Below are 57,417 nucleotides of genomic sequence, written 5' to 3'. Positions count from 1 at the left end.
ATGGATTGCGGAACACCGGAACTCCATTGGAAATGGCCTCAACCCCAGTTAGCGCAGAAGAGCCGGAGCTAAAGGCTCGGAGAATGACAAATAAGCTCACGGTCCCTAAAGGAGGCGTCACGTAACTATGCCACGTCGGAGCATGCGCTACGGGCTCTACCAAGCCCACAGCCGCCATCACTAGAACCATCACAATGAAGAGATATGTCGGCAGGGCAAACAACTGGGCGGATTCGCGTAATCCGCGCAAATTCACGAGCCCCAATACGGCCACAATGAGGACTGATAGCGTCACCGTCCACGGCGCCAACGATGGAAAGGCCGCCACGACCGCCGCCACGCCAGCGGTCACACTCACTGCCACTGTCAAGGTGTAATCGATAAGCAACGCCGCTCCCGCTAAAAGACTGGCGGTGGGCCCCAAGGTATCACGCCCAATGACGTAGGCACCGCCGCCCTCCGGATAGGCTCGAATGATTTGACGATAGCTAATCACTAAAAACGTTAGCAATAGAGCAATTACGCCCGAGATAGGCAATACGTACCATAATGCCTTAAGACCGGCCCTATCGAGTTCGATTAATATTTCTTGAGTGCCATACGCTACCGAAGAGAGGGCATCGGGCGCCATCACGGCGAGGCCCGCAATAACCCCTACCCGAATGGCTTCCTCTTCACGGTCTTTTAAAGGACGGCCAAACACTTTACGCGCTAATTTCACGCCGTCACCACCCACACACCACAGCGATCAACTTTGTTCAATATTTCACGATCTATCCTAAACGCCCCCGGTTCTTGGTCATACCCATAGGCCGCCCCACTGTAATAGCAATTAACCACAAGACGAGCGGCGCTGTATTAAGATTGTCTCCGATTTCGGGAACAAGGCCCAACCCCTGCCCTGTGAGCCAAATCCACAGCCATAAGACGGAAGCCAACCCAATAAACAGCCAGCGATTGCCATTGCGCCATAGCGCAACGGCAAGTATCAAAAAATATATAGACAGCCCTAAATTATAGACTTCCGGGCTATTATGCGCGATCTGAGCAGCCATGCCAATGACTTTTTGCACCCCGGACACAGGGGAATACGCAAATATTTTTCGGATATCGGGTCCCCACAAACCCGACCACGGGTTCATTTGCACCAGAGCAGCAAGAGCGCAGTAGACCGCGATGATCTGTCGTATCCCGCGAGGCGTCTTCTCCACATGCCAGTGTCTGGGAGGCACGAGAAGGATGGCTGCAATGCCCGCGGCGATCAATCCAGCGCCTGGTGCCCCTGGTACGGCACTGAAAGGCACACCTAACAGATGGCCTAAGGCTTCGGGGATAAGCCAGACTAAAAAAGACCAAATGCCGGCCACCACTAGCGTGATGCGCCCGGCCAAATCCTCTTCTTCGGTGATTAACATCAAGCCCACCAATATCTGCACTAAGATGACCAAGATATTCCACGTAATCGGTTTAGCAGTCCACCATGCCAGAAAAAAATGATAAAAGGCGACCACACGTGGCGGATCGTGGCGGTAGAGCACCTGCCCCAGATGTGCTGGGGAATGGGTCACGACCCAGGGCGGAATCTGCACGATGCCCGATACCAGCCACCACACCGCATACCCTTGCCACAACAGATGGCGGACATACGGCACCGCGGGTTTCTTCACGCGAATGGTAAACAACGCAATAACCTTGGCTCCAATGACAAAAAATAGAAACAGCGCAACATCGATGAGCGTTTGATAATAGTTGACAACAAGCACCCTAAAACCCCCTGACGTTCATCATGTCAGGTATTCCCGCTCCGTGTGCCCCTTATCCATGGGTGTTAGGAAAAAGTCACGATGTCGGCATCGCCCCACAGCCGTTCTAAATCGTAGTAACGCCGCTCTTCTTCTGTAAAGATATGAACCACCACTGCACCATAATCTAAGAGAATCCAGTGGGACTTGTCCCCTCCCACTTTGTGCAGCAGTGAAACGCCTGCCGCTTTCATGGCGTCTTCAATATGTTCCGCTAAGGCCGCCACTTGAATTGTGGTGTGACCAGATACAATCACAAAATAATCGGCCACGAGGGTCACTTCACGCATATCCAGAACGACGACGTGTTCGCCCTTCTTTTCCTCTGCTACGTGAGCGGCCAATGCCGCCCACTCCCGTGATGATTCGGGGATAACGCATTCCTCCCTTACAATATGGAACTTCTCCCGGCTAATCATGCGAATCCGAGAAACTCTTCACGGCCTGGACCATCAAAGGGTGCGGTGTGAGACCCCGTGCTTTTAGGTAGCCCAGCGTTTCCTCTAACATCGCTTGATATCCCAGCGGAATGGATCGCCGCACCGTCTCTTCAATGGATGCACGAGCTGGATAATGACGCCCGGGCTCCACACCATCCGCGACAAACAACGCCTGCCCTAAAAGATCTTGCCCAGGGGCTGCAGTAGTATGATAGCGTATCGCCTCCCACACCGAGGGCGTTCCAATGCCTTCGGCTTGCAGCCACGCGGCGGCAATGGGGCCGTGGAGCAGCACAGGCTCTTGCTGCTCAGCTGGCCCAATAGTCACGCCCAATCGCAATGCTTCCTCAAGCAATGCCGCACGGGACAGCTCACGGGCTAAATCATGAGCATAACCGGCCAAAAAAGCTTGGTCTCGAGGAAATCCTCCGGTGCTTGCCAAATCTTCCATGAGCGCCGCCACCCGCAAGCTATGCTCTTGGCGGTGCCGAGTCAGTTGGGCAAAACGGTCGTGATACGTCGACATAGGTCACCTGCTCACGATGTATCTTCGCAAAAGCAAAGCTGAAGGTTCCCCTCCAGCTTTGTCTCCTTTTTTAATAACGATTTTGACGGGGACGCGCCTCGTTAACAATAATATCACGGCCGCTGAGTTGTGTTCCATTCATTGCCTCAACCGCCCGATCGACATCTTCATCCGCCACTTCGACGAAGCCAAAGCCCCGCGACCGTCCCGTTTCCCGGTCCATAATGATGCGGGCACTAATGACATGAGCATGAGCAGCAAAAGCCTGAGCCAGTTCTTCTTCGGTCGTCGACCACGGCAAATTGCCGATGTACAGCGTTCTCGCCATTATTTGCATCCTCCCTGTCATTCCACAAACGTGCTCCCGAGACCATGCAGAGCCGATCTATTACGCTTGTAAGCCCGTAGTCAACGCCCGGGACGCCACAAATCACGAGCTATTATGAACGCTTGGGCACGAAAACATGCGAGCGTCCATGGCTATGGAGCATGTTGATACAACTGATTTTTTTCAATATAGTGCTCCACTGCTTCAGGAACCAGATACTTAATCGAAAGCCCCAATCGCAAACGCTCACGCACTTGGCTCGACGAGATGGCTAAAGCGGGCACCTCCAATTGGTGAATGCGATCGACTTTCTCAGCCCCCAGCTCTGCCGCCACTGCATGGATCCGGGAGAGAGAATACCCTGGCCGACTAGCAGCAATGAGATGCGCATAACGAAAAATATCCTCCGGATAATGCCACGATGCGATTTCTAATATCGCATCGGCTCCGCTGATGAAGTACCAATCGACGGTCGAGTCCATCCGGTGGAAATAGGCAAGAGTGTCGCTCGTATACGACGGCCCCTGGCGATCGATTTCGACCCGGGAGAGCTCGAAGTGCATATTAGGCGCGATCGCGAGAAAGGTCATCAAGTATCGGTGCTCCGCACTGGCTAGCACCTCTGGCGGCTTATGCGGAGGTTGGCCAGAGGGGATAAAAATCACCCGATCCAAATGAAAAGCATCCCGAGCCGCTTCGGCGGTCACCAGGTGTCCGTAATGGATCGGGTTGAATGTTCCTCCCATGAGCCCAATGGCTCCCGTCTCTTTACCCATTTATAGTTAATTCGCGATCACTTAATTTTTTCCTGCCATATTTTAAGGATGTCGGAAAATTTCCTCCAAGGAATCCTCTCATTCTAAAACAAGTTCCCCTTCTCGCCAGTAAAATGTGCCCTCGCCGATTCGCACAGGCGTGTTATCTGCGACATGAGCGCGTCGTAGCATCCCCTCGAGTCCCCTGCGGCGCAGGTATTCTAAAAAGTACTCCTCCGCGTGAGGGTTGCCCCACAGGGTCATACTCGCGCGTTCCTCTATGTCTCCCACCACGCGAACGCCCTCTTTGTCGTCAAACTCCAATGAAAAGCCATGTACAACCGGCTTCAAAGCCGGTTCCACTGTTTGCACTTCCGGCTTGGGGGTTATATCTAAGACGCGCCGTACCTCCCACATCAACGCGTCGATCCCTGCTCCGGAAAGTGCCGAAATAGGCCAAACCACATGGGGCGAGACCGCCTCTTGTAATGCCCGCAGGCCCTCTTCACTGCCCTCCATATCCATTTTATTAGCAGCGATAATGACAGGGCGGGCGGCAAGTTCCGGGGAAAAGGCTTGCAATTCATGCGCGATGATGCGGTAATCATTAGCTGCGTTCCTATCCATTTGGGGGCTTACGTCCACCAAATGGACCAACACACGGGTCCGATTGAGATCACATGAAACCCTCGGCGAAAGAACGTCACGGTGATGACGCCTTGTGCATAGGGGATAATCGAGCGCAATACGGCGCTCAACTTCCATAACATCCAGTAGGATCCCCCGCTTTTGTGCGCCTGGACCCACCGAATTTCAGCCCCCGACGCTTCTGCTAACGCTTCCAGAGCCATCATCTTGTATACCCACCGTAAGGGCAACCCTTGAAACACGCCCGGTTGGACGCTAGACATCGCATGATCCGCCAGATAGCGTTCGGCCCGAGACACTTTTTCCAGTTCGAGCCAACCACTGATGATTTGCAAATGATTCGCATAGCGGTGCCGGTAGCGGCGAATCATTTCCACGGCTTGTGCTTGGTCGGCCACCCGGACTGTGCTGGCTGTGTAAGCTGCAAAGAGCAGCAAAAAGACAACGCGCCAAAAGTGAGGGCTTAAATAGCTTCCCACTCCTAGCGCGATAAATATGGCCAACCGCAACACCACCGCAGAGAGCCGACTGGCACGCTTGGTTAGCGCATTACGCTTCATTAACGGGCAGAACCCGGATTTCACGCCGATCGTGCCCGCGGTTCACGAATGCTACAGTGCCATCAATCTTGGCGAATAAGGTGTAATCTCGGCCCATTCCAACATTGAGCCCCGGACGAAATTTGGTTCCCCGTTGGCGAACGATAATGCTACCGGCCGTGACTAATTGTCCTTGATGGCGCTTGACACCAAGCATTTTCGGCTTGGAATCCCGCCCGTTACGGGAACTTCCGCCCCCTTTTTTGTGTGCAAAGAGTTGTAAACGCATGTTATTCCCTCCTCTTCAGAATCCAATTAGGTCATTTCGCGATACCGTACGAAATCCGGCGCGGTATCGGCTAAATCCTTAAATCCCAGACAAAAGGTTTCCAATATGGACCGCGAACTCTCTGAAAGCTTGTCAGTAATGTGAAGGTCGAGAACTCCATCATCCAAACGATATTCTATGGGGGTACGCTCAACGCGCGTCAACCCCATGATAAGCGTCTCAGAGAGCGCAGAGGCTGCGGCACAGACAATATCCTTGCCGTATGGGGCTTGGCCCGCATGCCCTGTGACCCGCAGACGATGCACTGAACCTTGGGAGTCACGCTCTACGACAATTTTTATCATCGAGCCGATTAAACGGTGGCGTCAATACGATCAATCCGCACACGCGTCAAATACTGACGATGGCCCTGGCGTCGGCGATAATTGCTCTTGGCTTTATATTTAAAGACAAGAATCTTTTCCCCACGCTCTTGACGCACTACTGTCCCCACCGCCGTTGCTCCATTAACGTAAGGCTCACCCACAATCGGTTGGCCATTGTCGTCAACAACCATTAATAACCGATCGAATGTGTATTCATTGCCCTCATCCACCGGCAGTTTCTCTATCAGCAATTCCTGTCCAGGCGACACTCGGTACTGCTTGCCTCCTGTCTCAATGACCGCGTACACAAAAATCCCCCTATTCCATGAATCACCGTGGCATTAATCCAATGTATGTTACCACGAATCGCAATGACCGTCAAACCTCCGCTCGAGGCATTGGTAAGGCAGGTTCTTTTACCGCCGGCAATGTGTTGTCTTCATCATCAAGAATCTTAGCAGTGGCAAATGTTCGCAGCGCACGCAGGATTTCGACCGAAACCGTTTCTCCTACCCGCGTTCCCGCAGCCTCAATATCCACAACATACCCATCGAGACGGGAAATTCCATCGCGTGCATTGCTGGCATGGCGCTCTTGCACCACCAGTTCGAGACGCTGACCTTCGTGAACCGGCAACGCCGCACTCTCCACTTCCTGTCGCGTCCCAATCTTTGGAAACTTCCTTTAACCGCTCCACAATACGCTGTCGCAAGCGCCGAGCAATCACTTCTTCCGACAACACTTGTCCTCGGCCGTCACATTGGGGACAAACGCGTGTCAGTTGGTTTAACAACGACTCGCGCACTTTCTTGCGCGTCATTTCCAACAACCCAAGGCGCGTAAGCCCTAAGACCGTGACGCGGGTGCGGTCATGGCGTAAAGCTCGCTGAAAGGTTTTCAGCACTTCGACTTGGTCTTCTTCATTTTCCATATCAATGAAATCAATAACAATAATTCCACTGATATCGCGCAGACGCAATTGCCGGGCAATTTCCACAGCGGCTTCCCGGTTTGTCGCCAGCACGGTGTCGGATAAGTCAGTCGAACCAACGTTCTTTCCCGTATTGACATCAATGACTGTCAATGCTTCCGTTTCATCAATGACTAAATATCCGCCACATTTCAACCATACCCGCCTCTTGACAGCCCGGTCAAGTTCCGCTTCCACCCCGCGCAATTCAAATAGTGGAACCCCTCCATTATCGAGTTCAATCCGGTTTTTCAAGCCCGGCGAGATGGTTTCTGCTATTTCCCGAGCACGGTAATAGGCTTGTTCATCATCAATGACAAACCGATCCACCGACTCATCGAGATGGTCCCGGATGGTACGAGCAATAAGGCTTGCCTCCCGGTGTAATAAAGCAGGCGCTTTGGTCGTGCGGGCTTTGTGCCGTATCCGAGCCCACATGCGCCGCAAATACGCTAAATCGCGAATCAACGCCTTCTGAGAAGCCCCTTCAGCCACCGTCCGCACAATCAGTCCCATGCCTTTGGGTCGGATCTTTTCGGCAATCGCCCGCAGGCGTTCCCGTTCGCGTTCAGAGTCGATGCGCCGCGAAACCCCTACAGTCTCTGAATAGGGCGTAAAGACTAAATAACGTCCCGGTAAACTAATGTTAGTTGTTACGCGCGCCCCTTTATTTCCTATAGATTCTTTAACGACTTGCACAACGACTTCTTGACCGACCTTCAGCACTTCTTGGATAGGACGCGATTTGCGGTGATCACGTTCTTCCGCATGGGCATCATCCACATACAAAAATCCGTTTTTTTCAAGGCCGAGGTTGACAAAAGCCGCCCGCATACCCGGCAGCACATTTTCGACGCGACCTTTGTAAATATTCCCCGCTGACTGTTCTTCATCATCCCGCTCGATATAAAATTCGACGAGTTGCCCCGCCTCTAAAATTGCCAGTCGACTTTCATGTGGCTCATAATTCACCAGTAATTCCTTAAACAATTTTGGTTCCGGCACCAGAGGGGCGCTCTCATGTTCTATGGAGGCGGCCCCTGGGGATTCGGCGCCAGGTTCCGTATTAGCCGCTCCAGCAGATTCTGCAGGAAGAATCCCCCAACGGCGACGCTTGCGCCGTGTCATGAATGGACCCCTTTCTGAAACAGTGAAAAATACGCTCAAACTTTTGGGCAAAATTTTGACTGTCCTGGATAGTATCGCCTCTCTTCTATCATACCACGACAGGAATCACGATCAACGCATCGTCAGTAATTCCTGTAAGGCAATGGACGGCCCCCATTCTTCAAGACCCTTTAAGAGATCTTCCTCATATAGGATGCCCATTTTCTTGAGATCTGGTGACAACACGACGACGCGATGATACTTCATGGGCCGCATCACCCGGAGTACCTCTCCCAGTGAAGTCTCACAGTGTACAGCAAAATCATCCAAGGCCCACACCGGCCTTTTTTTGAGCCAAGACGGCCTAATCGCTAAATCCCGCACAATTAAATAAGCCGCCGGACGAGGAGAATGCTGGGCTCCCCAATAGATAAACACCGCGAAGATCCCTAAACTCAAAAGCGGTTTGGGCGTAAGAAACGAGAAAATTGTCACCACAAACAAAAAGCGCGCAAGCCATAATCCCGCTTCGACCACGATCCGTTCGGCCTGTTCATAACCCATTCGCCTGGCCAAATACAACCTGGCTAAATGGCCTCCGTCGAGGGGTGCGGCGGGAAGTAAATTGAGAAACCCCAAGCCTAAATTCATTTCGATAAACAGATGCAGCCACGATGGGCTAACCGGAAGCCACCGTGCGAGCCCCCATGCCGCTGATGCCAGAAAAAAATTCTGCAAGGGTCCTACGACAGCGATCATCGCTTCTACGTACGGTTCTTGCTGCGCGATGCCGGAAATGCGCGCAATACCACCAAATGGCCAAAGTTCAATACGTTCCACCGTACACCCATAGCTCTCCGCAACAATGGCGTGAGTTAGTTCATGCAGCGTAATAACAAAAAATGCCAAGGCCATGCGAATGCCTTGGCCTCCAATCAGGTAGAGAACAACCAGACCGATAAACCAGGGATTAATGGAGATTTTTCGCCACATCGGGGCCCACCTCCTTAGGGGCGAGCCCACGTGGTTCCAAAGTATTGTGGTAGCAAGGGATTGACCGGCAATCCATCAATCTGAACAGCAATGGCTAAATGTCTGCCTACCCGCCCTAATACGGTTCCCAAGCTCACCTTTTGTCCTCGATGTACCGCCATGTGCTGGACACCTTGCAACACCACAAGTATCTTGCCCACGCTGAGCTCCAAAGAAGGGGCCGTGTGAATCACGGTGGCTCGTGCAAATCCCTGCACAACTTGTCCTGGAGTAGTTTGCAATGTCACTTGAGCGTCAAACTGTTGGTGATGCCATCCAAAAGACTCAACCAGATGCGCGTGGGACACCGGATGAGCCCAGACCTGGTGCGTCAAAGGTCTCACGGTATGTCGTGTGCTGGGAATTGGCAACCGCAATCCCACGTTTTTCGGTATATGCCACGTCGACGTAACCCATTGTCGTTCCACTGTAAGCACATGGTCCCGGACCCTTTGAGGCAGCACGTGAGTCGCATAAACGCCTGAAACTAAAAGACCCGCGATCACCCAGCGGCCCCACCAGGTCGAACGCCGTTTCACCATCAAGGCTCTCTCTTCCATGGCGATCTCTCCTTTTCGCACACTCCCCTATCCATCTTATGGCAGGCTAGTCCCGTTCAGACCGCGCCTAAACGGATTTGATCAAGTTCTCACACGGGTGCTATGATCAAGGGGTCACAGAAGACGATGCCAGTCAACTTTCCCCAGCCCGAAAGGGCGGAGCATGGGAATATAAAGCTAGGTTGACGAGGAAGCACGGGTCGAAGCAGCTATGGCCATGGGCGGCATCTCTTCGCACAGAAAGGAGGAAGCGGCGCTTTCCGCACCGCTATAGACTAATGAAAGTGGCACCGTGGGAAGCATTAGCGCTGGCTTTAGCCTTCGTATTTGTCGGTTCCTACCTCCAGAAGAAAGCCTTTGTGGTTTGGCAGATGCCCCGTTATCTAGCTAAAAGCTGGGTCCGGTACTCCCTAATGATCGTGACAATCATCATTTTAGGATTTCCGTCGGTCACGGGATATTGGTGGATGGCCCCAATTTATGGAACCGCGATTGGATTTTTAGGAGGAAAACAGGCCGATTGGGAAACGGCCTGTAAGGATTAGAATACCGCGCAAGATTATACACGAGAGGCTTCCCGCGTTATTTTTCTTTGTGCGGAGAAGCCTCTTTCCGTTTACGCCCAGTGGGGCGTTTGAATTTGTTCTCGAGTTGCGTCAGCCGCTGTTCAATCCGTGATAACAACGCAAATACGGCCAATAACACGGCTCCGTCAACGGCGAGCAACACAACAACCCATGTCGTGGCCGTCATCGCGGTATTTTTCTCTCCCCTCAAATAAAGGGCCTCTTCACCCCGGCTCTAAGAACTTTTCCCCATCACCACGCGGGTGCTGGCATTGGCTGTATTGGCATAGGACAACGGCCTGCGGCGAAGATAGACATTAAGCAAGATGCCAACCCCTACCGAGTCCGCAAGCAGCGCAGAGCCTCCATAACTCATAAACGGTAAAGGCACCCCCGCGACCGGCATAATCCCCGATACCATTCCCGCGCTTTCAATCACGTGAAAAGCAAACATGGATACGACTCCGGACGCCAAAAGCATTCCATAACGGTCCTTGGCATGCACCGCAATAAACAATCCCCGGGCTAACAACAACAAATACACGGCGAGCAGCGCCATAGAGCCAACAAATCCAACTTCTTCAGCAATCACCGCAAAGATAAAGTCCGTATAAGATTCCGGTAGAAAGCTTAGTTGATTCGAATGCGCGGTAAATATCCCCGTGCCCAAGAGTCCACCACTTCCTACAGCAATCCGCGACTGAATCACATTGAAACCCGCTCCTAAAGGATCTTTGTTAGGATTAAGAAAGATAATCAGTCGGTCTAACTGATATTGGTGCATCGGGATCCACACATGAAAACGGTAATGGATATAAATCCACAAAATCACCGCGAGCAGTCCGCCTGGGAAGATAATTAGCAGTTTCCACCATGATGCGCCTGCCATCAGCAGCATTCCCGCCGCAATCGCCACAAAGACCAAGGCTGTGCCTAAGTCTGGCTGTTTAAGAATCAGCAACATCGGCAACAACAAAAGCAAGCCAGGGGACACTAAATCGCGCCACCGCTTTAACTGCGGCTTCTTGTCTAAGTGTGTAGCAAACGCTACCACTACAGCGACTTTGGCAAATTCGGAAGGCTGTAATTGAAAGGGACCAATTTGAATCCAGCGTTGGGCTCCCAAAGCAGAGTGGCCTTTAATCAGTACAAATGCCAACAATGCCACGGCAATCCAGTATAGGTAGGGACTCAGTTGCCGAAATCGCTCATAGGGATACCATGCTACGATGGTCATCGTCACCAATCCCAACCCAATCCATATCATTTGGCGATGGACATAATAGAGTTGGGCGGACGCAGGCAACAGAGGCTTAGTCGCACTGCCAATAACAAAGAGGCTTAAGCCCGAAATCAACAAGACGATTGCGATGACCAGATAGTCAATATTCTTCCAAACGGATCCGGAACGCATACAGCTCGACCTCTTTCCATCATAGTCCTTTTAGTATATAAGACCTGACGGCAGAGGTCGAGGACATGCAATTTGCTGTATCCGATTAGACAGAGTGTCGCTTGACGTTACGAATTGGGATATTGGCCACCAACGCCATGGCATCATCATGGCGAGAGAAATCCACCCGAAATCCCTCATCATCAATATCCATGTACTCTGATATGACTTTCAGCAAATCGTTTTTCAAGTTCTCCAAGGCTTGCGGCGACAAACTCGCACGGTCATGGACCAAGACCAGTCTGAGGCGTTCTTTGGCGACGTCCTTGCTTGCATCTTCCCTGCCGAAAACGCGCGCGAACAAATCAAACATTGAGCGTCCCCCCTTGCTCATGACTTAAACCCCATGAGCTTGCGCAGCCGGTTCAAAAACCCTGAGTCATCATCCAATTTCATCATGGGTACATTTTCTCCTTGCAAACGCCGGGTAATATTGCGGTACGCTTCCCCTGCTTTCGACTGGGGGTTAAGTACGGCAGGTTCCCCACGGTTGGTCGACACCACAATAAATTCGTCATCGGGCACAACCCCAAGCAATTCAATCGCTAAAATCTCGATCATATCATCGATATCCATCATGTCGCCTTTTTTTACCATGCTGGCACGGATGCGATTAATAATCAAGAAGGGTTTATGCTTTTCTTGGGCTTCCAGTAAACCAATAATGCGGTCCGCATCGCGAACTGAGGAAACTTCTGGTGTCGCAACGACTATCGCTTTATCCGCACCTGCCACCGCATTTTTGAATCCTTGTTCAATGCCGGCTGGCGAGTCGATGAGCACATAATCAAATTCCTCTTTCATGTGACTTACCAGTTCGTGCATCTGCTCGGGGGATACCGCTGTTTTGTCCCGTGTCTGGGCCGCTGGCAATAAATAGAGATTTTCAAACCGCTTGTCCTTAATCAATGCGTGTTTCAATTTCGCAAATCCTTCTACGACATCGACCAAATCGTAAACAATGCGGTTTTCCAGCCCCATAACCACGTCAAGATTTCTCAAACCAATATCTGCATCGATGAGCGCGACTTTCTGACCCGCCTTTGCTAACCCCGCCCCCAAATTGGCGGTTGTGGTCGTTTTACCAACGCCCCCTTTCCCCGATGTAATGACGATAGCTTCCCCCATAACCTACGGATCCCCCTTACCTAATGTTTCCCAGCATGCTGTGCTGCCACTGTTCAATGATGAGCTGGCCATCACGGACTTCCGCAAACTCTGGAAATGCCGGCAGCGTGGCATCTTCCGCATCGGGCGACCGGCCAATAAAATGTGCAATGCGAATTTGCGTCGGATTCAAGCGGAAAGCGGCCACCATCGCCTGATCATTGCCATCCGCGCCAGCATGTGCCATGCCACGTAGCCAACCCATGACAATAATATCGCCGCCCGCCCTTATTTCCGCCCCAGGATTCACATCACCGAGAATCACGACATTGCCGTAATACCGCACATTCTGGCCAGAACGTAATGTCTTGCGGATCAAAAGCGTCGGGTGGCGCCTAGCCTCATCCTCCCAGTCGCGGATACTGCGCCGTTCAAATTGCGGGTCGGCAAAAATCTTGACGACATCCGGCCCGGCACGCAGTGCACTGACTTCTTCTGCCTTGTCCCGGACAGGAGTTTCAGCGGCCTGTACGGGATGTTCGCGTATCAGGTCCCCAGATGCGTGAGCACTTGGGATGGGCTCCTGGACTTCCGCTGATACGTGTTTGGGTAAACGGCGCGCCAATGGTGTCCCTCCTCGATTTGACTCAGCACTTTACAGATTCTCTATCCGCTGCCAATATCCTGCCATTCTTCCCCCCTTGTCTCAAAGTTTTTATCCTGTTATTCAGTCAAACTGCTAGGAATACAGACAAAGACCGACGGCCTGTTTGCGAACAGATCGTCGGTCTTTGAAACATTGCGTCGAGATTACCAAGGTGGCGACACAGATCGATAACGAGTTCGCCTGTGGATACGGGTACGAAACCCTAATATGCCCCCTAAAGCCGGAGTAAACAACATGGAAAATAAAATCCAGACCGGGAGCGGACGAGAAAATACCAACCACGGAAAATGGTATCCAAACACATATAACAAAAGCCACTGAAACGGTGTTACTACCACCTGGCTTAGCGCCGCTAAGAGACCAGGGACAAAAATCGGGTCCCTGACGATTCGCTGTTGCACGAGGGCAATCGTATACCCTAGCAGTGCAAAGGTCAGCGCATTGAGCCCAATAAGGCGCCCGGCCCACAAATCTTGCATAAGCCCTCCAACCAATCCCGCCCACATGCCCCGGCGCGGAGTTTCGTAAAGGGCAATCAATACGGTCACCGACAGCACAGCATTAGGCGCATAGCCATTCGGAAAGATTTGGGGCAACAGCGCAACCTGCATTAATAATGCTAACAAATACAAGACGATCCACGTGCCCACCCGGAATCGCGCCATCAGCTTTGGCCTCCCCCGAAAATCGGCGGAATGCTCGTTCCTGAAGGATGGGACTCCACAACCATCACGGTTTGTAAGCGGTTGAAATCGACAGAGGGTTTGATAATCGCCGTCTCCGTCAACCCGAATTGATTTTTGGACACTGATAAGACTTGACCGACCAACAAGCCCTTGGGGTAATACTCACTAAGCCCTGACGTCGCCACAACATCGCCTGGCAACACATCCGGTTTATGGGAGAACAGTTGAAATTCCAAAAGACCTGTTACGGGATCCTGTCCAAGAACAACGCCCGTCGATTGAGACCGAACGTCTACGGCTCCCACACCACTTTTCGGATCGAGAATCAACATCACGGTGGCCGTATTCGGTGTAACAGCGACCACACGGCCTACAACCCCTTGAGGCACAATAACCGCCATGCCCGTTTGCACCCCACTGCGGCTTCCTTGATCAATCACGGCGGTGTTAAACCAGCTATCGGGGTTGCGGGCGATAATAATCGCTGGCTGTAAATGCCACGATCCTAGATTCTTTTTGAGCCCTACCATACCGCGCAACTGACCATTTTCGGCCAAAACCTCTGCCAGTTCCAGTTTCATCGAATTGTACTCCAGCAGCTTGCGCTTGAGTTCTTGGTTCTGCTGCTGCAAGGTAAAGAGATCGCCGACACTGCTGATGGCTGTTCCCGTTTCCTTGCCTAAGAACGCCATACTGGATTCCGCAGGGGATACCACCGTATTAATGATGTTGCTAAGACCAATGACAGTACCGCGAATACGGGCGGTCAAACTCAAACTGACCGTGACAACCATGATCACCAAGACGGTAATCAGAAGACGCCGCCACCGGTACAAGAATCCGCCCACGCTTACGTCCCTCCTCTTTCCAATTAACGGCGATTGCGGCGACGCAAAGCTTCAAGGTGATGGGCGTCTTCCAAGACCATTCCAGTTCCCCGCACAACCGTCAAGAGCGGCTCGTCCGCCTGATGAACAGGCATGCCCGTTTCCGAACTGACCAGCTTATCAAAATCTCTCAGCAATGATCCTCCACCCGTCATGACAATCCCGCGGTCCATGATATCCGCCGCCAATTCCGGGGGTGATTTTTCTAACGTGGCTTTAATCGCATCCACAATCGTATTGACTGTTTCACTAAGCGCGCGCTGAATTTCCGTTGAGTTGATCTTAAGGGTTTTAGGCAATCCTGTTACTAAATCTCGCCCACGCACATCCATGCTTTCTTCATGGTCAGGAGGATAAGCAGAGCCAATGGTAATCTTCACTTCCTCAGCTGTCCGTTCACCGATCATCATGTTGTAGGTCCGCTTGATGTGATTGACAATCGCGTCGTCCATCTCATCTCCAGCAACACGAATCGATTGCGACGCCACAATCCCATCTAATGAGATAATCGCTACTTCACAGGTTCCCCCGCCAATGTCCACAATCATATTTCCGGTGGGCTCTGCGACGGGCAACCCTGCACCAATAGCTGCCGCCATCGGTTCTTCAACCACTAACGCCTCACGGGCACCAGCTTGTACCGCCGCATCTTTCACCGCTCGCTCTTCAACCCCGGTTACGCCAGAGGGTACGCCAATAACCACGGTCGGATGCGTCATCCGTGAATTATTGGACGCTTTCTTGATAAAATACTTAAGCATAGCCTGCGTGGTATCAAAATCCGCAATAACGCCATCTTTCAGGGGCCGAACCGCGCGAATGTTTCCCGGCGTACGACCCACCATCTGTTTGGCTTCTTGGCCAACGGCGATAATTTCGGCCGTTAACGTATCAATCGCCACGACGGACGGTTCTTGAAGCACAATGCCCTTACCCTTCACATAAACCACCGTATTCGCCGTTCCCAAATCAATGCCCATATCTTTAGAAAATGACCCAAAAAAACTTCTCATGGGTGAAAATATCCCCCTTAGTTCAGCTCCGTGGTTTTTCCTTGATGCACACTGGCATGACGCCCTTTGCCAACAATAATATGATCTAAGACTGGTATCCCCATCAGATCGCCCGCCTCCTCTAACCGACGAGTCAAGCCTAAGTCGGCCCGGGATGGGGTAGGGTCCCCGCTGGGATGGTTGTGCACAACAATCACGGACGCAGCCGATCGGCCCACCGCCCGTCGAAACACTTCACGGGGAAACACCTCCACGCTGTCGAGGCCCCCTTGAAATACGGTTTCGACCGCCAACACTTGGTTTTTGGTCGTCAGGAGAAGGACGCGAAATTCTTCTTGACTAAGTCGCATCATATCTTCTACCAGTAGCACAACATCGTCAGGCCCCTCAATCCGGTGTTGCAAATCCGCTTTTCTCAGCCTACTCCCCACTTCCAATGCTGCTAACAAAAGAGCCACCTTGGCCTCCCCTAACCCTTTAATCTGCAGCAGTTCAGAAGCGCGGCGACGGCTTAAGCCTGTCCAACCCTCTTTGAGCAAGTTCTGACTGAGCTCCAGCACACTTTGACCCAACGAGCCCGTTCCCAGCAAAACCGCTAGTAATTCCCGGTCCCCCAAGACACCCGCGCCGTGCCGCAATAATCGCTCGCGCGGCCGTTCTTCAACAGGTAAATCCCGCACACGTGTCATCGGCCTTCAGACCTCGCAATATGCTGAAGCAACGTCTGCAACGCAGCCGTTGGCAATCCAATAACGGTTTCTTTGTCCCCCACCAGCCTGGTGACCCACTCGCCAGCACGACCTTGAATGGCATAGGCCCCCGCCTTGTCTAAAGGCTCGCCTGTGTGAACGTACGTGAGAATCTCGTCCTGAGTTAGCGTCCGAAACGTCACCCGCGCCGCAGCCACCCGCACCAAGCCACGCTCTTTAGCCCCATCCCATACGGCTAGGGCCGTGTAGACGTCATGAGAATTGCCGGACAACTGAGCTAACATCGCTGCAGCTCGTTGCTCGGTTCCTGGCTTGCCTAGGACAGCATCCCCCTGAACCACAATGGTATCGGCACCAATGACCGTCCTCGTAGGATAACGTTTGGCGACGGTCAACGCTTTTGAGACAGCCAGCCGCCGTACCAATGCCTGAGGAGACTCGCCACGTCGACGCGATTCGTCAATATCCGCTGGGTCGACAATAAAAGACAAGCCGATCTGCTGCATAAGCTCTCGACGCCGGGGTGATGACGACGCTAAAACATATTGGTCCGTCATGTGCTAAGATCCCCGCCTTTGGTACCACCATAGGCCGCCAATGATGCCAATGATTCCCCCGAGATTCAGTTGAAGCCAGATGCCGAACGATACCCCAAACACACCCAGATTCAATGTCCATGGGCCCGTCGGCGATCCCAGATCAAAGTAATCGTGGCCTAGAGGAGACCACAGAACCGACAGAAAATGGCCTAAAAGCGAGCCGACAATTCCTCCAATGACCACGTATAAAATGGCCACGCCTACTGAATTTCGCCCTTTCATGACAAACCAAACTCCTTTGGCGGGGTCTGCCACCACAGGGACCCATCTTCTTCATCGACACAAACTGCGACCTTGTTCAGCATACCATTCGCAACGACGTCACGGCAATCATCGAAAAACTTCCTGCGATGGACAATTTCACCTAACATCCTCTCGTTGTTGCACTTTCGTGTTGAAAGCGCGTGACCAAATACCCCAATAATGCTAGTGATCCTGTCGCTAGCACAGCCTCTTGCGCCTTAGCCTCGGCAAGGGCCGCTTGAACCGCCTCCCATGGATCGTCAATAAACGTAGCGCTGGGCACCATCTCCCGCCATTGTAATGGATCCCCCGCGCGTTCTGAGGGAATTCGAGTGACGATAACATGATGCGCCAATGGCTTTAGCATTTGCAACATTTCACCAGCCGGTTTATCGGCTAACGCCCCGAACACAATGGTCCAGCGCATGTCCCGGTAGGGGGCCAACTTTAATGTCTCCACAAGTGCTCCAATCCCATGGGGATTATGCGCCCCATCAATCACCCATAAAGGCTCTCGCTGCATGACCTGAAAGCGCCCCGGCCATGAAAAGTGAGACCACTGCGTTAAAATGCGAGACCAATCCTTCACCCATCCTTTTGCCGCTAACGTTTCCATGGCCGCATACGCTGTGGCAACATTTTGCACTTGATACGCCCCTAATAAGGGGACATGGATAGGCCCATGGGGACTGATTCCGTCAATACCGTCTGGCCCTACAACAGGAAACCAATGCGGCTCCACAATGGGCACCTGAAGCCTCCTCGCCTTTTCCATTATGACGGCGCGGGCAGCAGGATAAGGCTGGGGACCTAACACGACGACTGATCCCGCTTTGATAATCCCCGCCTTTTCCCCAGCAATCGCCTCAATGGTGTATCCCAAGCGGTCCATGTGATCAAAGGCGACGGGAGTAATGACTGACAAGCAGGGGGGGTCAATGATATTGGTCGCATCTAAACGGCCTCCCAATCCCACTTCCACCACCGCAATATCCACCTGCCAATAGTGAAACGCCAAGAAGGCCATGGCTGTTACCGCTTCGAAAAATGTTGGAACGTCGGGCATGTTCCGCCCGGCGTCCTCAATCACTTGGCCTAATTGATCCCACAACGCCGGATCCATGGGTTGCCGATTAAGCATGACACGTTCATTGATGTGTCCAAGATCTGGCGACACTGTGAGGCCGACTCGGTAGCCTTGGGAGGTAAGCGCGTCGGCAATTAAAGCCGCGGTTGATCCTTTGCCATTAGTGCCCGCCACGTGGACTATAGGATACCCACGCTCTGGATGGCCCAATTTCTCTAACAAAGATCCGATGCGTTCCAAACCGGGACGAATTTTATTCCGTTCCAGGTCTGCCCACCAATTCTCCTTCACTGCAAGTCCTCCCACCGTTCCTTCAGTCGCTCCATGCGCGCCAACAGTTCTAACCGCTGTTCCTGGGCTTTGGCCACTACAGGCTGCGGTGCCCGTTCGCGAAACTTTTGATCGGCTAGCTGCTTTTCCACGCGTTCGAGCTCGCGCTGGGTTTGTTCCATGGTCTTCTGCACGCGGGCTTGTTCAACCGCAAGATCAACGATACCTTCTAAGGGCAGATAGACACTGCCCCCTTGACACACCCCGGTCAACGCGTGATGTGGTTTGGGTGCCCCTTCGGCTTTGACATGCCAGCTAATATCTTGAGCCCGGACCATTTCTCGTATCGCAGCCGCCTCCATCTGCCAGTCCGCTAAAGTTTCTGCATCATCCGCAACCATTTGGAAATGAACCCGTTGTCCCGGAGGAAGATTCACTTCGGCACGGAGATTGCGTGCGGTCCGGATAAGGCTTTGTACGCGATCCATGACGTCTTGGGCTCGGTTCGCCGGAAGATTTTGTGGCGAAGGCCACGGGGCAACCATGATGCTGTCTCCTTGGTGCGGCAAGGATTGCCACAATTCTTCGGTCACAAATGGCATAAAAGGATGAAGCAGTTTTAAAGCTTGTTCGGCCACAAATACCAGCATACTCAAAGTGTTAGAGGAGGTCTCGGGATTTTCTCGCATGTGAATCTTGGTCAACTCAATATACCAGTCGCAGTAATCATCCCAAAGAAAATCATAGATAGCCCGTGCCGCTTGGCCAAACTCAAAGTCCTTGAGCCATTCCGTCATGTGCTGAGTGGTTTGGTTTAGTTTTTGGACAATCCATACATCCTCGACGTTGTCCATCGTCACAGCTTGGGGCGTAAATCCTTCAGGAAGATTCATCCGCACGTACCGAATCGCATTATAAACTTTGTTCGCAAACCGGCTCGCTGCCTCAACACGCTCGTCCGAATAGCGCTGATCATTCCCTGGCGCTGAACTGAGGACCAAGGCTAACCTAAGCGCATCCGCTCCATATTTTTCTATGACGTCCATCGGATCCACGCCATTGCCTAAGGACTTACTCATTTTCCTTCCTTGGCTGTCCCGCACCAAGCCATGCAGTAACACCGTGGCAAATGGGCGTTCGCCGGTAAAATGCAAACCTTGCATGACCATGCGTGCGACCCAAAAGAAAATAATATCGTATGCCGTTGATAATACCGACGTGGGATAAAACATGGCCAAATCGGTCGTTTCCTCAGGCCATCCCATGGTGGAAAACGGCCACAACGCTGACGAAAACCATGTATCCAAGACATCTTCATCTTGGTGAACGGGTCCATGACACACCGGACAACTATCTGGAGCCGTTCGCGCTACGGTGACTTCGTGGCAGTGATCGCAGTAGTACGCTGGAATACGGTGACCCCACCAAATTTGTCGGGAAATACACCAGTCACGAATATTTTCCATCCAGTTCGTGTAAATCTTTTCAAAACGCTGCGGCACAAACTGAATATCCCCAGAACGCACTGCCGCCAATGCAGGCTCCGCCAAAGGCGCCGTTCGCACAAACCATTGCAACGAAACCAGCGGTTCAATGACCGTCCCGCATTTTTCACAATGACCCACGGAATGTACCAAGGCTTCGGCCTTTTCGATGACGCCTAAGGCCTCCAGATCTTGCAGAATTTGGGCTCGTGCCTGCTGGCGATCAAGACCTTGATAGGCACCAGCTTCCTCGGTCATGCGGCCATCTTCGCCAATGACTTGAATTTGCGGCAAATGGTGCCGCTGCCCCATTTGAAAATCGTTCGGGTCATGGGCCGGCGTCACTTTGACCGCGCCCGTTCCATACTCTGGATCCACATAGGCATCGGCAATAATGGGGATCACACGGTCTATTAATGGCACGCGTACGTGATGTCCAATGAGATGTTTCCAGCGTGGGTCATCCGGATGCACCGCCACGGCCGTGTCACCGAGCATGGTTTCCGGCCGCGTGGTCGCTACCACAACAAAGCCTTCCTCTTGATCCAAAGGATAGCGTAGATAGGTCAGCGTTCCTGGCTCATCTTCATGCTCGACCTCAATATCAGACAAGGCGGTCCGGCACGAAACACACCAGTTCGTAATATAATAACCCCGGTAAATCAAGCCTTCCTCGTATAGCCGTACAAACAAGCCGGCTCCAATCTACGGAAGCGCCCAGTTTCTCAACCTGACGAAGAATTTCCCCCCCGTACTTTTCTTTCCACCGCCACACCTCGTCGATAAAGGCTTCTCGTCCGATTTCCCGGCGATCGATGCCTTGGGAGCGCAAAAGCTCGTCGACTTTCATTTGCGTGTGAATCCCTGCATGATCTGTGCCTGGCAACCACAACGTATTGTCTCCTAACATTCGGTGAAATCGAATCAAAATATCTTGCCAGGTATTGTTCAAAGCATGCCCCACATGCAAAACACCCGTAACATTGGGGGGCGGCATGACAATACTGAAGGTCGGGGCGTTGGGATCCATGGACGGCTTAAAATACCCTCGTTCCCGCCAAAATGTATACCATTTGTGCTCGACGTCACGTGCTGAATATTGAGAACTAAGTTCCATCATGCCGCTCTCCTTGTTGTGGAAGATTATGTCATCATAAGTCGTGTCAACAGAAAGAGACCCTTTTCGCTAAGGGCGAAAAGAGTCTCTTTCGCGGTACCACCTTAATTCACCCTGCCTATGACAGAGCCTCCGTTTGCGTTAACGGGCAACAACCGTCCCGGAATGCTGCAGCGCGCAACTTCCTAGGATACCTCCGGGGCGACTAACAAGCCTGCACGTGCGAACGTTGCACCAAACCCTTTCGCTCTCTGTAACGCCAATGGCCTGCTTCTTCCCGTCATCAGCAGCTAGCATCTGATGAAATTGTTAGTTTTCCACCACAGCCAGAATATCATCGGTCGCCAAAATAAGGTGATCCTCATTTCCAATCTTAATCTCAGTTCCTGCAAATTTGGCAAACAAGAGCACGATCAAACCGGTTTGGGGCTTGTCTTTGGCAGTATCGGGTATGTATATACCACTCTGAGTCCGTTCCTGTTCCTCGACCAATTTTACCAGAACACGGTCTCCTAACGGCTTGACCTGCATTGGAAATATCCCCCTTGGTTGATGCGGTATTGTATCTGATGTTCCACAAAAAGTGTGGCATCTAACATTATATCTAACCGAGCATGGGTGTCAATGAACGCCCCACGGCCTTTCTCGGTCACGGTAGTCTAACTGTAGGTTGTCCTGCATACGCTGGTGGTAACATGGACAACAGGGAGGATCCCAATGATTCAACTCGCACGGCGCCTCTTTTCGGCCGCCCTGGGGCTTGGCCTCTTGACTTTGGCTGGCTGCGGGGAAACCTCCGTGCCGCCCCAGCCCGCGTGGCCCACCGTCACAGTGAGCCTTAATGTGCCTTCCCGCACACTGCGCTTGCCGCTGACCATCGCACAAAATTTGAATCTCTACCGCGATCAGCATATCCAAGTTCGCTGGACTCATTCATCGTCTGCCATGATCCACGTCGATTGGGTCCCAGGACGATGGCCCATGGCCGGCAGTATTGCCAGCGCCCCGGATATTTTTTTAGCAGCGCCACAGGCTGATCCGCATTTTCGTTTGCGTCAACTGAGCCACTTACCTGTCGATTATGCCAACACCCTGACGACAAACCTGGCCCTCATTAATGCCGTCATGACCTTGAACCAAACCCGTCCCGACCTCCATCCCTTACCTTGGCCGGAAATCGAACACTTATGGGCACAACGACATTTGCCATGGGTTTTGGTCACGCTTGCCCAGCTCCAAACGCTGACAAAGATCAATCCCCATACCGTAACGTTAAACTGGTTAGGGGCTTCAACAGGTCCCATCCCAGATGTCACCATTTCGGGTCGAAGCGCTCATCTTAGCCAGTTCTTAGCAGCTCTAAACATTGCATTATGGTATATTCACACGACACCAGCGCCAACGCTCGTGAAAGTCCTCCGCCCATCGAGCCCGGCGTTATGGAACACGCTGATTAAGCAAGGCGTGCAGCACCATCTGTGGCCGGCAACCACACGCATTTCTGCTCAAGAATATAACCGTGGGCGAGCCCTCTATGGGTTAGAAGGGTCCATACCATGGCCACCCTATTATTCTGGCGTCGACACTGCGGCCAGCGATCAAGCCTTTAAAGCCACATATTGATCAAACAAACACTCCATTAGTAACAAATCTGTGTTGCCTTTCAGACGCCCATTGGCGACAAGTTTCGCGACTTTTTTGAAACCGGCTTTTTCATAAGCTCTGATGGCACGGTGATTGTCGGTGTTCACACGCAAATAAATACGACGCAGCCCGAGTTGGTAGTAGGCAATATCTAAGACTTCCCCCACCGCTAAAGTCCCAATGCCTCTATTCCAATAGGATTTGTCGCCAATCGAAATTCTTAATTCCGCATGGTGTGAACGCCAACTAATGTGTTCTAGTTCAACGTCCCCAATCAGACGCCAATCCGCAATAATTGCAAATCCTATACGGACACGGCTTGTCAGCAAATCCTCCCACCACAATTGTTCACTATCATGGTCTTTTTGAAATTTCTTTCCATTTAACGCCGTAATTTCAGGATCGTGATCCCATTGTTGGAGTTGTTCTAAATCGCTTGGTGTTAACTGTCGTATAAACTGATATTCTTCGCCTGGCGTCAGGACCATAAAATCTGCTCACCTCGTCTCGATCTCCATACTCTATTCGACAGACGGGAGCTCGTCTCCTGTGCCCGTGGCGTATTTCACGACAAGTTTCTTCTGGCAGGGATGGAAATTCCGTCCGTAACCCTCTATTCCTATCATACGGACCCGCCTCCGGAATGTGACGATTCCCTACCGGCTTGGATCCTTCAATTGGCCCGATTATGCCGCAAACCCTTGACGACCGGTGACCAATTCGGTAGCTTCTAAGTATGGACACCCTCGCAGCGAAGACGTTTTGGGTTATGCGGCACGGTCGACCAGACTTGCCCCGCAACCCGTTTTTTATGAACCGAGACTTGTTTAACCGGTTCCTCGAATCTTACGACCTAGCAGCACTCAGTGCAGAAGAGAGTGCTCGTTTAGCACAGTTATATGAACGGTACCCCATCCCGGACGCAGTGGTGTGCTCTGATCTCCCACGGGCTCATGCGACTGCTAAAATCTTCGGCCGTACAGCGCCTATTATTGTGGACCCGATTTTCCGAGAGATCCCCATTCAACTGCCAGAACCATCAAGCCTTTTCTTGAAAAGCTTGTGGCCCGCCGAAGTATGGTGGAGTTACTTGCGCGTCAATTGGTTCCGCAACCAAGGGCCCGAGGGAAAAGATCGATCGCGCCAACGGGCGACGGAAGCCATTGTTCACCTCCGTCGCTACCAGCATGATTATCCCCATATGGCGCTCGTGTCCCATGCAGGGTTTATTTCCTTGTTGATTACCTTGCTGCATCAACAACATCAAATCAATACCACGGCGAATATTCGCTGGCAAATCCTCGAGATCCGGCGCATTATCCTTGGGTAGAATAATTTCTCGAATTCCTACACGGTGGGCAGCCAAGGTCTTTTCCTTAATACCCCCAACGGGCAGTACATGACCTCGCAACGTAATCTCTCCGGTCATCGCAATGTGCGCCTTCACAGGCACATGACTCAGGGCCGAGATCATCGCGGTCGCCATGGCAATCCCTGCCGATGGTCCATCTTTGGGAATCGCCCCTTCAGGAACATGCACATGCACGTCAAGCGTTTCATGAAAATGCGGGTCGATCCCTAAATCGCTCGCTTTGGATCGAATATAACTATACGCCGCTTGCGCGCTTTCTTGCATCACGTCCCCAAGCTGTCCGGTTAAGTTCAACCGTCCTTTGCCCGGCATCGTAGTCACTTCGATCGGCATCACATCGCCTCCCGCCTCGGTTACAGCCAGACCTGTAACAATCCCCACTTCGTCCGCCTGTTCCGCCTCCCGGTGATGCACCGTATGCGGGCCTAGGTACTTCGCAAGATTGCTCACGGTAATATGAACCGTTCCTCGGTGCCCTTGAACGATTTCGCGTGCCACTTTGCGCGAAATTGTTCCTAGTTGCCGCTCAAGTTGTCGGACTCCTGCTTCCCGCGTATAATGCCGTATGACTGCTGCCGTCGCTTGCCGGCTCATTTCGACCATCTCTGGCGTGAGTCCGTGATTTTCCATCTGCTTGGGCCACAAATACTGCGCCGCAATGTGTAGCTTTTCTTCTTCCGTATATCCTTGAATAACAATCGTTTCCATCCGATCAAGCAAGGGTCGCGGAATCGTGTGCAAGACATTCGCGGTCGTGATAAACATGACATGCGACAAGTCGAACGGCAACTCAATATAATGATCAGAAAATCGGTTGTTTTGTTCGGGGTCTAAAACTTCCAACAAAGCCGCGGAAGGATCCCCACGAAAATCCATCGCCATCTTGTCGACTTCATCGAGCAAAAAGAGAGGATTATTGGATCCTGCTTGCTTCATCCCTTGAATGATACGGCCGGGCATGGCGCCAACATAGGTCCGGCGATGTCCTCTGATTTCTGCTTCATCACGAACTCCCCCCAAAGAAATGCGCACAAAATTGCGACCCGTAGCGCGAGCAATCGAGCGAGCGAGTGATGTTTTTCCGACACCAGGCGGCCCTACGAGGCACAGAATCGGCCCTTTCAGGCTTCGCGATAGCTGACGCACCGCTAAGTATTCCAAAATCCGGTCTTTGACCTTTTTCACTTCTTCGAAAGCGGTAATTGTGTCTCCATCGTCTACACCTCCCTATCCTTCTAAACATGATACGCAAAACCTGGCCATTACACACCCTTTATGTCGTATTTATACCGCGGTTTTCCCAGGTTCAACAGACGTCCTGTCTTCGTCATTATGCACAATCCTTCTCACTGTCGTCAAAAAAGGCGGTCCTTATAAGCGGACCGCCTCCAAGGTCTTAACATTCGTTACGAACCGACAGAAGGAGACGGACTGGCTGTTAAGAGATCCGTCTGCGGGACGGCAGCGGCGTGTTTTTCCGTTTCCTCTGCCACTGTTGCCAAGTCTAAGGCTTGCTTGAGGGAATCAATTGGAATCACCTCAATGCCAGCATTTTGAAAGACTTCTTGCCAGTTGTCACGCGGAATGAGCACTCTCTTGCATCCTGCTAACCGGGCCGCTTCGACTTTGGCCACAACGCCTCCAATCGGCTTGACCAAGCCTCGAATAGACAATTCGCCGGTCATGGCCAAACGGCTGTCGCACGGTTTGCCTGTCATAGCGGAGTACAACGCCGTAGCAATGGCGATTCCGGCCGAGGGCCCGTCTAAGGGGACTCCCCCGGGAAAATTGACATGAAGATCAAAGTCCCGCGATTCGAGTTGCAGTTGGTTATGGAGCACGGTGAGCACATTTTCTACCGAACTCTTGGCCATCGATTTCCGCCGAATAGTTCGTCCCGCGGTGCCTACTTCTTCTTCATCCACAATCCCGGTCACATATAGCCGTCCCTGGCCGGGTTCGACCGGTTGCGCCACGGCCTCAATATCTAACACGGTGCCCAAATTGGGTCCATATACAGCCAATCCATTGACCACCCCAATTTGGGGCTCGCTTCCCACTTTTTTGTCGGGGCGTGGATTGTATTGCCCTGACGTTACCACCCATTCCACGTCAGCTTGGGTGAGGGCGCGGCGTCCCTCTGTCATAGCCAAACCCGCTGCGATTTGAACCAGATTCACCGCTTCACGGCCGTTGGTCGCGTAGTGTTTGACAACCTCAATCGCCCCGCGCTCATGTTCCATTCCCAGTTTGTTAATCGCGTTGGTGGCGATGGTCTGAATTTCATCCGGCAATAGGGAACGGAAGTAGACCTCCACACACCGTGACCGAATCGCCGGCGGAATTTCATGGGGCTGCCGGGTCGTGGCGCCGATGAGACGAAAATCTGCCGGCAGGCCGTTCTCAAAGATGTCTTGTATATGTGACGGCACGTTGCTGTCTTCGGAATTATAATAGGCCGATTCCAACATGACCCGTCGGTCCTCTAACACTTTAAGCAATTTATTCATCTGGATAGGATGCAACTCACCAATCTCGTCGATGAATAAAATTCCACCATGCGCCTTGGTGACCGCACCCGCCTTAGGTTGCGGGATCCCCGCCATTCCTAAAGGCCCCGCCCCTTGGTAAATCGGATCATGCACCGAGCCGATGAGTGGGTCGGCAATGCCGCGCTCGTCAAAACGCGCCGTGGTCGCATCAAGCTCAATGAATTTAGCATCGGGTTGGAAGGGCGTCCACGAGGTTTTTTTCGCTTCATCGAGGACCAACCGCGCTGCCGCCGTTTTTCCCACCCCTGGCGGGCCGTAGACCAGAATATGCTGAGGATTCGGTCCACAAAGGGCCGCCTTCAATGCCCTAATGCCTTCCTCTTGCCCGATAATCTCATCAAACCGCGAGGGCCTCGTGCGCTCTGATAGCGGTTCACTTAGATGAATGGAGCGTAATCGCCGCAGTTTCTCAATCTCCTTTTTGGACTCTTTCTCTACGGCCACCTTGTTACCTTGTTGCGATTTCAACAAGTTCCAGAAATATAATCCGATCACAATCGCAAAGAAGAACTGAATGAACGTCACGATATTAGCGAGGTTCACCGTACCCCTCCTCCCCGCGTCGCCGCGATGAATTTTTGTATCCGCTCGCTTAGTGTGACCCGAATGTGGGTTTATCAGAACGCCAATTGCTGGGGTCTCTGGTCGCGTTGTCTATGGTAATTATGCCCAAGGAGGAGAGGTTTTAGCCGCAAAAACACAAAGTCTCCACACCGAAGTGGGAGACTTTGTGCTATCTGACGACACTCGTTATGCCGTTTCTTCTTTCTGCTTTTTCGCGCGCTTCGCCCGATCCTGCGTCACCAAAAGTGGTTCATCGCGCTTTTCGACGACATCTTGGGTGATGATGCACTTGGCAATATCGGTGCGACTCGGAATATCATACATCACATTGAGCATAATATCCTCAATGATCGCGCGCAATGCACGAGCTCCGGTATTACGGCGCATGGCTTCACGCGCCACCGCACGCACCGCTTCCTCCTTAAATTCCAGCTCGACGTTATCGAGGCTGAGCATTTTCTGATATTGCTTGACTAACGCATTGCGGGGTTCGGTCAAAATTTGAACGAGCGCCGCTTCATCGAGCGCGTCCAAGGTTACCAGAATCGGCAGACGACCGACAAACTCCGGAATCAACCCGAACTTGAGCAAGTCCTCTGGCATAATCTTCGCCAAAACATCGCCAATGTTCTGCTCCGGCATCTGAATTTCCGCATTAAATCCAAGACCCTTGCGTCCAATACGACGTTTGATCAGTTTGTCGACCCCATCAAAGGCTCCTCCCACGATAAAGAGGATGTTCGTCGTATCAATCTGAATAAACTCTTGGTGCGGATGCTTGCGGCCACCTTGAGGCGGGACAGAAGCCACGGTGCCCTCGAGAATCTTCAATAACGCCTGCTGGACCCCTTCGCCAGAGACATCCCGCGTGATCGATGGATTCTCAGACTTCCGCGCAATCTTGTCAACCTCATCAATATAAACAATCCCTTTTTCCGCTTTCTCGACGTCATAGTCTGCCGCTTGAATCAGTTTGAGAAGAATGTTTTCAACGTCCTCCCCAACATACCCCGCTTCAGTCAATGATGTCGCATCGGCAATAGCAAACGGCACATTGAGAATTTTGGCCAAGGTCTGTGCAAGTAACGTTTTCCCGGATCCCGTGGGGCCTAACATCAAAATGTTGGACTTTTGGAGTTCAACGTCATCGACTTTGCTGCCAAGGTTTATGCGCTTATAGTGGTTGTATACCGCCACCGACAGGGTCTTCTTAGCGCGGTCCTGACCCACCACGTACTGGTCAAGAATAGCTCGAATTTCCTGCGGCTTGGGGATGTCCTTTAATTCAAATTCGACATCGTCGCTGAGTTCCTCTTCGATGATCTCCGAACAAAGCTCAACGCACTCGTCACAGATATAGACTCCACCAGGTCCAGCGATAAGACGTTTGACTTGATCCTGGTATTTGCCGCAAAACGAGCATTTTAACTGACCTTTTTCATCGGTGAACTTGAACATTAGAAGCCCCCCTCTTTGACACCCCTACAATCACCAAGCTGACCATAAGTTATTCCTCGGCCGGCGTTTCAGGGACCATTTTACCACGTGGTTCCACCACTTCGTCGATTAATCGGTAGTCGCGAGCTTCGGTTGCTGTCATCCAGTAATCGCGCTGCGTCTCCTCCAGAATCTGTTCCACCGAATGATCCGTGTGTTTGGCTAAAATTTTGGCCAAGGCTTCACGGCTGCGGAGCAATTCTTTCATTTGAATCTCCACATCGGTAGTCTTCCCACCAAGATTGTTAATCCAAGGTTCATGAATCATCACGCGAGAATTAGGTAGTGCAAACCTTTTGCCCGGCGCTCCACCTGCCAGCAACAGTGCACCCATGCTAGCCGCCATCCCCACGCAAATCGTAGACACATCCGGCTTAATATATTGCATGGTATCATAAATACCAAGCCCTGCGCTGACGGAGCCCCCCGGTGAATTCACGTAAAGGTGAATATCACGGTCCGGGTCATCACTTTCCAAAAAGAGCAGTTGCGCGACCACTAAATTCGCCACGTCGTCATCAATGGCATTGCCGAGAAAAATAATCCGCTCTTTCAGCAGCCGTGAGTAAATGTCATAGGATCGCTCACCACGGTTGGTTTGCTCCACCACCATAGGAATCAGGTAGTCGAAACTCATCGTTCACTCTCCTTTTTCAGGCGCACCGAGGACAGTAGATGCAAGGTAATCTCCTGCCTTCGATAACAGCAAGTTGGAACGGACTGCCTCAAATTCTCCGGTGCTACGGAACCATCGCACCATATCATCAAGCGATTGACGATACATATCCGCAATCGGCTTGATGGATTGTATGACTTCTTCATCCGTCACAACGAGATTTTGAGACCGCGCTACCGCTTCGAGCAAAACCTCTTCTTTGACACGCTCGGTTGCTGTAGGCCTGAATTCCTCGTGCAACGCTTCGGGTGTCATTTGCCGACTTTCCAGGTATTCTTCGGTTGTTGCCCCAATCCGCGCCAGCGTATTCTCTAATTCGTGTAGCTGGTTATGAATGGCCCGGTCAACCATGGTGTCAGGCACTTCCACCGCGACACGCTCTTTTAGTTTACCCATGATTGTTTGGAGACGTTGATTCTTAGCTTCCTGCTCCAATCGGGTCTTTAAGTTATTCGCGACTTGTTCACGTAATTCCTGCATGGATTCCAGACCAACCGCCTTAGCCAAATCGTCATCGACCGGTGGTACTTCTGGACGTTTGTTTTCCAGCACGGTCACCTCGAAACGCACCGCTTTCCCCGCTAAAGACACCTCAGGATGCTCGGCCGGATAGGTCAACGAGATGATTTTGGGTTCATTGACCATTACCCCTATCAATTGATCCTCCAAGCCCTCCACCACGGTCCCTGCGCCGACTTCAATGACGTAGGAATCATCGTCCACGAAAGGTTCCGCGTTCTCCCCCTCTTCTTCTAAAAAGCCTTTGAGAGTGACGGTAATACGGTCGCCTTTCGCGACAGGCTGGTCATCAGCCGGCACCATTTGCGCTTGACCTTTAGCAACTTGCGCTAATTCCTCAGCAATCAACTCTTCGGTCACTTCGGCAATCGTTAACGGTTCATGCAGCAAATCGGTGTAGTCAGGAAGTTCTATAACGGGTTTGCTTTCCACTTCAATATCGAATTCGAAAGGTTCCCCATCACCCAACTTCGTAATGTTAATCCGCGGTTCGGCAACAGGCTCAACAGCCGCCTCAGACAACGCTTGCGAATAGCGATTCTCGACCAATTGCTGCGCCGCTTCTTGCAAAATCACTTCCCGCCCCACAAATCGTTCAAAAATTGGACGCGGAACTTTCCCTCGACGAAACCCGGGAATATTATATTTGCCCACAACTGAACGAAATGCCTTGTCCATCGCACTATTTAAATCACTGGGGTCAATCGTAACCGAAACTTTCGCCACCGACTTCGGCAACCGCTGTAGTGCCACTTGCATTGTTTCTTAATTCCTCCTCAAATGCCCGATACAAATATGTTGATTATAACATGTGACGGGATAGTGTCCAAGTCATCAAAAAAAACGAGGCGTTAAACGCCTCGACAAATGGAGCGGAAGACGGGATTTGAACCCGCGACCCTCGCCTTGGCAAGGCGATGCTCTACCGCTGAGCTACTTCCGCATGCAATGGTGCGAGGGAAGGGACTTGAACCCTTACGCCTTGCGGCACGAGATCCTAAGTCTCGCATGTCTGCCATTCCATCACCCTCGCCTGGTGCGCCCGGTAGGATTTGAACCTACGACCTGCGGATTCGAAGTCCGACACTCTATCCAGCTGAGCTACGGGCGCAAAAAATCCCGGCATACCGGGGAATAAAAATATTTATTGGGGTGAATGAGGGGACTTGAACCCCCGACCCCCAGGGCCACAACCTGGTGCTCTAACCAACTGAGCTACATCCACCATATCCACTACCGCGCTTATCGATGATCACAAAAATCGTGGGAGTGAGATTCGCAAGCCCCGTAGTGACGATGTATAGAATATCATGCCTCTCACAAAATTGCAAGAAGCCATTTTGACCTATAAAAAGCGACTCCACTAAATCAGTCGTCGTCTTGCGCACCATATCACCAAAGCCATCAAGATCTTGTCATCTTGCGCAACGCCCATTTATCGATATGCCTGCAATGGTATTGGCGCCTACGTCAGCCACTCACCGTATCGCAAGCATATCGATAGTTTTTCGTAACGATCGTCGTCGCTTTGTGTACTTATTCTTCCTTATTTAACGGGTCTCGTAAGACTCTAAATAATCTCCATCTCGATATTTACGAATGCGAATGCCCACATCCGCAAGAGGTTCCTGTCGAAGCCGCCGTAGTAATCCGAAAGCCTTTTGACACCATGTCATGAGAATAGTCTATGGTTCCCCCTTGAAGATACCCTTTCGTCTGACGATCGACTAGTAAGGGAGCCCCCGCCGTTTTAATGATAGTATCGCCAAATCGTTTATGATCATCCCACTGCATTTTGAACCCGGTCTTGCCACATCCACAAGAAGTTCCTGCACTGATGCGAATATACGCCGCCAAAGGTTTTTTCCCCATTTCACCTAACACTTCCGTGCCGAGCATATTCCAACCAAATCCAAAGGGATCGGAAATCACCTGCGCAATCGTCGGCCCGTTGGTCAACACCTTAGGCAATTGGCGTGCTAAGATTCCTAATCCAAATAGGGGAATCCATCCATACGCGTACCGCGTAAGGAGTTCACGCGCAGCTATATGACCGCGGCTTAGCAAGCTCCCTAAGCGCGCTACTCCCCAGCCAAATAATGGCCAAAGAAGAATAATCCCCATATAATCAAGCGGATTGGGATAGGCTGATACTTGGCCATCAAGCAATTTGGCGACCACGTCCCAGCGTGTGGTTTGACTCAACCACGTATCAAATGCGGCATATTGCGGGGTCGCATTGATCACCTCAAAGAAGAGCGCCCCCATCATCAGCGTGACAGCGATGGCGACATCAAAACGTTTCTTACGCGGTTGATAAGCCTCTTTTAAGGGAGCATGAACCGCAAGCCCAATATTTTCGTATGGGCATCCTTTAAAACATTCACCTGTGAGCCCGCAATAAAAATTGGACGACATACTACCTGGATATTCGTACCAACCACAGCCATAACTGCGCTCGCTGCCTTTCATGCATTCTTTCGTCGTGCAAGTCTTGCACAAGCTGCGGTCCTTGGCACGAAAGCCTTCGAACGGCGCCACCGCCGACACTACGCCAATAACCCCATTAAGAGGACAGCCATAATGGCAAAATGAGCGGCGTTCAAAGGTCAGCGCGTAAAAGAGGTCCCAAATAATAATGCCGGCCACCAACATGGAGGTAAACGCCGGCTTGCCAGGTCCCGCAATATTGTAAAACTCTTCCGCCCATGTCAAGCCCAAAAAGAAGAAGACCGAAATGAGCAACGTCGAATATTTTTGCGGCCATTTCAAACCCAATGTCAACAATTTCTTGCCCTTGCCAAACAACCCTAATCGCTGCACCCACTCGGCTTGTGCACTAAACGGACAAATCAAACACCATGCTCGCCCTACCCCAATCATCAAAACAAACAATACGCCAAACCACACGTACCATGTGATGACGGTAGCAAAGTTCCGGTTAGGGTTCACCACTCCAATCAAACCAGCAATAATCACGATATTGAAGATAATCACATTGGGGAGCTGAGCCGCAAATTGGTACCACCGCCGGTGGAAGAGCCACCGAAAAAACGGTCGCTGAGTTAAATCATAGCGCTTGCCGGTCACCGAGCGGAAAAACTCGCGTTGGCTATCCGCTTTTTGGACGCCGATAGTGTCGGCTAATGGGTTCCGCGCCTTGGGGCCTGCAAATTCCCATCGGCTATTCCAGTTTTGTACGATGTCTTTGACGGCCATAATCACGTAAAACAACGTCGTGGGTATCCAAATCGCGGGGGAAAAAGATTCCCGGTCGAATATTACGGCCAAAGACCGATCCAGACAGTGCGCTGGATACACCCTATGAATCCGGTATTGCCGCAGAAGGCGACACGTGGCAGCCACAATATTTGCGCTACTACCTGTTTGCTATGGTGTTTGTTCTCTTTGATGCCGAAACCGCCATTCTTTTTCCATGGGCGGACGCATTTCACCAAATTCCTCCTCTCCTTGGCCTTCAAGCCATGATTTTTGTTGCTCTCTTACTGTTTGGCTTGGTATACGCGTGGAAAAAGGGGGCGTTAAAGTGGGAGTAGACCATGACAATATAGGCTCAACAAATGCACACGGTGTCCAATTTGCTGTCCTTCAGGAATTGATATCATGGGCCAGAAAATCTTCATTGTGGCCCATGACTTTTGGGCTCGCCTGTTGTGCTATCGAAATGATGACGACGGGTTCTTCCGACTACGATATCGATCGCTTCGGCATGGTGTTTCGCGCCAGCCCCAGACAATCCGATGTCATGATTGTTTCAGGTACGGTGACCCAGAAGATGGCCCCCGTTCTAAAACGTCTTTACGAACAGATGCCGATGCCGCGCTATGTGATCAGTATGGGTGCATGCGCCACCTCAGGCGGACCCTTTTTCGACGTGTACAGCGTCGTTAAAGGCGTTGATCAGATTGTTCCCGTTGACATCTACGTTCCCGGGTGCCCTCCGCGTCCCGAGGCCTTAATGTGGGGCATTTTCCAACTGCAGGAGAAGATCACCGGCAAAACTGCTATCCCTTCACATCGCACCCCCGCGCCTCTACGCTCCTATCCATTTTGGCCGGAGGGATCTGTATGATTAAACAGTCTGTTTCCGTCGACAAACTCATAGAAACAGCTCGCCATTGCCTTAAAGAAGGCTTCGTCTATCCGGTGCTGCATACAGCCGTCGATTATGAAACGCATCTTGAGCTCATCTACATTCTCCGCAATCTAGAACAAGGTGACGACCGCATCTTGTCCGTCATTCTCGATGCAAATGCGCCATCGGTACCATCACTCACCCCTTGGATTCCCGGCCTCATTTTTCAAGAACGCGAGGTCTACGATCTGTTTGGTGTCAGTTATGACCATCACCCACACTTGACCCGCCTTTTGTTGCCAGATAAGTTTCGCGGGCATCCTTTGCGCAAACACTATACCCTCGCCGAAGGAGAGGTGACGTCATGACCCCCAACCGAGAAGAGATTGTACAAGAAGAACTAATGTTAAACCTCGGCCCTCAGCACCCGAGTACCCACGGGGTGTTCCGAATGGTACTCGATTTACAAGGCGAAACCATTGTGGGCGTTACTCCGTATATGGGATATTTACATCGTGGATTTGAAAAACTCGCCGAACGGCGTACCGCTATTCAGTACCAGCCCTACCCCGACCGTTGGGATTACCTAGCCGCCATGTTTGATGAAATGGCTTACATCGGGGCTGGCGAAGCTCTTTTAGGCATTGAAGCTCCCAGACGGGCACAAGTTCTTCGCGAGATCGTCATGGAGTTAAATCGCTTCGCCAGCCATCTTTTATGGCTCGGAACGTTTCTTCTTGATGTCGGCGCACTGTCCCCCTTTTTATACACCTTTCGGGAACGCGAGATGGTTCTTGATTTGCTGATGGAGCTTACAGGTGCCCGACTCACCTATGCCTACATGCGATTTGGCGGCGTTCATCATGATGCCGAAGATGTGTGGCTCAAAAAAGTAAGAGCAGGTATCCCCTATTTCCGACAACGCTTGTCCGAGTATCGAACGCTGATTGATGATAATGAAATTTTCCGGCGCAGGGTCGAACACATTGGCATCATCGATGGGACCCATGCTCTGCATTATGGATTGAGCGGGCCCATGCTTCGTGCCAGCGGCGTTCCGTGGGACCTGCGGTGGAAGCGACCATACGGCATTTATGCAGAAATACCCCCACGCATCATTACTGATCTGGCCGGAGATACGTACGCACGCTATAAGGTGCGGGTCGAAGAAATGGCCGTAAGCCTCGACCTTTTGGAAATCTTTTTAGATTTGGTGGAATCTGGACCTATCATGGCATCCGTCCCCAAAGTGGTAAAGTTTCCGAAGCAAGAAACCTATTTTGCGGTAGAGGGTCCGCGAGGGGAACTAGGCGTGTACCTCGTGGGCAACGGTACGGCTTACGCCCAACGCATGAAGATCCGTCCGCCCAGTCTCTTTAACTTGCAGGTTCTTTCCCAGTTGCTAATCGGCCATATGGTTTCTGATGCAGTCGCGATTTTGGGCAGCATCGATATTGTTTTAGGGGAGGTTGACCGATGAAAGCCTTGCTGGTAGCCCTTGTTGTCGGCATGGCCATTCCAGCCGTCGCGGCCTTCTTATTATGGTACGAACGGCGTCTATTAGCTCGCCTGCAAGTGCGCCATGGCCCCAATCGTGTAGGGCCGCAGGGGTTGTGGCAATCTTTAGCGGACATTATCAAATTGTTGTCAAAAGCGGACACCATGCCCCATACCGCTCATCCCTGGCTCTTTAGACTAGCGCCTGTAATGGCCTTCCTGCCCGTTTTCATGGCGTTCGCCTCCTTGCCGGAACTCGATCCCCATATGAACATCGGCATTCTCTATCTCAGCGCCATTCTCAGCTTAGAAGTGCTAGCAATTCTAGCTGCAGGCATTGGATCGCACAGCAAGTATGCATTATTAGGCGGACTGAGGGCTACCGCTCAAATGGTGAGCTACGAAGTACCACTCACGCTGGCGCTATTGGGGCCCGCGATGGCGGCAGGCTCTTTAAATCTCGCCACGATTGTATCGCACCAGCACCCTCTTCCTTATATTTTGACGCAGCCGCTTGGTGCCTTGAGCCTTTTTATTGCGGGTATGGCCGAAGCCCATCGTCCACCTTTTGATTTGACCGAAGCAGAGTCCGAATTAGTCGCCGGATACCATGTGGAATATAGCGGAGTGCGCTTTGCCCTGTTTGTTGTTTCCGAATACGCTCAACTATTATTCCTCGCTTGGCTCATGGCTGTCGTCTATCTCGGCGGCGGCCCCATTTGGAGTCTTTGTCTCAAGATTTTAGGGACCGTATCGGTAGTAATTTGGTTGCGCGCCACACTTCCTCGTATCCGAGCCGATCAACTGATGGCATTGGGATGGAAGGTTCTCATTCCATTGACCTCATTAAATATTCTTTGGCTTGTAGCGTGGAACTTGTAACCCCCGCAAACACCTACTAGACAGGAGGCATACCCGCATGCGCATCAAGCAGATCAGTCGCGGATTCCTCAAAGGACTACAGGTTACGGGCATCCATCTGTTCCGTCGACCCGTAACACACCCCTATCCAGAACAACGAGCCTACACTCCCCCCAGATTTCGTGGCATTCATCGCCTCATTGTAGAAGACTGTGTCGTATGCCGTGCCTGCGAGAGAGTATGTCCAGTCAATTGCCTCACTATCAGCGGCGTACGAGGAGATAATCGGCGCTTTATTCTCGAGCAGTTTGACATCGACTATAGCTTATGCATGTTTTGTGACCTCTGTGTAGAAGCCTGCCCCCCTCACTGTTTGGTGATGGGCCCCGAATTTGAAATAGCCGCTGAAAACCGCCATTCTCTTCGACGCAGTCTTCTATCTCAACCTAAGGAGGAGATGGTATGAACTGGCTCGCGATCTTTTATGGCGCCACCAGCGCACTCACCATTGCGTGCGGACTAGGTGTCTTACTGTCCGATCGTCCGCTCCTTTCCGGGTATTTCTTAACCGGCGCGATGGTCGGATCGGGCGCAATCTTCGGTGAATTACACAGTCCAATGCTGGCTGGCATCCAAATTTTAGTATACGGCGGCGGGGTACTCATTATGATGATGTTCGTGATCATGGTAACCCCCTATGGGAACCGCGCTCAACCCAAGTCTCGGCTATGGGCTGTCACATGGTTATTAAGTCCCGTCTCCGGCATTCTGGCAGCCATTTCTTACCCCAGCACATCCCGTGCTATTTTAGGCCGCCAATTGGGGCGTCAGCTCCTCTTACACCAAGGCTTGTCATTAGAATTGCTCGCTATTTTACTCTTGGCGGCTTTAGCCGGTTCCCTAACAATTGCCATGAGGCGTCAGGAGGACAATTTGCCATGACCTACGCACCTGCAATGGTCTTAGCTGTGGTGGGCTTTCTTATCATTCTGCGTCACCGCCAAGCTGTTTTGTTGTTTATGGGAGTGGAACTTTTGATTACAGCCGCCAATTGGATGGCTTTGTTAGCCATGACCACAAACCCTTCAGGCCCCCATACGGCCATCGTCGTGGTGTTTAGCATTGCCCTAGCCGCAGCGGAGGCGACCATGGGCCTCTCTTTGGTATTGCGTTTTGCCCATCGTCACCGCACCACGGACGTCAGAGCCTTTGAGGCATTAAATGACAAGGAGGAATAACCGTTGCTCGGATTTCTGATCCTTACTCCTCTCATCGTGGGCACTTTAGGCATATGGGTTCGCTTTAAGAAAATGTCCGGTGTCATATTCTCAATATCGGCGGCCCTCTTCGCGTTCTGCTTACAGAGCGTGATATACCCTAGCCACCAAGACTCCCGGTGGAATTTTCTCACCTTGGGTGGATACCCTATCTCACTTCACTGGCAAAGTGTCCCTATCGCCAATTGGATGGCATGTCTGACCACGCTTATCAATTTGCTAGCGCAGGTGTATTCGGCGGGATATTTTTCACACGATGCACGCCGAGGGTACTTTCAATCTGTACTGCTCGCTTTTACGGGTGCAATGCTGTGTACCGTGTTCGGCGATAATCTGTTCACCCAGTTCGTCGGATGGGAATTGATGGGCGTTGGCTCCTATCTATTAATTGGTTATTTTCGATGTGAAACATCCGCCCGGTATGCCGCCTCTAAAGCCATGCTGGTGACGCGCATTGGCGATGTGTGTTTTCTAATCGCGGTGGCTCTTGCCGTTATTCATCATGACAATACCATAACCGCCATCAATCTTCATGGCACAGCCTTCATCGCATGGGCCCTCATTGGCGCCGTTGCCGCCAAATCCGCTCAAGGACCATATGCCTCATGGCTGGTTGATGCTATGGCGGGCCCAACACCTGCTAGCGCTCTCATTCATGCTGCCACGATGGTTGCTGCTGGTCCTTATTTGCTGATTCGCTATACATTGCTCCTGCACCATACACCCGGAGGACTGGTAACCCTCATGATTCTTGGTGGCAGTACCGCCGTACTAGCCGCCATGGGAGCCGTGGGCAGTCAAGAAATAAAAAAACTGCTCGCATTCTCTACCGTCAGCCAATTGGGCATGATGATTCTCGCCATTGGTATGGGATCACCTCGCACCGCTTGGAACCTCCTTGTCGCGCATGCCTTCTACAAAGCACTCCTCTTCTTTGTTAGCGGCATTGCCAGCTACCGTGCCCAATCCGGCTTGTTGTCTCGCATGGCCGGCAGCCTTCACCGATTTGAATTTAGCGCTCTTTTTATGATGGGAGCTTTGGGGGTGAGTGGGTTGCCTCCAACAGGGGGGTTTCTCGCCAAAGAAGCTCTGTATCAAACCGCCTCACACGGATTAGATACGCTAATGCTTGATCTTCTGTTGTCCTTTCTGGGCGGTGCCTATACGGCTAAACTTGTTAAGGCGTTAATCCCTGTAAAAGCTCCGCCAGTTCACCGCACATCGTACGGAATGTTGATTCCCTCCTACATCATCAGTGGATTGGTCCTCATCAACTTTTTTTGGCATCCATGGGTGTCCGTCAGGCCCATTTTCATAGAGCAGACGTGGCCTAGTCTGTTATCCATCGGCCTAGGTGCCACAGTCGGTGCTTTTTGGACCATCCCTTTTCCCTTATTGACTGGCGTGCTTTATCCCGCCCTGTGGCGTCGCATCAACCAACTTGCTCAATGGACGGTCTGGGTGGACCACACCCTTGTTCAAGGAACGTTGACCATTGTTACCGTTATTTTATGGGCTAATCGATTGGTGCGGTGGGGGGGATCAGGGCGCGCCCAACGGTATGCTCTGCTGTCGGGCATTGCCTTGTTAGCCATCGTTATTTGGAATATTCATGTCTAATCCCAAAGCGAACGGAGGACTCTTATGCTGCTTTATTTCCTGATCCCATGGATGTTTCTCATCTTGGTGCCGTGGCTGCCACAAGCCAAGACTAGACCTCTTTTTATAGCCATGGCCTTGAGCGATACCTTGCAGGCCATATTCGGCCTTTCCCTCGGACAGTCGTTTCACGGTTCTTGGTGGCCGTCTTTGGGTTTGAATATCGCGCTCGCCGTTACTCCGTTTAGCCAACCGTTGCTGTGGCTAAATGGCATCGTCTTATTAAGTATAGCCTGTATCAATCAAAGTCCTTCACGGGACTCGGTATTTTGGCTATCGCTGGCGTATTCCGGCGTGTCGCTGGCGTTTTTAAGCCGCAATCTGCTCCTCTATTTTCTCGGATTCGAGATAGCGGTATTACCCTTTTATTTGCTCGTACGCAAAGAAGGCGGCACCGATAGACGGGCTGCAGCCTTATACTTTTTAGCTTTTTCGGCAATTGCCGGCATGTTTTTACTCGCAGCCACCTTAACGCTCGTGGTGCATCATATCACAACGTTTGATAGTCACGTAGTGCCCCGCGCCCTCCAATTCAGCGTCTATGGCCTCTTGCTCGTCATGTGGGCAATCAAAACACCATTATGGCCCTTTCACCTTTGGTTGCCTCGAACGCATGGCGAAGCCTCGACGCCGGTATCCATGTATTTGTCAGGTGTGGCGCTCAAAGTAGCTCCCTTTGGATTGTTGTCGTTTTCGAGTATGCTTGCACCAGCAATCCATCACGCATCAAGCCTCTTAGCCCTGTGGGGGGCGCTCACCGTACTCCTTGGCAGTTTACTCGCCTTAGGCCAGACCGACCTCAAACAAACAGTCGCCCAAAGTTCGATAGCCTCTATGGGATACGTTTTAATAGCCCTCTCGTTTGGCACTTCTTTGGGCAATCAAGCTGCTATATTAATTATGATAGGACATGGTCTCGCCTCTCCCCTCCTGTTTTTAGTGACCAGCCGCATTTATGACCTCATCGGCAGCCGCCAAATCCAAGACATGACGGGACTTTATCAAAAATCTCCGGCGTTAGTTAGCTGGCTTACCGTGGGAGCTTTCGCCTATATGGGCATTCCCGGATTAGCATTGTTTCCTGGTGAATTCGGCGTGGTCATGGTCGCCCTACAACGCGACCCCGTAATTCTCTATCTTATTATCCCAGCCATGCTTTTCATGGCCGCCACTTGGCTACGAGTCTTAGCTCGTGTGCATTTTGGCCATCTTACGCGGTCTACCTCAAATGTCTCTTCAAGGACAGGCAGCGTATGGTCCGCCGCGTGGTTGGGAATTCCCCTTATTCTGATCGGCATCGCACCCATATGGTGGACACATATTTGGAACTGGGGAGGACTAAAATGACCGCATGGATTGTCCTAGGCATGGTGCCCATCGTCCTAATGGTTTTCGAATTGTTGGAAGTTCCCAAAGCCTTGAGCTTGGGAACACTGGCTGCAGGCCTTGCGATTCTCATGGTTCTCTTCTCACAACCACACGCTGTGCTGCCTATGTATGAACATTTGCTGGCCCCACACCAAGCGATTGTCATTTATCAAGAATTGGTGTTAGGAACTGCCTTGGGTCTAACAGGAGTCCTCGCTCCCCACCAAGATCGCTTGGCGTCCACACTTCTCATGATGGCAACCGCTGGCGGCGTCGCTGCTGTTTCGACCAATAATTGGCTTATGCTATTTCTGGGCATCGAAACCGTCAACGTCGGCCTCTATGGTCTGGCTGGCCATTGGAGCTGGACACGAATCGGCGATGAGGCGCTCATCAAATACTTTATTCTTGGCAGCCTCTTTACTGCGGCAGAAGTTGCGGGAATAGGTCTGATTGGAGGCATCCAAGGAAACCTTACTATTGGACCTTCCACGACGGGACATTCGGTGCTCATTGCGGGACTGACCCTGATGTTCTCGGCCCTGTTGTTCAAAATGGGTAGTTTTCCTTTTCATTTGTGGGCACCAGACACATATGAAGGAACCGCATGGCCCGCAACGACCGTGATTGCCACGTTGCCCAAAATTGTTGCCGGCAGCGTGCTCATCCGCCTCACTACCAGCGGTGTTTTCAATGCCCTTCCTCACTTGACACAAGGCTTGGAAACTATCGCAGTGGGCACTATGATCGTCGGATCTTTAGGTGCTTGGCGCCAACGCCGCCTCAAACGCATGTTAGCCTATGCCGCAATCGCACAAGTTGGATATATCCTTCTGCCCTTGTCATCGCGCCATATGGGCGCCGCTAGCGTCTATCTCTTATCGTATGCGCTGACTAGTATCGCCGTATTTGGTGCCGCAAGCGCCCTTAGCGGATCAGCCAACCCCACACGCTTAGATCTGGTAGGTGTCTTAGACACCGGCGGACGATGGTTCGCCGCCACGCTTATTGTCGCGCTGGCAGGATTTGCAGGATTTCCCTTTACCCTGGGCATGGCGGCAAAATTATATAGTATCGAAGCGGTGATGCATGATTCTCCTGTTTTATGGCTGACGGCCTTGCTGGTTACTGGATTTACGTTTTTATATTACTTCCGCTGGATTTACCCGTTTTTCGCCCAAAGTCCTAAAACCGACGACTCCACAGTAAGCCCGGGGATCAACACCAGCCAACTTTTCGCGCTGCTGATTGTAGGACTGGGCATTTGGAGCTATCCTTTGGCTTGGCTGACACAGAATTTCCTCTAAATTTGGATCCGCAGCTCACCAAGATCCTCCGGTGAGCTGCATTTACTTGGATTGACTGGCTTTTCCCGTTTCACGGGGCGTAGCTGGAAGCCACGTTTCCCCAAAATGCTGCAAAGCTGTTAAGACGGGCCACAATGCACGCCCTTTTTCGGTAAGTTCATACTCAACCCTGGGCGGTGCTTCGGCGTAGCGGGTGCGCACAATAATGCCTTGGGCTGTCAATCGCCGCAGTCTTTCCGACAACGAACGCGGATTGACTCCCACCGCCTGTAGTTCCCCAAAACGTCTCGGGCCTGCCTGCAATTCCCGTAAAATAATAATCACCGTCACATCGGCCACCAACGTCGCGGCTCGTTGAATGGGACAAACAATATCCTCCAGGTCTTGCACCAAACTCCCCTTCTTCCTAACCGTGCATCAATGCGAGGCATTCTTTCTATCGACACGGTCTACCCTGTCGCATTGTTAGCTACATTATATAGTTTTATCAAGTTTCCCGCGCAATAAAATCCCCTCGCCAAAAGCACCTATGCCGCCTGCAGAATCTGCACGCGGCATAGCGAATGGCAACACAAAATGTTATGTCAGTCTATCCAGCACAGCATGATAAGGTGTCGACGTCTTTCCCGAAGGTGAGGGCCGCCAGTTTTAATCCTTCCGCCATCGTCAAATAAGGTGCTAGAGATTCGGTCACATCATCAATCGTCAAACCATATTTCACGGCCAGGGTCGCCGCATAAATGACATCACCCGCATTGTCGGCCACGACCTGCACACCACGAATCTTCCCACTTTGTGATTCCGCCACCACTTTGAAAATTCCAAGCGTTTCCCGGTTAGCCAACGCCCTTGGCACGGCGTCGAGCGGCAATACCGAAGTCTTGACCGCTAACCCCTGCTTATTTGCCATCTCTTCCGTAATGCCCACCGAAGCAATAGCTGGTTGCGTAAAGGTTACCGCAGGAACGGCACCAAGGTCTATATGTTTAGACACCTGAATACCCATGGCGTTTTGGGCTGCTAGTTTACCCTCATACGCAGCGACATAAACAAACTGCGGCCCCATCGTCACATCACCAGCCGCATAGATTCGTGGATTGTCTGTCTTAAGCGTGTCGTCAATAACAGGCTCCCCCAACCTGCCTAACCTCACACCTGCCGCGCCAAGATTTAACGCCTCTGTATTGGGCACACGTCCCGCCGCAACAAGCACCGCATCGCCCCGAATGTGTCGAGTTTCATGATTCACCGTCACGGTGAGGACCTTTTCGGCACCGCGTTGCACGACATCGTGATAGGTGGCGCCGGTAATCACATCAATCCCCGACGCCTTAAGAACGTCCGCGATGACCGTGCGCACTTCTGTATCATAATCCGGCATTAGCTCTGTTCGGCGTTGAACCAGCGTCACTTTTGATCCCCAGCGGCGAAACATCTGTCCTAGTTCAAGGGCAATGTATCCGGATCCAATGACGATAAGGTGTTCCGGACGCTGCGTGATATTCAAGGCCGTAGTGCTGGTCAGGTAGTCGACCGATTCCAATCCTGAGATTTCTGGAATTCGAGGCCTAGCCCCCGTCGCAATCAAATAATGCGCCCCGGTAATAATCCGGTCTCCTACCGCAATGCGATGAGCATCGATAAATTGGGCTTCCCCTTCAATAAAATCAATCTCGTAGAGTGGCAGTAAATCAGCATATTTCTTCTGCCTCATGCTTTGAACCAGTTGATCCTTTTCCGCCACCAACTGGGACAGATCGACAGGCCCTGCACTGGTATTGAGCCCACCAAATGGATTGGACGCGGCTTGATGATGGAGTTCACTCGCACGTAGAAGCGTTTTAGACGGTACGCAGCCCACATTGACACACGTTCCCCCCAAGGTCCCTCTTTCAATCATCGCCACCTTAGCCCCCGCGGAGCGGGCTTCAATGGCCGACGCAAATGCCGCGCTGCCAGAGCCAATGACGACCCAATCATAATCATAAGTGTCCTTGATCGTGCGTTCTATGCTCTGGGGCTCAACGAGGTGCGGTGTGTGCGGCACGTATCCCGCTTGCGTTACGGCCTCTTGCGCTTTGTCTGGAGAAAATTCGACAGAGGCCCAAAATAGCGCACGACCCCGGCGGAAGCTGACTTCCACATTGGTGGCACCGACAGCCTCCAAAGCATGCGCCACGTGGCGCTCACAATCCGTGCACGTCATGCCTTCAATCGCCATCTCGAAGCGGTTCGTGTTATTCTCATCCACCCTTGCATCTCTCCTTTATGCTCTGTCGTCTTTACGATGCACGACGTCCGAATAGTTCATGCGAATAATGTTCCCAAGAAATGTCTGGTTCCCCTCTAACATATCACATAAATTCAATATTACAATATGTTAAAGGTCAATGCTTGGCACTGGTCCATAAGCATGATACGATCGAAATAAAGATAACCTGCGCTTAGCCGTATCGACCGATGTAGAGAGAAGGAAGGAAGGTCAGGATTGCTCAAGCAGAATGATCGCCAACATGAATTAATGGCCGCCTTTTGGCAGGGCCTGAGCCATCCCATTCGACTGCGGATTCTCGCGCTTTTGCGAGAGCATGGGTCTTTAAATGTTGGAGACATGGTCACTGCCTTAGGTATCGGACAAGGCCACCTCTCTAATCATCTCAGCTGCTTGAAAAGCTGTGGCTTTGTCGTGGCGACGCCCCGAGGTCGTTTCATGTACTACCAAATCGCCGATTCCCGGGTCAATGACCTCCTGGATCTCGGCCTGGCCATGATGCAAGACCATGCCGAAGGCGTCGCCGCTTGCGTCGTCGTAGGCCCCGCCCATGAACCCAACCGTGGCTTTTTTCTACCGCCCGGTGAAGATTCACTTTAGAATTTTGGGAAAGGAGCTTTGCTTTGGCTAGAACTTTTACAGTCTCATTGCCGGCCTCTGGGTCGTCTGTCAAGGCTCTTGTTTTGGCTTTATGGCGCGCTGGCGATAGCCGCCGTTTAGGATTTATCACATTTATCATCATTACGGGCTTTTATTCACTATTTTTGCCGGAAGCCTCGACGCAACAGCTCCGTTGGCAAAATTGGCATTATTTAACGCCCATGATGGGCCTGTACAGTGTAGGCTTTGGAATGGTCATCAGCTGGGTGGTTGTCGTGCAATGGTGGGCCATGAAGCAGACCATCGCCTTTCATTCGCAGGCCAGCAGCATGCTAGCCGTCGTAGTCAGTGCCTTACCCAATCTGCTGTGCTGCACTCCCATCCTCCCCTCCTTGTTAGCATTTGCTGGCATTCCTTTGACCAGCCTTTGGCGTATCAGCGGCCCCATTCAAGGGTTTTTTGCGATACATGCGACCGCCATTGAAGGGGCTAGCCTATTATTTGCCGTGCTGATGGCCTATTGGGCCACCCGCCGTATGCTTCACGGGGCCTGCGCTTTGCAAGACGGGTGTTCAACATGTTGAAATACCGTGCGCTCTTGTGGCCCGTGGTGGGGATCCTCCTAATAGGCATACTCTTTGTGGCATTGCACCGCAGAGCCGTCCCGGCATTGCCTCCGGCATCGCCATCTTCTGCTTCCAGTGCAGCGTCATCGTTACCACCGCTCAATGGCAATTTTGTTAACGCACAAACGGGAAAACAAGAACTACTGACCACCGCTGAGGCCGGCAAACCCACGTTGCTATGGTTTGTGACCACATGGTGTGCCAGCTGCCACTACGGCACACAGTTTATCAACCAACACTGGACATGGCTTGCTCAACATCATATCCAAGTCATCGAGCTCGAAGCCTACCACGACATGGGTCAGAAGGGCCCTGCCATGACACCTTTTATGGCGGGCATTGCACCTCGCCCGCTTTGGATTTGGGGCACAGCAGGAAGGCGCTTGACGGCAGCCTTTGACAGTGCCGCATATCCTGATATTTATTTTCTCCTCAGTGCCCACAACCACGTTCAGTATTACAACAGCTCTCCCGGCTCGACGTGGAAAGCCTTAACGACCGCAATCATGCGCAGCCAGAAATGACGCTAGAACTCCTTGAGCGTCCGGCGGAGTTGAACGTAGTCGGGTCCTTGGCCGGGCCCCTCCCGTTCGACTGATAAGGATGCCGCGACGTTGGCTTGCCATATGGCGTCTGGCAAACTTTGCCCCTGCGCCAATGCCGCGATGAGGGCAGCTTGATGGACATCTCCCGCGCCGGTAGTATCGATCGCCTTGGTTTGGCGGGTCGGGATATGCACCACCTTATCATCTGCTCCACATAAATAGGCGCCCTGGGGTCCATCTCGGACAATGGCCCAAGACCCTTCACTCATCAGCCGTTTTAGTCGTCTGACGGAGTCAAACGCATCAGACGCGCCTGTCAGCAATTCCGCTTCCCGTCGATTGGCACTGCAGATATTGCTACGATTCAATAGGTCCTGACGTATCTCCGGCGCTATTTGCATAACGAGCGGTCCGGGGTCCCAAAGCACTAAATGACTTGTTGCCACATGTTGCGCCCATTTTGCCAGATCCGGGGCCTTAGTGGTTGAAAGGAATTCATACCCCGACAAGTAAATGGCATCCCCCGGTTCCAGATTAATGTGCTCTAAATGTTCCAAAGACCACTCACTTTCAGCTCCTAACGCGGTAACAAACGTCCGCTCTCCACCTGTCTCCACGAGGGCGACGTCAAACCCTGTATCCTGGTCTTGCGGGTCTACGTCCTCATGCGCAATAGCCACACCCTTTTCCCGCAGGGTCTGGCGAATCCACTGCCCAAAAACCCCCACCCCCAAAAGACCTCCATAGGTTACGGGCAATCCTAAACGCACGGCCGCCTCAATGACGTTGAATGCTCCCCCTGGCGTAATACGGCCTGCACGCGCAATGACATCACCGCCGCGGGGAGGCCACCCATCGACATACATCATAATGTCCATGATAATGCTACTGACGACCACAAGTCGTTAGGGCTGTTCCCATCTCATTCGCATTCTCCCTTTGCACCTTCTATCACCGTGTGGAGGTTCCCAGTTCTAAGACCAAGGAGTAGGTAGCCCACCAGGGTCACCGTAAACGCCACCATTAATTCGAGACTCGATCCATAGAAAATCCCTCGCGCTAAAGGACCCACAAAAAACGGTGAGGAGGTACATAACAACCCTGCGCCAGTACCCACCGCCCACATAATAAGCGCGTCTACGCGCACTTGGTACGGGGGCGCTGCGCCATATAACAGGTCTTTGTCGTACACGCCCTTTCTCCGTCCCAGCTGGTCCGCAATAAAAATTCCCGCCCATGCCGCCAAACCGGTGCCCAACAGCAAAATAAACGATTCAAAGGGTTCAAGAAAGTTTTTCGCAATCAAAACGACATAGACCGTCCCCCCTGCCATGACCACCGCATCAATTAGGACCGTTTTATAGCGTGGTAAAGGAACAAACATATTTAACAGATTGAGCCCGGACGAATATAAGCTTAAATCGGCTTCACATATTAACCCTCCCGCTGCGGTCAGCAAATACGGAACCGCAGCCCATGGCGGCAAAGCCTGTTGAATCAATTGAATGGGATTTGCGGCCGACGCCAGCGTCGGTTCCTGAGTTGTCAGCAATAAGCCGGTTATCATCAGCACAATGAGCGGCAAAGCCGCTCCACTCACCGTCGACCAAATGATCGCGGATGACTTGACAGACCGCGGAAGATATCGGCTATAATCCGCTGCGGCATTCACCCAACTCAAGCCAGTTCCTGCCACGATGATAGACAGCGCGGGAACAAACCCCGAAAGCCACGGGCCCGGAGGCCGTGACCATAGCAAGTGCCAATGCGTCTTAGGAATCAACAACCCGATGACTAATAAAGTCAGCAACCCAAAAAAATAGCTGGCCCACCGCTGCACCACAACCAACGTGGCGTGCCCTAACAAACCTAAGATAATCGTCAAGCCGACCATGATGACCATGGCAAGCACTGCTAAGATCACGTGGGGAATCGGCAAAAACATGCCTAACAAGGCCATCAACGCCAATGTCCCTGTTATCACGCTAATCGTTTCCCATCCGATAAACGACAACCAGCTCACAAAATTTGGCACCACATTGCCATGAATCCCGAATATGGCCCGTGACAAGGTCATCATGGGAGCCCCTCCGTCACGGCCCGCCACGGATAAGACGCCAACCAACACAAACGAGGCAGCGCCGAGGACGACAACGATGAGCGCCTGCCAGAAATTCATTCCAAAAGAGAGAATGACACCTCCATAAATCACGGCTAAAATCCCAAGATTCGCCGCTAACCATATCCAAAACAAGTCGCTCACGTGGCCCGTTTGCTCCGCACGGCTGACCTGATTAATGCCGTTGACTTCAATGTGCCAAGGCCGATTTCCCTGCTGCCTCATCTCATCGCCTTCATAAGACATCGTGACACCTCTTGGTATTATGACAGTAACCTTCTACAAAAAACTTCAGAGTACTAAGAATTCGTCTAAATCGGGTCCTGTAAGCTTGCGATGGCACCTTCGGGCATCGCATGGCTCCGGTCACCTTTAGCTGACGTTCATCCCCCAATGGAAATCACGTCTCTAACTCTACTGAAATCTTACAACAAAAAAAGCCCACGAAATTTCGTGAGCCTTGTCGTCCTCTACGCTTTCAGGACGAAAGCACCCGTCCGGACTGATTGTGTCCCAAAGCCAAAGCTTTCACGCTTTGATAGTACAGTCCCAAGCCCAACTCGATGTCCTGGGGATCAATGGCCTCACCAGCTTGGTGGGATACGCCGGATATATTGCGAACAAAAAGCATTCCCGTCGGCACATGACGGCAGAGGGTTAAACTATCATGACTGGGCCAACTCGTCGTCATATAAGGGGACATACCGCGGGCACGAAGCTGACCGGCAAGCACTTGGATAATTTCCGGGGAAAGATGCCCTGGCTGCTCCTGGCTAAGAATACGCCGATCAATATGTACCCCACGAAGCGTTTGGACTTCTTGACACTCTTTATCAAACGCTTGGCTGAAGGTGCTGAGCACATCGGCAGACTGCGCCCGGATATCCAGAAGGAGACGTACTGCCCCCGCGATCACATTACTGGCCCCTGGATCTACCTCAACCGCCGTGACCGTCGCATGCAGTCCGGCTGACTCCCACCTGGCAGAAGCCGCCTCAATCCGGGTAATGAGCCATGCCGCAGCGGCCAATGCGTCATGACGATCGGCCATCAAAGTGCTCCCGCTATGATTCGCTTGACCGCGCAAAGCAATCACCCACCTTTGAGGCGCCGCAATCGCGGTCACCACAGCTAAGGGTTGATGAGCATTGGCCAATGCCGTGCCTTGCTCAATATGCAGTTCTAGCGCGGCGCGAATCGCCGAAACTGGCAAAGCCCAAATAGGCACACTGCCATAACCAAAGGCCTTTTGGGCGGCGTCTTGCAAAGATATCCCATCTTTGTCGGTTTGGTGCCAGTCTAGAGTATCCGCTTCCCCACAGGCCGACCGACTCCCCAGTGTGCTCATACCGAAGCGACTGGATTCTTCACTAGACCAATCCACGACCATGAGGCCACCCCAATGGACATCCCATTGTGACAGGACAAAGGTGGCGGCTAAAACTCCCAACACGCCGTCATAATGTCCGCCGTGCGGCACACTGTCGGTGTGCGAAGACAAAAGAATATAGGGAGGATCGCCCACCGTACCAATGACGTTACCAATTCCGTCGATGTGCACGTCCGCGTGCATAGACACCCACAATTCCTGCAGCCAACGTCTAGACGCGACATCACTGGCTGTAAAAGCGAGACGGGATAAAGACCCATCGGCGTTTTGTCCAAATCCGCTCAGCGTCTTTGCCCACGTCCAAAACTGTGACGGTTGCACGGGTTATACCTCCTCTGCGCTGTGGGTTCGCATTTGACGAACCTTGGCCTTGAGTTCTTCAATACTGGCTATTCCCTTATCTTTTAAATAGTGGTCAAGTTCTCCAATGAGTCGTGGCATCGCCATGGGGTCATAAAATGATGCCGTCCCAATTTGAACCGCACTCGCGCCCGCTGCAAATACGGCGATGACGTCTTCAACCGTGCTGATGCCCCCCACCCCAATCACCGGAATGTTGGCATGGTGTGTCGCATCCCACACGGCGGCCAGCGCTATCGGTAACAAAGCGGGCCCTGACAATCCTCCCCGCGTTGCCCCAATCATCGGCCTCAGGGTATGGATATTGACCATCATCGCAGACGTCGTATTAATTACGGTACAAGCATCGGCCCCTGCCACTTCCGCGGCCTGGGCCATTTCACCCACGGAAGGAACATCAGGAGACAATTTCGCCCATAGCGGTTTGGCCGTCGCACCTCGAGCCATCGCAACACACTCTTGCAGCAAGTCCTTATCCTGTGCGGGCATCCGGTGATACCGAATATTAGGACACGATAAATTCAGTTCTATCGCCGCGACGCTTGGCTGGCCGTCGAGGGCGGCGACGAGTTGCGCATATTCGTTGGCAGAGTACCCCGCTACACTCACAATCACCGGTGACCCTAAAGCGGTATAAGTCGGTAAGATCTGCTGAATAAACACGTCAATGCCAGGACTCGGAATACCAATAGAGTTAATCAAACCGGAAGGAGTTTCGGCCAATCGCGCCGGAGGATTACCTTTTTGGGGGTGAAGGGTGACACTTTTCACCACAATCGCCCCAAGAGTTGCTGCATCAAAGGGCAATGCTGGCGCATTGTGGCAGTCAAACGTCCCCGATGCCGGCATCACAGGGTTTTTTAGCTGAACCTGGCCAATCTGTGTGCGTAATGACACAGACGTCTGGCTCACAGCAATCCCTCCTCAATCGGTCGGGTGGGACCATCCACGCATAACAAGTGCCATTCCGGCCCGGTTGCACACCCCTTGCACCACCCAATTCCACACGCCATCTTCTCTTCCAAAAAGACCTGCGCTTCATAGCCATAAACTCCTTGCCATGCCGCCACTTGCGCCGTCAGGCGGCGCGATCCGCACACCAACACACGCCGAGGACGGTATCCTTCCTGTAAATCCTTGATAAATGCCAACGATACAGACGATGCGCCTTGACCATCCACATGGCAGGTAACAGGCCCTATGGCGGCAAATGCATCGGCTTCCAACAGCAAGTGTTGTGCCCGGGCTGATAAGTAAATCCTCACATCGTGTCCTCGTCGGCCCAGTTCTTTAGCCATGGGCAACAGCGGGGTAATTCCCACACCGCGCCCCAATAAAGCCCAAGCTCCTTCTTCGGGCCATACCGGTGTGCCCAACGGTCCAATCACCATTAACCGATCTCCTGGCTGTAACGCAGACAACGCCTGAGTTCCCGGCCCTACAATACGGATATACAAGATGACGCGGCCCTTTTCGGGATCCCACTCACTAGGCGCCATCGCACGCGGCAACAAAGATGACTGTTCGGGACGTACCATCACGAATTGCCCTGGCTTCATCGCACGCGCGACCTCGGGACTGTCTATTTCCAAGCGGGCCACTGTATCATCCAAATGAACGCACGAAGATACCGTAGCCATTTCACGCACCCAACTCACGGCTCTATCCCCTCATTGTCCACCACACGCGCCATATCCAAAGGGCTGGAGATGCGCTGTCCGACGGCGCGCAGCGCCGCTAATAACTCTTGCGTCCGCTCGGCAACAACCAAAGTCGGGGCGACAATAGTTAAACTGACCCACCACGGCGGAGTGCCCACCGGTATCGCAATCGCGCTATTGCCTAACTCCAGCTCATCACGACAGAGTGCCCAGCCTTGCTGGTGAATCTGCGGCATTTCTTGCTGCAACGTGGTCACGGACTGCGTGTAGGGAGTCGGTGTCCAAAAACCGAGCTCCCGCTCCTCTTGTTCAAACCAGGCCGTCACCCGCTCTGGCGGAAATTGCGCTAATAATACCTTCCCGGGGGCCGACCCACGCAGCGGCACCCGCGCTCCCAATTTGACATATACCGGATAGAAGCTTCGCGGAGTGGCCACCGCTACACTGAATAAGCGACCGCCTTGCAAAACGGCCGCATAACTGAACAACTGCACGTCTTGCGTTAACGTCGTCACGGCTTCTTGCAGTACTTCAACATATGAGGTCTGCGCATAATAAGCCGTAGCCCATTCAAAAACTCTCCAACTAAGGAAATACCGGTTAACACGCGCATTGTGGGTTAACAGTCCCGCCTGTTCCATGTCAGCGACAAGACGATATAAGCTGGCCTTCGGCAATTCCAATACATACCCAATCTGCGTCAAACTCGCTCCTTCACGGCCTTGTTGGGATACGAGTTCCATAACACGGACAATCCGGTCCAGCCGATCCACACCATCATCTCCTTGTCTCATTTTTGATACTACTGTCTCACTTTTAGTCTAGTCAATAGTCTAAATACTTTTTTGTATAATTAAAACAAAAAGTTTTGAGATATCTTGACGAATTCTCTTTCATTATGCCATCGTATTGCATAGATTGACAAACTCTTCTGTGAACACATCCCGCAATCCTGTAACTCAGCATTTTTAAGGAGGTTGACAATGGCAGAGCAAACGTCCCAATCCTTAAGCTATCCCTCGACCAAGCGCACGCAGTGGCAAAATCTTGGCGCTGCAAGTTTGGGCTATTTGACCGATGGACTCGATCAAATGATTATTTCTTTTACCCTCACGGCCGTGATCGCCAGTTTTGCCCTTAATTCCGTTCAAGCTGGTGCCATTGCCACTGCCACCATGGTGGGGACATGGGTTGGTTCATACGCGTTTGGATTGCTTGCTGACTATGTAGGCCGCGTACGCACTCTGAGCTGGACCATTTTGCTGTATGCGGCATCGACAGGCTTATCCGCGTTATCGCCCAATTACCACATGTTGCTGTTCTGGCGTTTTCTTGTGGGCTTGGGTATTGGCGGGGAGTTTGGTATTGGCATGACCCTGGTCACCGAGTCATGGCCTGCCAAAATCCGGGCGCAGGCTGGTTCCTATGTCGCCATTGGATTCAGTCTCGGCGTATTATTAGCATCATTTGTGACACTCCTCATCCTCCCCCATTGGGGTTGGCGCGGCGTCATGGTGGTGGGTGTTTTGCCCGCCATCTTAGCTGCTTGGGCACGATTTCGTCTAAAAGAACCTGCTGATTTTCAAACGGCGCGTACTCACCGCCGCGCTTTTCCGCTGACCGATTTGTTTGCCTCGGGAAAAATAACAAAAGTCACCCTGGCTCTGCTATTTATGACCACCGTGCAGAATTTTGGATACTACGCCATTATGCTCTGGATGCCCTCAACGCTCGAAAAAGTGCATCACTACACGTTAGGCCATACCACCGAGTGGACTTTAATCACCACCACGGGAATGATTGTTGGCATTATCTTTTTTGGGTGGCTGTGCGATACAATTGGCCGCAAACCCTCTTACATTATCTTGTTCCTTGGCACCGCACTCATGATTCCCTTGTACTTTTCGATTACGAGTCCGGTTATTGTGCTCTGGGGCGGATTTATCTTAGGCGCTTTCGTCAATGGCGGGATGGGGGGATACGGTGCATTGCTGTCCGAACACTACCCGACCGAGTCGCGTTCTACGGCGGAAAACTTCATTTTCGGAACGGGACGTGGTGTCGGCGGCGGATTAGGCCCGCTCCTCATCGGTCTGCTCGCAACCCAAATGAGCATCACATCAGCTCTAACCTTGCTATTTATCGTCTATCCGGTTGCTGCGCTCTTCGTTTGGCGATGGGTTCCCGAACGTAAGGGGCAAGAATTACCTGCTTAAAAGACCCCACGCACAGTCAATCGCCCCTCACAAAACCTCTGTGGGGGGCGTTTAGATTGACGTGTTCATGTGCGTTCTTACTGTCAAAGTGGGTCTGCACCGTTACCAGGCGGCTACCATGCCATCCGCACGCGGTTCCGTGGCTCCAATGAGCACGCCACTCCCGTCTTGCCACACGATTTGACCCCGTCCGAACGGCGCCACTTCCGTCGTAACTTGCACATCATGGCCGCGCTCGCGCAAAGCCGCCACAATTTCCGGAGCCATGGTGTGCTCCACGACCACATGCATGCCTTGTTCCCAATAAAATCGTGGGGCATCTAAAGCGGCTTGCGGGTTCATTCCCCCCTCCAGAACACGACTTAAGACTTGAACGTGTCCTTGCGGCTGCATAAACCCACCCATTACGCCAAATGGGCCAATCGGCTTTCCCTTCTGTGTTAAAAATCCGGGAATAATGGTATGATATGGCCTTTTACCGGGTTCCAATATATTGGGATGACCCTCTTCTAGAGAAAACAATTGCCCGCGATTCTGAAGCGCAATTCCCGTTCCTGGCACAACCAGTCCGGATCCAAAGCCAGCAAAATTGCTTTGAATATAGGACACCATATTGCCTTGATTATCCGCTGTGGCCAAATATACGGTACCTCCGGGTCTCGGCAATCCTGCGTGCGGCAAAGCGGCCTTGGGGCCAATCAAGCCCCGTCGTTCTTGCAGATAGGCCGCGTCCAAAAATGCGGCGGGGGGACTCGCCATATACTGCGGGTCAGCCAAGTAGCGCTGCGCATCGGCAAAAGCCAATTTTAGCGCTTCAATTTGTTGGTGGATCCGCTCTTCCTCTGAATGAGCATCCAGCCCTTCGAGAATTTTTAGCGCCATTAACGCCACAAGCCCTTGGCCATTGGGCGGCAGCTCCCATACCTCATAGTCGCGAAATGCGACAGACAACGGGTCAACCCACTCGGGAGCATATGCTCCGAAATCCTTTAATGACAAAATGCCGCCCGTGGCGTGCGAGAAGCTTACCATTTCTTGGGCGAGTCGGCCGCGGTAAAAAGACTCGGCATGCGTATTGGCAATCTCTTGTAATGTCTTGGCATGGTCAGGCAAGACCCATCGCTCGCACATCCCGTAATCCCCCAATTAGGGGCATGGGTGCGCTTGGAGCAGGCCCCAATTAGGGGCTAGAAACGAGAGGCTGGCCACTGCCAGAATTGCACTGCCAATGTTCAACGTGGCCACCACAAGAATGGGGGTCGCCGCATTGCGCAGAACATGGTACAGCATGATGCGCCATGGCGATGCCCCTAAACAACGCGCCGCTTCAACATACTCTCGTGTCCGCGCACTCAGCACCTGCCCCCGGGTAATTCGAGCAAACTGAGGAATGGTAACAGCCGCTATGGCCCATACCGCATGAATAAGAGACGGTCCTAAAATCCAAGCAATAGCCAACGCGAGAACCAATGCAGGAAACGCCAGAGCCGCGTCCACGATGCGCATAATCACATCGTCTATCCACCCGCCGTAATAGCCTGAGACCAGCCCAACCGGTACCCCAATGCCTACGCCAATGGCCACAATTAAAATACCAGAAACCAAGGAACTGCGGGCTCCATAAATGATCCGTGACAGAACGTCTCGCCCCAGTTCATCTGTTCCTAGCCAATGGCGAGCAGATGGCGGCTGGAAGGCCTGGCTAAAATGGGTCGCCAATGGAGGAAAGGGGGCAAGGGCTGGCGCAAACAGCGCCATCAACACAAATCCCACCACAATAATCAGTCCCATGATACCCAGTTTATTTTTCCAAAATCGGCGCAACGCACGACTGTAACCTTGAGCATCTGCGACTACGACGACCTCTGATGACATCGGTTGTTCGATCACATGTATCCCCCCTTCGCAGTGGCTTGTGATCAGTTGTAACGAATACGCGGGTCCAGCCATGCATAAACAAGATCAACACATAAATTAGCCAACAATACCACAAACGCCATGAACAAGACCGATCCATCTAGGACCGGGTAATCCCGGTCAAAAATCGCATTGACGACCAATTGTCCCATCCCGGGCAAGGAGAAAATCGTCTCGGTAATGACAACGCCTCCTAGCAAGGCCCCCACTTGCAACCCCACGACCGTTACCACGGGCACCAGCGCATTGCGTACCCCATGACGCATGACAACGGCCCATTCGCTAATGCCTTTCGCGCGAGCCACCTGAATATAAAGCAAATGCATCACTTCGATTAATTCGCCGCGTAATACCCGCGATGTCACCGCTGCCAAGGGTAAGGCTAGGACAACTACCGGCAATACCAAATGCACCAAATTGCCCGGCACGCTTTGAGTTAGCGGTACCCACCCTAAAGAGGGAAGCCAATGCAGTCCTACGGCAAAGATATACACTAGCAACAACGCCAACCAAAAATTGGGGATCGCCGCCCCGACCAACGCCAAAAGTCGCGATAGGTTATCCACCCAGGTATTGGGCCGATAGGCGGCGAAGATTCCCGTAGGAATAGCAATCAAGAGCGACACAATAACGGCAAGGACGGCAAGCTCCAAGGTCACGGGAAGACGGGTAATAATCAGAGATAATACGGATTGTCCATCGAGAAGCGACACGCCTAAATTGCCACGTGCGACCTGCCCGATATACGCCGCAAACTGTTGCGGCAATGGGCGCGTCAGCCCCATCTTCACGTCCAACAAATGCACTGCCTGAGGACTGGCCTGGTCTCCCAATATTGTGTATGCGGGATTGCCCGGCGTCAGGTGAATCAAACTAAATGTCACCACCAGCACAATAAACGCGACGGGGACCAGCGAAAGAATACGACGCACAATAAAGGTTACCATTCGCTTCGCCTACTTAATCCATGTCTTCGAAAAACGCATCAATCCATCGGGGTAAACCTGAAATCCGTGAACGCTTGGGGACCACGCCTGAATCACTGGAGTGTATTCAAGGAAGATATAGGGAGCTTGATGTAACACAATAGTCGCCGCCTCGTCGTAGTACTGCTTGCGCACACTTTCCGAGGCAGCTTCCCGCGCCTTCAAAAGTAAGCTATCCACTTGCGAGTTGGAGTAACGCGGATCGTTAAAGCTACCGCCGGTCGTGTCAAATGCATAGCTATTTTGGTCCGGATCGGGCCTTCCGCTCCACCCGAGCAAATCAGCTTGATAATTGCCATTGATGGCATCTGTCAGCAGTGTCGTGAAGTCAACGGGCTCTATGTGCATCGTAATACCAACTTTTGCCAACTCGCTTTGAATCGCTTCCATCTCTTGCACAGTGGCGGGATCATTTTCTCCCAGCAAGGTAAAGGAAAATCCTTTGGGATTGCCAGCTTTCGCCAATTGTTGCCGCGCTAAAGCATCTGAATATGGCACCTTAATGTGGGGATCATATGCCCACGATGCAGGAGAAAACTGGGTATAGGCAGGTACCGCGTGCCCAAAGTACAGTAATTGGTTTAGC

Annotated in this window: 62 protein-coding genes, 4 tRNA genes and 3 pseudogenes (2 of these 69 only partly in view); 18 read left to right on the top strand and 51 right to left on the bottom strand. The window is 52.1% G+C overall.

All coding sequences use genetic code 11. From position 1 onward, the window contains the following. From ORD20_RS11335 to ORD20_RS11270, 14 genes and pseudogenes are all read right to left on the bottom strand, one after another. Positions 1-721 carry the beginning of an APC family permease gene (locus ORD20_RS11335; RefSeq protein ID WP_103374329.1) on the bottom strand. Its footprint begins 1,106 nt before the window's first position, so the window shows 721 of its 1,827 coding nt (coding positions 1-721); the start codon lies at positions 719-721; its stop codon lies off the left edge, out of view. 52 nt (positions 722-773) lie between these two features. Then, entirely contained in the window at positions 774-1,763 is a 990-nt protein-coding gene (locus tag ORD20_RS11330; protein WP_103374330.1) for a hypothetical protein, read from the bottom strand. Between the two features lie 65 nt (positions 1,764-1,828). Then, entirely contained in the window at positions 1,829-2,146 is a 318-nt protein-coding gene (gene rsfS, locus ORD20_RS11325) for a ribosome silencing factor (protein ID WP_255398085.1), read from the bottom strand. A gap of 67 nt (positions 2,147-2,213) precedes the next feature. Further along, positions 2,214-2,768, bottom strand: coding sequence for a bis(5'-nucleosyl)-tetraphosphatase (symmetrical) YqeK (gene yqeK, locus ORD20_RS11320; RefSeq protein WP_103374332.1), 555 nt, complete (start codon positions 2,766-2,768; stop codon positions 2,214-2,216). A gap of 70 nt (positions 2,769-2,838) precedes the next feature. Then, positions 2,839-3,096, bottom strand: a complete 258-nt coding sequence (locus ORD20_RS11315; RefSeq protein ID WP_103374333.1) for an RNA recognition motif domain-containing protein — start codon at positions 3,094-3,096, stop codon at positions 2,839-2,841. A gap of 152 nt (positions 3,097-3,248) precedes the next feature. After that, positions 3,249-3,872 (bottom strand): nicotinate-nucleotide adenylyltransferase, encoded by a 624-nt coding sequence (nadD, locus tag ORD20_RS11310; RefSeq protein ID WP_173677060.1) that lies wholly within the window; start codon positions 3,870-3,872, stop codon positions 3,249-3,251. Positions 3,873-3,950: 78 nt separating this feature from the next. Further along, on the bottom strand, positions 3,951-4,478 hold the full coding sequence (locus ORD20_RS11305) for a DUF1967 domain-containing protein (protein ID WP_430626184.1): 528 nt from the start codon (positions 4,476-4,478) through the stop codon (positions 3,951-3,953). Between the two features lie 8 nt (positions 4,479-4,486). After that, positions 4,487-5,059 (bottom strand): Spo0B domain-containing protein, encoded by a 573-nt coding sequence (locus ORD20_RS11300; RefSeq protein ID WP_430626183.1) that lies wholly within the window; start codon positions 5,057-5,059, stop codon positions 4,487-4,489. Further along, positions 5,049-5,327: a 50S ribosomal protein L27 gene (rpmA, locus tag ORD20_RS11295; protein WP_103374336.1), complete on the bottom strand. Its 279-nt coding sequence runs from the start codon at positions 5,325-5,327 to the stop codon at positions 5,049-5,051. Before rpmA ends, ORD20_RS11300 begins: the two co-directional genes overlap by 11 nt. 26 nt (positions 5,328-5,353) lie before the next feature. Then, positions 5,354-5,671: a ribosomal-processing cysteine protease Prp gene (locus tag ORD20_RS11290; protein ID WP_103374337.1), complete on the bottom strand. Its 318-nt coding sequence runs from the start codon at positions 5,669-5,671 to the stop codon at positions 5,354-5,356. Between the two features lie 8 nt (positions 5,672-5,679). After that, positions 5,680-6,000, bottom strand: coding sequence for a 50S ribosomal protein L21 (gene rplU / locus ORD20_RS11285; RefSeq protein WP_103374338.1), 321 nt, complete (start codon positions 5,998-6,000; stop codon positions 5,680-5,682). Positions 6,001-6,070: 70 nt separating this feature from the next. Further along, positions 6,071-7,790 (bottom strand): annotated as a pseudogene (locus ORD20_RS11280) (Rne/Rng family ribonuclease). Positions 7,791-7,901: 111 nt separating this feature from the next. After that, positions 7,902-8,762 (bottom strand): site-2 protease family protein, encoded by an 861-nt coding sequence (locus ORD20_RS11275; RefSeq protein WP_103374340.1) that lies wholly within the window; start codon positions 8,760-8,762, stop codon positions 7,902-7,904. A gap of 14 nt (positions 8,763-8,776) precedes the next feature. Further along, positions 8,777-9,361 carry a hypothetical protein gene (locus ORD20_RS11270; protein WP_103374341.1) on the bottom strand — a complete coding sequence of 195 codons (585 nt, stop codon included), beginning with the start codon at positions 9,359-9,361 and terminating at the stop codon, positions 8,777-8,779. 284 nt (positions 9,362-9,645) lie between these two features. Here ORD20_RS11270 and ORD20_RS11265 point away from each other — a divergent pair, with 284 nt between their 5' ends. Continuing rightward, complete coding sequence (locus tag ORD20_RS11265; RefSeq protein ID WP_146038968.1) at positions 9,646-9,906, top strand: hypothetical protein; 261 nt, start codon at positions 9,646-9,648, stop codon at positions 9,904-9,906. 37 nt (positions 9,907-9,943) lie between these two features. On the opposite strand, the gene ORD20_RS11260 is transcribed toward ORD20_RS11265, so the two are convergent. The 14 genes and pseudogenes from ORD20_RS11260 to ORD20_RS11195 all read right to left on the bottom strand — a co-directional run bounded on the left by ORD20_RS11260 (position 9,944) and on the right by ORD20_RS11195 (position 21,781). Then, on the bottom strand, positions 9,944-10,138 hold the full coding sequence (locus ORD20_RS11260) for a hypothetical protein (protein ID WP_103374343.1): 195 nt from the start codon (positions 10,136-10,138) through the stop codon (positions 9,944-9,946). Positions 10,139-10,162: 24 nt separating this feature from the next. Further along, complete coding sequence (gene rodA / locus ORD20_RS11255; RefSeq protein ID WP_103374344.1) at positions 10,163-11,341, bottom strand: rod shape-determining protein RodA; 1,179 nt, start codon at positions 11,339-11,341, stop codon at positions 10,163-10,165. Between the two features lie 85 nt (positions 11,342-11,426). After that, on the bottom strand, positions 11,427-11,693 hold the full coding sequence (gene minE, locus ORD20_RS11250; protein ID WP_103374345.1) for a cell division topological specificity factor MinE: 267 nt from the start codon (positions 11,691-11,693) through the stop codon (positions 11,427-11,429). Between the two features lie 17 nt (positions 11,694-11,710). Beyond that, positions 11,711-12,508, bottom strand: a complete 798-nt coding sequence (gene minD, locus ORD20_RS11245; protein ID WP_103374346.1) for a septum site-determining protein MinD — start codon at positions 12,506-12,508, stop codon at positions 11,711-11,713. A gap of 16 nt (positions 12,509-12,524) precedes the next feature. Continuing rightward, complete coding sequence (gene minC / locus ORD20_RS11240; protein WP_242968268.1) at positions 12,525-13,112, bottom strand: septum site-determining protein MinC; 588 nt, start codon at positions 13,110-13,112, stop codon at positions 12,525-12,527. A 185-nt stretch (positions 13,113-13,297) separates the two neighbouring features. Then, positions 13,298-13,819, bottom strand: a complete 522-nt coding sequence (gene mreD, locus ORD20_RS11235; protein ID WP_103374347.1) for a rod shape-determining protein MreD — start codon at positions 13,817-13,819, stop codon at positions 13,298-13,300. Beyond that, positions 13,819-14,688 carry a rod shape-determining protein MreC gene (gene mreC, locus ORD20_RS11230; RefSeq protein WP_103374348.1) on the bottom strand — a complete coding sequence of 290 codons (870 nt, stop codon included), beginning with the start codon at positions 14,686-14,688 and terminating at the stop codon, positions 13,819-13,821. Before mreC ends, mreD begins: the two co-directional genes overlap by 1 nt. A 23-nt stretch (positions 14,689-14,711) precedes the next feature. Then, positions 14,712-15,740 carry a rod shape-determining protein gene (locus ORD20_RS11225; RefSeq protein WP_103374349.1) on the bottom strand — a complete coding sequence of 343 codons (1,029 nt, stop codon included), beginning with the start codon at positions 15,738-15,740 and terminating at the stop codon, positions 14,712-14,714. A 17-nt stretch (positions 15,741-15,757) separates the two neighbouring features. Further along, positions 15,758-16,429 carry a RadC family protein gene (gene radC, locus ORD20_RS11220; RefSeq protein WP_103374350.1) on the bottom strand — a complete coding sequence of 224 codons (672 nt, stop codon included), beginning with the start codon at positions 16,427-16,429 and terminating at the stop codon, positions 15,758-15,760. Further along, positions 16,426-17,007 carry a Maf family protein gene (locus ORD20_RS11215; protein WP_103374351.1) on the bottom strand — a complete coding sequence of 194 codons (582 nt, stop codon included), beginning with the start codon at positions 17,005-17,007 and terminating at the stop codon, positions 16,426-16,428. The genes radC and ORD20_RS11215 overlap by 4 nt, the downstream gene beginning before the upstream one ends. A gap of 3 nt (positions 17,008-17,010) precedes the next feature. Further along, entirely contained in the window at positions 17,011-17,271 is a 261-nt protein-coding gene (locus ORD20_RS11210) for a DUF4321 domain-containing protein (RefSeq protein ID WP_103374361.1), read from the bottom strand. A 142-nt stretch (positions 17,272-17,413) separates the two neighbouring features. Next, positions 17,414-18,670: a bifunctional folylpolyglutamate synthase/dihydrofolate synthase gene (locus tag ORD20_RS11205; protein WP_103374352.1), complete on the bottom strand. Its 1,257-nt coding sequence runs from the start codon at positions 18,668-18,670 to the stop codon at positions 17,414-17,416. After that, positions 18,667-21,253: pseudogene (locus ORD20_RS11200) on the bottom strand (valine--tRNA ligase). Before ORD20_RS11200 ends, ORD20_RS11205 begins: the two are co-directional and overlap by 4 nt. Before the next feature lie 306 nt (positions 21,254-21,559). Beyond that, complete coding sequence (locus ORD20_RS11195; RefSeq protein WP_430626182.1) at positions 21,560-21,781, bottom strand: co-chaperone GroES; 222 nt, start codon at positions 21,779-21,781, stop codon at positions 21,560-21,562. A 186-nt stretch (positions 21,782-21,967) separates the two neighbouring features. On the opposite strand from ORD20_RS11195, the gene ORD20_RS11190 reads away from it, so the two are divergent. Next, positions 21,968-22,873, top strand: a complete 906-nt coding sequence (locus ORD20_RS11190) for a hypothetical protein (RefSeq protein ID WP_103375997.1) — start codon at positions 21,968-21,970, stop codon at positions 22,871-22,873. Here the strand turns inward: ORD20_RS11190 and ORD20_RS11185 are convergent. Then, complete coding sequence (locus ORD20_RS11185; protein WP_103375998.1) at positions 22,849-23,382, bottom strand: GNAT family N-acetyltransferase; 534 nt, start codon at positions 23,380-23,382, stop codon at positions 22,849-22,851. The genes ORD20_RS11190 and ORD20_RS11185 overlap by 25 nt on opposite strands. Before the next feature lie 248 nt (positions 23,383-23,630). Here ORD20_RS11185 and ORD20_RS11180 point away from each other — a divergent pair, with 248 nt between their 5' ends. Further along, entirely contained in the window at positions 23,631-24,224 is a 594-nt protein-coding gene (locus ORD20_RS11180) for a histidine phosphatase family protein (protein WP_430626181.1), read from the top strand. Here ORD20_RS11180 and lon read toward each other — a convergent pair. The 10 genes and pseudogenes from lon to ORD20_RS11130 all read right to left on the bottom strand — a co-directional run. Beyond that, positions 24,171-25,451, bottom strand: a pseudogene (gene lon, locus ORD20_RS11175) (endopeptidase La); the annotation flags it as partial. The gene ORD20_RS11180 and the pseudogene lon sit on opposite strands and share 54 nt — an antisense overlap. A 221-nt stretch (positions 25,452-25,672) precedes the next feature. Next, positions 25,673-27,361, bottom strand: coding sequence for an ATP-dependent protease LonB (gene lonB / locus ORD20_RS11170; RefSeq protein WP_103376002.1), 1,689 nt, complete (start codon positions 27,359-27,361; stop codon positions 25,673-25,675). A 207-nt stretch (positions 27,362-27,568) separates the two neighbouring features. Next, positions 27,569-28,840, bottom strand: a complete 1,272-nt coding sequence (clpX, locus tag ORD20_RS11165; protein WP_103376003.1) for an ATP-dependent Clp protease ATP-binding subunit ClpX — start codon at positions 28,838-28,840, stop codon at positions 27,569-27,571. A gap of 49 nt (positions 28,841-28,889) precedes the next feature. After that, positions 28,890-29,516: an ATP-dependent Clp protease proteolytic subunit gene (locus ORD20_RS11160; protein WP_103376004.1), complete on the bottom strand. Its 627-nt coding sequence runs from the start codon at positions 29,514-29,516 to the stop codon at positions 28,890-28,892. Positions 29,517-29,519: 3 nt separating this feature from the next. Continuing rightward, positions 29,520-30,833: a trigger factor gene (gene tig, locus ORD20_RS11155; protein WP_103376005.1), complete on the bottom strand. Its 1,314-nt coding sequence runs from the start codon at positions 30,831-30,833 to the stop codon at positions 29,520-29,522. A 109-nt stretch (positions 30,834-30,942) separates the two neighbouring features. Beyond that, a tRNA-Gly gene (locus ORD20_RS11150) sits at positions 30,943-31,017 on the bottom strand. 6 nt (positions 31,018-31,023) lie between these two features. Further along, a tRNA-Leu gene (locus tag ORD20_RS11145) sits at positions 31,024-31,107 on the bottom strand. A 1-nt stretch (position 31,108) separates the two neighbouring features. Then, positions 31,109-31,185 (bottom strand) — tRNA-Arg (locus tag ORD20_RS11140). 37 nt (positions 31,186-31,222) lie between these two features. Beyond that, positions 31,223-31,299, bottom strand: a tRNA-His gene (locus ORD20_RS11135). A gap of 368 nt (positions 31,300-31,667) precedes the next feature. Next, positions 31,668-33,440 (bottom strand): 4Fe-4S binding protein, encoded by a 1,773-nt coding sequence (locus tag ORD20_RS11130; protein ID WP_430626180.1) that lies wholly within the window; start codon positions 33,438-33,440, stop codon positions 31,668-31,670. Here ORD20_RS11130 and ORD20_RS11125 point away from each other — a divergent pair. The 11 genes from ORD20_RS11125 to ORD20_RS11075 are packed head-to-tail and all read left to right on the top strand — an operon-like array spanning position 33,341 to position 42,139. Further along, positions 33,341-33,631, top strand: a complete 291-nt coding sequence (locus ORD20_RS11125; RefSeq protein ID WP_430626714.1) for an NADH-quinone oxidoreductase subunit A — start codon at positions 33,341-33,343, stop codon at positions 33,629-33,631. The genes ORD20_RS11130 and ORD20_RS11125 overlap by 100 nt on opposite strands. Next, complete coding sequence (locus ORD20_RS11120) at positions 33,622-34,167, top strand: NADH-quinone oxidoreductase subunit B (RefSeq protein ID WP_173677104.1); 546 nt, start codon at positions 33,622-33,624, stop codon at positions 34,165-34,167. Before ORD20_RS11125 ends, ORD20_RS11120 begins: the two co-directional genes overlap by 10 nt. Next, the gene (locus tag ORD20_RS11115; protein WP_103376011.1) at positions 34,164-34,538 is read left to right on the top strand and encodes an NADH-quinone oxidoreductase subunit C; all 375 of its coding nucleotides are present in this window, start codon (positions 34,164-34,166) and stop codon (positions 34,536-34,538) included. Before ORD20_RS11120 ends, ORD20_RS11115 begins: the two co-directional genes overlap by 4 nt. Continuing rightward, the gene (locus ORD20_RS11110) at positions 34,535-35,650 is read left to right on the top strand and encodes an NADH-quinone oxidoreductase subunit D (protein WP_430626179.1); all 1,116 of its coding nucleotides are present in this window, start codon (positions 34,535-34,537) and stop codon (positions 35,648-35,650) included. The genes ORD20_RS11115 and ORD20_RS11110 overlap by 4 nt, the downstream gene beginning before the upstream one ends. Further along, the gene (locus tag ORD20_RS11105) at positions 35,647-36,549 is read left to right on the top strand and encodes a complex I subunit 1/NuoH family protein (protein ID WP_103376013.1); all 903 of its coding nucleotides are present in this window, start codon (positions 35,647-35,649) and stop codon (positions 36,547-36,549) included. Before ORD20_RS11110 ends, ORD20_RS11105 begins: the two co-directional genes overlap by 4 nt. 37 nt (positions 36,550-36,586) lie before the next feature. Further along, positions 36,587-36,994 carry a NuoI/complex I 23 kDa subunit family protein gene (locus ORD20_RS11100; RefSeq protein WP_103376014.1) on the top strand — a complete coding sequence of 136 codons (408 nt, stop codon included), beginning with the start codon at positions 36,587-36,589 and terminating at the stop codon, positions 36,992-36,994. Further along, complete coding sequence (locus tag ORD20_RS11095) at positions 36,991-37,470, top strand: NADH-quinone oxidoreductase subunit J family protein (RefSeq protein WP_103376015.1); 480 nt, start codon at positions 36,991-36,993, stop codon at positions 37,468-37,470. The genes ORD20_RS11100 and ORD20_RS11095 overlap by 4 nt, the downstream gene beginning before the upstream one ends. Next, entirely contained in the window at positions 37,467-37,766 is a 300-nt protein-coding gene (locus tag ORD20_RS11090) for an NADH-quinone oxidoreductase subunit NuoK (protein WP_103376016.1), read from the top strand. The genes ORD20_RS11095 and ORD20_RS11090 overlap by 4 nt, the downstream gene beginning before the upstream one ends. 3 nt (positions 37,767-37,769) lie before the next feature. Then, positions 37,770-39,425: an NADH-quinone oxidoreductase subunit 5 family protein gene (locus ORD20_RS11085; protein WP_242968571.1), complete on the top strand. Its 1,656-nt coding sequence runs from the start codon at positions 37,770-37,772 to the stop codon at positions 39,423-39,425. Positions 39,426-39,449: 24 nt separating this feature from the next. Then, entirely contained in the window at positions 39,450-40,811 is a 1,362-nt protein-coding gene (locus tag ORD20_RS11080) for a complex I subunit 4 family protein (protein WP_103376017.1), read from the top strand. Continuing rightward, positions 40,808-42,139, top strand: coding sequence for an NADH-quinone oxidoreductase subunit N (locus ORD20_RS11075; RefSeq protein ID WP_103376018.1), 1,332 nt, complete (start codon positions 40,808-40,810; stop codon positions 42,137-42,139). The genes ORD20_RS11080 and ORD20_RS11075 overlap by 4 nt, the downstream gene beginning before the upstream one ends. Before the next feature lie 42 nt (positions 42,140-42,181). On the opposite strand, the gene ORD20_RS11070 is transcribed toward ORD20_RS11075, so the two are convergent. Beyond that, the gene (locus ORD20_RS11070; protein WP_242968572.1) at positions 42,182-42,529 is read right to left on the bottom strand and encodes a winged helix-turn-helix transcriptional regulator; all 348 of its coding nucleotides are present in this window, start codon (positions 42,527-42,529) and stop codon (positions 42,182-42,184) included. Positions 42,530-42,728: 199 nt separating this feature from the next. Continuing rightward, on the bottom strand, positions 42,729-44,390 hold the full coding sequence (merA, locus tag ORD20_RS11065; RefSeq protein WP_430626178.1) for a mercury(II) reductase: 1,662 nt from the start codon (positions 44,388-44,390) through the stop codon (positions 42,729-42,731). 237 nt (positions 44,391-44,627) lie between these two features. On the opposite strand from merA, the gene ORD20_RS11060 reads away from it, so the two are divergent. The 3 genes from ORD20_RS11060 to ORD20_RS11050 are packed head-to-tail and all read left to right on the top strand — an operon-like array spanning position 44,628 to position 46,161. After that, positions 44,628-45,011, top strand: coding sequence for an ArsR/SmtB family transcription factor (locus tag ORD20_RS11060; protein ID WP_242968573.1), 384 nt, complete (start codon positions 44,628-44,630; stop codon positions 45,009-45,011). A gap of 23 nt (positions 45,012-45,034) precedes the next feature. After that, the gene (locus ORD20_RS11055) at positions 45,035-45,595 is read left to right on the top strand and encodes a hypothetical protein (RefSeq protein ID WP_103376020.1); all 561 of its coding nucleotides are present in this window, start codon (positions 45,035-45,037) and stop codon (positions 45,593-45,595) included. Continuing rightward, complete coding sequence (locus ORD20_RS11050) at positions 45,589-46,161, top strand: hypothetical protein (protein WP_103376021.1); 573 nt, start codon at positions 45,589-45,591, stop codon at positions 46,159-46,161. Before ORD20_RS11055 ends, ORD20_RS11050 begins: the two co-directional genes overlap by 7 nt. A 2-nt stretch (positions 46,162-46,163) precedes the next feature. Here the strand turns inward: ORD20_RS11050 and ORD20_RS11045 are convergent, their stop codons facing one another. From ORD20_RS11045 to ORD20_RS11020, 6 genes are all read right to left on the bottom strand, one after another. Continuing rightward, on the bottom strand, positions 46,164-47,081 hold the full coding sequence (locus ORD20_RS11045; RefSeq protein WP_103376022.1) for a PfkB family carbohydrate kinase: 918 nt from the start codon (positions 47,079-47,081) through the stop codon (positions 46,164-46,166). A gap of 23 nt (positions 47,082-47,104) precedes the next feature. After that, positions 47,105-48,547 (bottom strand): purine-cytosine permease family protein, encoded by a 1,443-nt coding sequence (locus ORD20_RS11040; RefSeq protein ID WP_242968574.1) that lies wholly within the window; start codon positions 48,545-48,547, stop codon positions 47,105-47,107. Between the two features lie 232 nt (positions 48,548-48,779). Then, positions 48,780-50,012 carry a hydantoinase/carbamoylase family amidase gene (locus ORD20_RS11035; RefSeq protein ID WP_103376023.1) on the bottom strand — a complete coding sequence of 411 codons (1,233 nt, stop codon included), beginning with the start codon at positions 50,010-50,012 and terminating at the stop codon, positions 48,780-48,782. A gap of 3 nt (positions 50,013-50,015) precedes the next feature. Next, positions 50,016-50,963 carry a dihydroorotate dehydrogenase gene (locus ORD20_RS11030; protein ID WP_103376024.1) on the bottom strand — a complete coding sequence of 316 codons (948 nt, stop codon included), beginning with the start codon at positions 50,961-50,963 and terminating at the stop codon, positions 50,016-50,018. Next, complete coding sequence (locus ORD20_RS11025; RefSeq protein WP_103376025.1) at positions 50,960-51,709, bottom strand: FAD-binding oxidoreductase; 750 nt, start codon at positions 51,707-51,709, stop codon at positions 50,960-50,962. The genes ORD20_RS11030 and ORD20_RS11025 overlap by 4 nt, the downstream gene beginning before the upstream one ends. Continuing rightward, a complete protein-coding gene (locus ORD20_RS11020) occupies positions 51,706-52,485 on the bottom strand; it encodes an IclR family transcriptional regulator (protein WP_158246318.1) in 780 nt (259 codons plus the stop codon). Before ORD20_RS11020 ends, ORD20_RS11025 begins: the two co-directional genes overlap by 4 nt. Before the next feature lie 210 nt (positions 52,486-52,695). Between ORD20_RS11020 and ORD20_RS11015 the strand changes: the two genes are divergently transcribed. Continuing rightward, positions 52,696-53,928, top strand: coding sequence for an MFS transporter (locus ORD20_RS11015; protein ID WP_103376027.1), 1,233 nt, complete (start codon positions 52,696-52,698; stop codon positions 53,926-53,928). A 102-nt stretch (positions 53,929-54,030) separates the two neighbouring features. On the opposite strand, the gene ORD20_RS11010 is transcribed toward ORD20_RS11015, so the two are convergent. The 4 genes in view from ORD20_RS11010 to ORD20_RS10995 are tightly spaced (at most 29 nt apart) and all read right to left on the bottom strand, a layout consistent with a single transcriptional unit that may run on beyond the window. Beyond that, positions 54,031-55,059: a gamma-glutamyltransferase family protein gene (locus ORD20_RS11010; protein ID WP_430626177.1), complete on the bottom strand. Its 1,029-nt coding sequence runs from the start codon at positions 55,057-55,059 to the stop codon at positions 54,031-54,033. 15 nt (positions 55,060-55,074) lie between these two features. Then, positions 55,075-55,818 carry an ABC transporter permease gene (locus ORD20_RS11005; protein WP_430626176.1) on the bottom strand — a complete coding sequence of 248 codons (744 nt, stop codon included), beginning with the start codon at positions 55,816-55,818 and terminating at the stop codon, positions 55,075-55,077. Between the two features lie 29 nt (positions 55,819-55,847). After that, entirely contained in the window at positions 55,848-56,792 is a 945-nt protein-coding gene (locus ORD20_RS11000) for an ABC transporter permease (RefSeq protein ID WP_103376029.1), read from the bottom strand. A 9-nt stretch (positions 56,793-56,801) separates the two neighbouring features. Then, positions 56,802-57,417, bottom strand: the final stretch of a protein-coding gene (locus ORD20_RS10995) for an ABC transporter substrate-binding protein (RefSeq protein ID WP_103376030.1). Its footprint extends 947 nt past the window's final position; 616 of the gene's 1,563 nt are visible here — the last part of the coding sequence; its start codon lies off the right edge, out of view; it ends in the stop codon at positions 56,802-56,804.

The sequence above is a fragment of the Sulfobacillus thermotolerans genome (assembly GCF_039623705.1).
GTDB lineage: Bacteria > Bacillota > Sulfobacillia > Sulfobacillales > Sulfobacillaceae > Sulfobacillus > Sulfobacillus thermotolerans.
This window is presented reverse-complemented; position numbering and strand designations above follow the sequence as displayed.

Coding starts and splice junctions, on each gene's coding strand:
- yqeK (WP_103374332.1), bottom strand. CDS start 2,768: ATGTCGACGTATCACGACCGTTTTGCCCAACTGACTCGGCACCGCCAA.
- ORD20_RS11315 (WP_103374333.1), bottom strand. CDS start 3,096: ATGGCGAGAACGCTGTACATCGGCAATTTGCCGTGGTCGACGACCGAA.
- nadD (WP_173677060.1), bottom strand. CDS start 3,872: ATGGGTAAAGAGACGGGAGCCATTGGGCTCATGGGAGGAACATTCAAC.
- ORD20_RS11305 (WP_430626184.1), bottom strand. CDS start 4,478: ATGGATAGGAACGCAGCTAATGATTACCGCATCATCGCGCATGAATTG.
- ORD20_RS11300 (WP_430626183.1), bottom strand. CDS start 5,059: ATGAAGCGTAATGCGCTAACCAAGCGTGCCAGTCGGCTCTCTGCGGTG.
- rpmA (WP_103374336.1), bottom strand. CDS start 5,327: ATGCGTTTACAACTCTTTGCACACAAAAAAGGGGGCGGAAGTTCCCGT.
- ORD20_RS11290 (WP_103374337.1), bottom strand. CDS start 5,671: ATGATAAAAATTGTCGTAGAGCGTGACTCCCAAGGTTCAGTGCATCGT.
- ORD20_RS11275 (WP_103374340.1), bottom strand. CDS start 8,762: ATGTGGCGAAAAATCTCCATTAATCCCTGGTTTATCGGTCTGGTTGTT.
- ORD20_RS11270 (WP_103374341.1), bottom strand. CDS start 9,361: ATGGAAGAGAGAGCCTTGATGGTGAAACGGCGTTCGACCTGGTGGGGC.
- rodA (WP_103374344.1), bottom strand. CDS start 11,341: ATGCGTTCCGGATCCGTTTGGAAGAATATTGACTATCTGGTCATCGCA.
- minE (WP_103374345.1), bottom strand. CDS start 11,693: ATGTTTGATTTGTTCGCGCGCGTTTTCGGCAGGGAAGATGCAAGCAAG.
- minD (WP_103374346.1), bottom strand. CDS start 12,508: ATGGGGGAAGCTATCGTCATTACATCGGGGAAAGGGGGCGTTGGTAAA.
- mreD (WP_103374347.1), bottom strand. CDS start 13,819: ATGGCGCGATTCCGGGTGGGCACGTGGATCGTCTTGTATTTGTTAGCA.
- ORD20_RS11225 (WP_103374349.1), bottom strand. CDS start 15,740: ATGAGAAGTTTTTTTGGGTCATTTTCTAAAGATATGGGCATTGATTTG.
- radC (WP_103374350.1), bottom strand. CDS start 16,429: ATGACACGTGTGCGGGATTTACCTGTTGAAGAACGGCCGCGCGAGCGA.
- ORD20_RS11215 (WP_103374351.1), bottom strand. CDS start 17,007: ATGACGGACCAATATGTTTTAGCGTCGTCATCACCCCGGCGTCGAGAG.
- ORD20_RS11210 (WP_103374361.1), bottom strand. CDS start 17,271: ATGAAAGGGCGAAATTCAGTAGGCGTGGCCATTTTATACGTGGTCATT.
- ORD20_RS11195 (WP_430626182.1), bottom strand. CDS start 21,781: ATGCAGGTCAAGCCGTTAGGAGACCGTGTTCTGGTAAAATTGGTCGAG.
- ORD20_RS11190 (WP_103375997.1), top strand. CDS start 21,968: ATGATTCAACTCGCACGGCGCCTCTTTTCGGCCGCCCTGGGGCTTGGC.
- ORD20_RS11185 (WP_103375998.1), bottom strand. CDS start 23,382: ATGGTCCTGACGCCAGGCGAAGAATATCAGTTTATACGACAGTTAACA.
- ORD20_RS11180 (WP_430626181.1), top strand. CDS start 23,631: ATGGACACCCTCGCAGCGAAGACGTTTTGGGTTATGCGGCACGGTCGA.
- clpX (WP_103376003.1), bottom strand. CDS start 28,840: ATGTTCAAGTTCACCGATGAAAAAGGTCAGTTAAAATGCTCGTTTTGC.
- ORD20_RS11160 (WP_103376004.1), bottom strand. CDS start 29,516: ATGAGTTTCGACTACCTGATTCCTATGGTGGTGGAGCAAACCAACCGT.
- tig (WP_103376005.1), bottom strand. CDS start 30,833: ATGCAAGTGGCACTACAGCGGTTGCCGAAGTCGGTGGCGAAAGTTTCG.
- ORD20_RS11115 (WP_103376011.1), top strand. CDS start 34,164: ATGATTAAACAGTCTGTTTCCGTCGACAAACTCATAGAAACAGCTCGC.
- ORD20_RS11110 (WP_430626179.1), top strand. CDS start 34,535: ATGACCCCCAACCGAGAAGAGATTGTACAAGAAGAACTAATGTTAAAC.
- ORD20_RS11105 (WP_103376013.1), top strand. CDS start 35,647: ATGAAAGCCTTGCTGGTAGCCCTTGTTGTCGGCATGGCCATTCCAGCC.
- ORD20_RS11100 (WP_103376014.1), top strand. CDS start 36,587: ATGCGCATCAAGCAGATCAGTCGCGGATTCCTCAAAGGACTACAGGTT.
- ORD20_RS11095 (WP_103376015.1), top strand. CDS start 36,991: ATGAACTGGCTCGCGATCTTTTATGGCGCCACCAGCGCACTCACCATT.
- ORD20_RS11090 (WP_103376016.1), top strand. CDS start 37,467: ATGACCTACGCACCTGCAATGGTCTTAGCTGTGGTGGGCTTTCTTATC.
- ORD20_RS11080 (WP_103376017.1), top strand. CDS start 39,450: ATGCTGCTTTATTTCCTGATCCCATGGATGTTTCTCATCTTGGTGCCG.
- ORD20_RS11075 (WP_103376018.1), top strand. CDS start 40,808: ATGACCGCATGGATTGTCCTAGGCATGGTGCCCATCGTCCTAATGGTT.
- ORD20_RS11050 (WP_103376021.1), top strand. CDS start 45,589: ATGTTGAAATACCGTGCGCTCTTGTGGCCCGTGGTGGGGATCCTCCTA.
- ORD20_RS11040 (WP_242968574.1), bottom strand. CDS start 48,547: ATGTCTTATGAAGGCGATGAGATGAGGCAGCAGGGAAATCGGCCTTGG.
- ORD20_RS11015 (WP_103376027.1), top strand. CDS start 52,696: ATGGCAGAGCAAACGTCCCAATCCTTAAGCTATCCCTCGACCAAGCGC.
- ORD20_RS11010 (WP_430626177.1), bottom strand. CDS start 55,059: ATGTGCGAGCGATGGGTCTTGCCTGACCATGCCAAGACATTACAAGAG.
- ORD20_RS11000 (WP_103376029.1), bottom strand. CDS start 56,792: ATGGTAACCTTTATTGTGCGTCGTATTCTTTCGCTGGTCCCCGTCGCG.